This is a genomic window from Nocardioides okcheonensis (genome assembly GCF_020991065.1).
In the GTDB taxonomy this organism is placed as follows: domain Bacteria; phylum Actinomycetota; class Actinomycetes; order Propionibacteriales; family Nocardioidaceae; genus Nocardioides; species Nocardioides okcheonensis.
This window is the reverse complement of the sequence record NZ_CP087710.1, coordinates 1,536,452-1,591,774: the sequence shown is the minus strand read 5'-3', so window position 1 is coordinate 1,591,774 and position 55,323 is coordinate 1,536,452. Positions and strand designations below refer to the sequence as shown.

Genomic DNA, 55,323 nt, shown 5'->3' with positions numbered 1-55,323 from the left:
GTCGCGACGACCGCGGCGACGTGCCCGGCTGGGTGATGGTCACGCTGATGACGGCGATCGTCGTCGCGGCCCTCACGCCCGTCGTCAGGGACCAGCTGCTCGCCCTGCTCGACAACGCCTTCTCGATGGTCCGCGGCTAGGCCGTGTCCCGCTCCGGCGCCGACCGGGAGCGCGGGGCAGCCGTCGTCGACTTCGTCTGGGTCGTGCTGGTCCTGCTGCCGCTGGTGGTCGGCATCCTCCAGCTCGCCCTCGTGCTCCACGTCCGCAACACGCTCGCCGCGGCCGCGGGGGAGGGCGCCCGCCACGCGGCGGTCGCCGGCAGCTCGGCCGACGCCGGGCGCGCGAAGGTCGAGGAGCTCGTCGACGGTGCGCTGTCGGAGAAGTTCGTGCGCGACGTCGTCGTCCGCCCGGCCCGCGTCGGCGGCGCCCCGGGCTACGAGGCGGTCGTCGAGGCCGACGTGACGATCCTCGGGATCGGCGGCGCCAGCGTCCACGTCCGGGTCGCGGGCCACGCCGTCGCCGAGCAGGCGGGACCGTGAGGCGGCCCCGCCGGCGCGACGACCGGGGCTCGGCGCTGGTCGAGCTGACCTGGCTGTCGATCATCCTGCTCGTGCCGCTGATCTGGATCGTGGTGTCGGTCTTCGAGGTGCAGCGCGGCGCCTTCGCGACGAGCGCCGCCGCCCGCGCGGCCGGGCGGGCCTACGCGCTGGCCCCCGACGACGCGACGGGGGAGGCCCGGGCCCGGGCGGCCGTCGCCCAGGTGCTGGCCGACCAGGGGGTCGAGGGCCAGCAGGCGGAGGTCGAGTTCTCCTGCCAGGCGCCGGGGGACAACTGCCACGTCGGCACGGCCGTGATCACCGTGCGCGTTGACTCCGGCGTCGACCTCCCGTTCTCGCCGGAGATCCTCGGCCGCCAGGCCGCGTCCTTCTCGCTCGACGCCAGCCACACGGTGCCGATCGGGCAGTACGTGGAGAGCGCGGACGAGGGCGACGACGACGATGACGGCGAGGAGGGCCGGTGAGGCGTCGCGACGAGGCCGGGCAGGCGACCCTGCTGATCATCGGGTTCGCCAGCATCGTGCTGATGGCGATCGTGGCGGTCATCGACGCCTCCGCCGCGTACCTCCAGCGACAGGGCCTCGACACGCTCGCCGACGGCGCCGCGCTGCAGGGCGCCGACCTCGGGTCGACCGGGATCTACGAGCAGGGCCTCGACGGCGAGCGGCTGCTGCAGCAGGAGGCCGCGGTCGAGGCCGCGGTCCGCGACTACCTCGCCCGCGCCGGCGCCGGCGAGAAGTTCCCCGGCATCGACGTCGCCGTCAGCGTCGACCGCACCTCGCGGTCGGTCACCGTGCGCCTGGTCGCCCCGCTCGACCTGCCGCTCACCATCCCCGGCTCGCCGAGCCGGCCCACGGTCGGGACCAGCAGCACCGCGGCGGTCACCGTCCAGCCCTGAGCGCACCATGCAGGCAGTTCGCGCTCCCGCGCGGCTGGTCCACGCTCAGCCCCCGGCCACGGCGCCCCGAACTGCCTTCATGGTGCGCGGCCGAGCGCTGGTGACGGTCGTCACCGGGCCCCACCCCGGTGGATGGTCGTCCCAGCCGGAGGGCCGGAAATGCCAGTAGCGTCGAGGCCATGACGGAGACCTGGCCGGGTTCGGCCTACCCCCTGGGCGCGACCTACGACGGCAGCGGCACCAACTTCGCCCTCTTCAGCGAGGTCGCCGAGCGCGTCGAGCTGTGCCTGATCGACGAGGGCAAGGACGGCACCCGCACCGAGACCCGCGTCGAGCTCACCGAGGTCGACGCGTTCGTGTGGCACGCCTACCTCCCGGGCGTGCAGCCCGGCCAGCGCTACGGCTTCCGCGTGCACGGCCCGTGGGACCCCGAGAAGGGACTGCGCTGCAACCCCGCCAAGCTGCTGCTCGACCCCTACGCGAAGGCCACGGTCGGCGAGTACGAGTGGGACCGCTCGGTCTTCTCCTACGACTTCGACGACCCCGAGGCCACCAACGACGACGACTCGCTGCCGCACGTGATGCTCGGCGTCGTCATCAACCCGTTCTTCGACTGGGAGGGCGAGAGCCGACCGCGCACGCCCTACCACGAGACCCTCGTCTACGAGGCGCACGTCAAGGGCCTCACCCAGCTCCACCCCGACGTCCCGGAGAACCTGCGCGGCACCTACGCCGGCATCGCCCACCCGGCCGTCGTCGAGCACCTCACCAAGCTCGGGGTGACCGCGATCGAGCTGATGCCGGTCCACCAGTTCGTCCAGGACGACGCGCTGGTGCAGAAGGGCCTGCGCAACTACTGGGGCTACAACACCATCGGCTTCTTCGCCCCGCAGGAGTCCTACGCCGCCACGACCGGCCTGGGCCAGCAGGTCCAGGAGTTCAAGGCGATGGTCAAGGCGCTCCACGCCGCGGGCATCGAGGTCATCCTCGACGTGGTCTACAACCACACCGCCGAGGGCAACCACCTCGGCCCGACGCTGTCGATGAAGGGCATCGACAACGTCGCGTACTACCGCCTCGTCGAGGACGACCTGCAGTACTACATGGACTACACCGGCACCGGGAACTCCCTCAACGTCCGCCACCCGCACTCGCTGCAGCTGATCATGGACTCGCTGCGCTACTGGGTGACGGAGATGCACGTCGACGGCTTCCGCTTCGACCTCGCCTCCACGCTCGCCCGCGAGTTCTACGACGTCGACAAGCTGTCCACCTTCTTCGAGCTCGTCCAGCAGGACCCGGTGGTCAGCCAGGTCAAGCTGATCGCCGAGCCCTGGGACATCGGCCCCGGCGGCTACCAGGTCGGCGGCTTCCCGCCCCAGTGGACGGAGTGGAACGGCGCGTACCGCGACACCGTCCGCGACTTCTGGCGCGGCGAGCCGGCGCTCGGCGAGTTCGCCTCCCGCGTCGCCGGGTCGTCCGACCTCTACGAGAACTCCGGTCGCCGCCCGTTCGCCAGCATCAACTTCGTCACCGCGCACGACGGCTTCACCCTGCGCGACCTCGTGTCCTACAACGAGAAGCACAACGAGGCCAACGGCGAGGACAACAACGACGGCGAGGGCCACAACCGCTCGTGGAACCACGGCGTGGAGGGCCCGACCGACGACGAGCACGTCAACGCGCTGCGCTCGCGCGAGCAGCGCAACTTCATCACCACCCTCCTGCTCAGCCAGGGCGTCCCGATGCTGCTGCACGGCGACGAGCTCGGCCGCACCCAGGACGGCAACAACAACGGCTACGCCCAGGACAACGAGCTGACCTGGGTGCACTGGGACCAGGCCGACCAGGGGCTCATCGAGTTCACCGCAGCCGTGTCCCGGCTGCGCCGCGAGCACCGCACCTTCCGGCGGCGGCAGTTCTTCACCGGCCAGGCCGACGAGAACGGCCTCGACGACATCGTCTGGCTGCACCCCGACGGCCGGCCGATGGAGGAGGGCGACTGGGACAGCGGCCAGAAGTCGCTCGGGATGTACCTCAACGGCGACGCGATCAACACCCGCGACTCCCGCGGCAAGCCGATCACCGACGACCACTTCCTGCTCTTCTTCAACGCCGACGGCGACCGCGAGGTGACCCTCCCGCCGGCCGCGTACGCCGAGGCGTGGGACGTCCTCATCGACACCGGCGGCGTCGCCGACGACCGCGGCACCTGCCCGGCCGGCTCCACGCTGCCGCTGGGCGAGCGGTCCACGCTGGTGCTGCGCGAGCACGTCGAGACCGTCACGGAGGAGACCGACAAGTCGGTGTCCGCATCGTTGAGCTCCCCGACGGGAACCGAGGCGCCGTGACCGCACCCGGACGTCGTACGCCGCACAGCACCTACCGCCTCCAGGTCAGCCCCGACTTCACGCTGCACGACGCCGCGCGGGTCCTGCCCTACCTCCACGACCTCGGCGTCGACTGGGTCTACCTCTCGCCGCTGCTGGCCTCCGAGCCGGGCAGCACCCACGGCTACGACGTCGTCGCCTTCGACCACGTCGACCCCGAGCGCGGGGGAGAGGAGGGCCTCGCGGCGCTCTCCGCCGAGGCGCGGCGCCTGGGGATGGGCGTCCTCGTCGACATCGTCCCCAACCACGTCGGCGTCGCCACCCCGAGCGAGGACCCGTGGTGGTGGGACGTGCTGCGGCTCGGCCGCGCCTCCGAGCACGCCAGCGCGTTCGACGTCGACTGGGCGGCCGGCGACGGCCGGATCCTGATCCCCGTCATCGGCGACGACGACGAGGACGCGATCCGGGTCGTGCGGCCCGGGACCGACAAGGGCGAGGTCCGCTACCACGACCAGCGCTTCCCGCTCGCGCCCGGCACGAGCACCCTCGAGGAGCAGCACTACGAGCTGGTCAGCTGGCGCGCCGCCGACGACGACCTCAACTACCGCCGCTTCTTCGCGGTCAACACCCTCGCCGCGGTGCGGGTCGAGGACCCCGAGGTCTTCGCCCAGACCCACGTCGAGGTGAAGCGCTGGTTCGACGAGGGCCTCGTCGACGGCCTGCGGGTCGACCACCCCGACGGCCTGCGCGACCCGAAGCGCTACCTCGACGACCTCGCCGCGCTCACCGGCGGGGCGTACGTCCTGGTCGAGAAGATCCTCGAGCCCGGCGAGCGCCTGCCGGCCGAGTGGGCGACCGCCGGCACCACCGGCTACGACGCCCTCGCGCTCATCGACCGGGTGCTCACTGACCCGGCCGGGGAGGCGCCGCTGACCGCGCTCGAGGACCGGCTCCGCGGTGCCCCGGTCGACTGGGCGCAGATGGTGCACGACAACAAGCGCGCCGTCGCCGACGGCATCCTGCACTCCGAGGTCCTGCGGATCACCCGCGAGGTCACCACCCACCTCGGCGACGACGCCCCCGACGAGGACGCCGTCGCCGACGCGGTCGCCGAGCTGCTCGCCTGCTTCCCGGTCTACCGCTCCTACCTCCCCGAGGGCCGCGCCCACCTCGAGGAGGCGTTCGCCCTCGCCCGCGAGCAGCGACCCGACCTCTCGGACACCCTCGCCGTGCTCGAGCCGGTGCTGCACGACGAGTGGGGCCAGCCCGCGCGGCGCTTCCAGCAGACCTCCGGCATGGTGATGGCCAAGGGCGTCGAGGACTGCTCCTTCTACCGCTGGTCGCGGCTCACCTCGCTCAACGAGGTCGGCGCCGACCCGTCGGTCTTCGCGGTCGACGTCGACGCCTTCCACGTCGCGATGGCCGACCGCCAGCGCGACTGGCCCGACGCGATGGTCACGCTCTCCACCCACGACACCAAGCGCGGCGAGGACGTCCGCGCCCGGATCACCGTGCTCGCCGAGGAGCCCGGCCACTGGGAGCGGGCGCTCGAGGAGCTGCTGCGGCTCGCGCCGGTCCCCGATCCCGGCTTCGGGTCGCTGCTGTGGCAGGCCGTCCTCGGCGCATGGACCCCCGACCACGCGGACGACCTGCGCGAGCGGCTGCACGGCTACGCCGAGAAGGCGATGCGCGAGGCCGGCGACCGCACCACCTGGACCGAGCCGGACGAGGCGTACGAGTCGGCTGTGCACGCCGCGGTCGACGCCGTCTTCGACTCCGACGAGGTGCGCGCGGTGCTGACCGACCTCGCCGCACGGATCGACGCCCCGGCCCAGGCCAACTCGCTCGCGGCCAAGCTGGTCGCGATCACCATGCCGGGCGTGCCCGACGTCTACCAGGGCAGCGAGCTGTGGGAGACCTCGCTCGTCGACCCCGACAACCGGCGCCCGGTCGACTTCGACCACCGGGCCGCGGTGCTCGCCGGCACGGACGAGGACGACGCGGCCACCAAGCTCCACGTCACCTGCACGGCGCTGACCCTGCGCCGCGAGCGGCCGGAGCTGTTCACCGGCTACGCGCCCGTCGAGGCCACCGGCGACAGGGCCGGGCACGTCGTGGCGTTCGACCGCGGCGGCGCGATCGCCGTCGCGACCCGGCTCCCGGTCGGCCTCGCCGCCGCCGGCGGCTGGGGCGACACCACCCTCGACCTCCCCGAGGGCCGGTGGCACGACCTGCTCACCGGCCTCGACACCGACGGCCGGCTCGCCGACCTGCTCGCCGCCCACCCGGTCGCCCTGCTCGTGAGGAGGGACTCGTGACGCGCGGACCCTTCGACGTCTGGGCGCCGCGCCCGCAGCGGGTGCGGCTGCTCTGCGGCGACAACGCCGGCGGCACGGTCATCGAGATGCAGCGCGGGGACGACGACTGGTGGAGCCCCGCCGAGCCGCTCCCGGCCGCTGCCGATCACGACTACGTCGACTACGGCTACCTCCTCGACGACGACCCGGATCCGCGGCCGGACCCGCGCTCGCGGCGGCAGCCGGGCGGCGTGCACGAGCTGTCGCGGCGGGACCGCACGACGTACGAATGGCAGGACGCCGGGTGGACCGGCCGCCAGCTCGCAGGCTCGGTGGTCTACGAGCTCCACGTCGGGACCTTCACCCCGGGCGGCACCCTCGACCACGCGATCGAGCGGCTCGACCACCTCGTCGACCTCGGCGTCGACCTCGTCGAGGTGATGCCGGTCAACGCGTTCAACGGCACCCACAACTGGGGCTACGACGGCGTGGCGTGGTTCGCCGTCGCCGAGCCCTACGGCGGTCCGGACGCCTACCGGCGCTTCGTCGACGCCTGCCACGCCCGGGGCCTCGGCGTCGTGCAGGACGTCGTGCACAACCACCTCGGCCCGTCGGGCAACTACCTCCCGCTGTTCGGGCCGTACCTCAAGGACGGCCGCAACACCTGGGGCGACCTGGTCAACCTCGACGGCGAGGGGTCGGCGGAGGTGCGCCGCTACGTCCTCGACAACGTGCGGATGTGGTTCGAGGACTACCACGTCGACGCGCTGCGCCTCGACGCCGTGCACGCGCTCAGCGACACCTCCGAGGTCCACCTGCTGGAGGAGATGGCGATCGAGACGGCCGCGCTGTCCGCCCACCTGCGCCGTCCGCTGACCCTGATCGCCGAGTCCGACCTCAACGACGCGCGCATGGTCACGCCCCGCGAGGGCGGGGGTCGCGGCCTCGACGCGCAGTGGAGCGACGACTTCCACCACGCGGTCCACGTCGCGCTCAGCGGGGAGACGACCGGCTACTACGCCGACTTCGAGCCGCTCGAGGCGCTGGCCAAGGTGTGCGAGAAGGGGTTCTTCCACGACGGCACGTTCTCCTCGTTCCGTGGCCGCGACCACGGGCGCCCGGTCGACACCGCCCGGATGCCGACGTGGCGGCTCGTGGTCGCCAACCAGAACCACGACCAGGTCGGCAACCGCGCCCGCGGTGACCGGCTGGCCGAGCACCTCGACGACGACCAGCTCGCCTGCGCGGCGCTGCTCACCCTCGCCGGCCCGTTCACGCCGATGCTGTTCATGGGGGAGGAGTGGGCCGCGTCGACGCCGTTCGCGTTCTTCACCTCCCACCCCGAGCCCGAGCTCGGGAAGGCCACCGCCGAGGGGCGGATCGCGGAGTTCGAGCAGATGGGCTGGGACCCCGACGACGTGCTCGACCCGCAGGACCCCGACACGTTCCACCGCTCGCGGCTCGACTGGGACGAGCGCTCGACGGGCCGGCACGCCGTCGTCCTCGACTGCTACCGCCGGCTCGGCCGGCTGCGGCGCGAGCTGCCGCAGCTCACCGACCCGTCCTTCGACGAGGTCTCCTGCAGCGTCGAGGGCCGGCTGTTCACCATGCGGCGCGGCGACCTGCTCGTCGTCGTCAACGTCGGGGAGACCGAGGTGACGCTCGACGTGGACGCGACGGAGGTGCTGTTCGAGACCCCGTCGGGGGTCGAGCTGGACGGCGGGACCGTGGTCGTGCCGCCGCACGGTGGAGCCCTCCTGCGATAGGTGGGTCGGTCCCGCAACTTTTTACCTTCGCGCATAGTCTCCCTGTCCGTACGGGCCTCGACGAGGCCGACCACACGACGACGGGGACTTCCTCATGAACCGCACGATCACCTGGGCCGCGACCGCGGCCCTCGCCCTCAGCCCCCTCGCCCTCGCGGCGTCCAGCACCGCGGCGCCGAGCGTGCACGCGAAGGCGGCGAAGACGTACTCCGTGACCGCGAAGGTCAACACGGACGTCGCCATCGCCAAGGAGGACACGGTCAAGGTCAAGGGCCGCGTGACGCCGAAGGCCAAGGGCCAGAAGGTCATCCTCCAGCAGCGCGTGGGCAACAAGAAGAAGTGGACCGTCACCGGCTCCGCGAAGATCAAGAAGAACGGCACCTACAAGCTCACCGACAAGCCGACGACCCCCGGCTCGCGCGAGTACCGCGTGCTCAAGCCCGGCTCGAACGGCATCAAGAAGGGCTTCAGCAAGCCGGTCCAGGTCGAGGTCTACCGCTGGGAGAACCTCGCCTACCGCACGGCCGGCCCGAACACGAACATCACCCCCGGTGGCGTGAACATCGGTGCCCAGTTCTACGGCGCCAGCCTCTTCACCTCGACCGCGAACACCGCGTCGACCATCGAGTACACGCTGGGCCGCAAGTGCATCCAGCTGCGCGCGACCTACGCGCTCACCGACGAGTCCGCCACCGGCGCCACCGGTGCGGTCACGGTGAGCGCCGACGGCACCGTCGTCGCCAACAAGGCGCTCGCGGTCGGCACCATCTTCGCCGACGAGACCGTCGACATCACCGACGCGTTCCGCCTGAAGATCGACGCCACGGCCACCGCTCCCGCCACGGCCCCCACGGCCGCCACGGCCGCGGTCGCCACCCCCGAGGTCCTCTGCACCCGCTGACCCTCGGGTCACGGCACGACACACGGTCCGCAACGGCGGGCACCACCGGGAATCACAGGCCCGGGGGTGCCCGCCGTTGCTCGTCCCGGGGCTGGGCGGTCGGGCACCATGAAGGCAGTTCGCGCTCACGTGCCGGGTGTCCACGCTCGGCTGGGCCCCACGCGCGTCGAACTGCCTTCATGATGCGCCGGACGGACCGCGTGCTCGGGACGTCCGGCCGGGCGCCGCGCGGACCGCTGTTCCGCCTTCCGGGTCGACGTGCAGCGGCTCTGCACGCCCTGACCGCCCGCGACCGCCACCCGTGATCAGGCCCCGCCGGGGTGTTGGCCGTAGTGTTGGCTCCTGTGGCAGGCATCGACTTCGACCAAGAGATCAAGCAGCTCCAGGCGACCATGAAGACCATCGGTCAGGTCCTCGACCTGGACAAGATGCGCGGCGAGATCGCCGACCTGGGCGAGCAGGTCGCCGCACCCGACCTCTGGGACGACGTCGAGAGCGCCACCCGGATCACCGGGCGCCTCTCCGCGCTGCAGGGCGAGATGGACCGCTTCACCGGGCTCGAGACCCGCATCGAGGACCTCGGGCTGATGGTCGAGATGGCCCAAGAGGAGGGCGACGCCGACACGCTCGCCGACTCCGAGGCCGAGCTCACCCGGATCAAGAAGTCGGTCGAGTCGCTCGAGATCCGCACCCTGCTGTCGGGGGAGTACGACGAGCGTGAGGCGATCGTGACGATCCGCTCGGGCGCCGGTGGTGTCGACGCCGCCGACTTCGCCGAGATGCTGATGCGGATGTACACGCGCTGGGCCGAGCAGCACAAGTACGGCGTCGAGGTCTACGACGTGTCCTACGCCGAGGAGGCGGGCATCAAGTCCGCCGAGTTCGCGATCCACGCGCCCTACGCCTACGGCACCCTCTCGGTCGAGGCAGGCACCCACCGCCTGGTGCGGATCAGCCCGTTCGACAACCAGGGCCGCCGCCAGACGTCGTTCGCCGCGGTCGAGGTCGTGCCGGTGCTCGAGCAGACCGACGAGATCGAGGTCGACGAGAACGACCTGCGCGTCGACGTCTTCCGCTCCGGCGGTCCCGGCGGCCAGTCGGTCAACACCACCGACTCCGCGGTCCGCCTCACGCACATCCCGACCGGCATCGTCGTGTCCTGCCAGAACGAGAAGTCGCAGCTGCAGAACAAGGCGTCCGCGATGGTGGTCCTCAAGGCCAAGCTGCTCGCGAAGCAGAAGGCCGAGGAGGCGGCGCTCAAGAAGGAGCTCAAGGGCGACGTCGCCGCGAGCTGGGGCGACCAGATGCGCAACTACGTCCTCAACCCGTACCAGATCGTCAAGGACCTGCGCACCGGCTTCGAGTCCGGCAACCCCAGCGCGGTCTTCGACGGCGACCTCGACGACTTCATGGAGGCCGGCATCCGCTGGCGCCGCGGGGCGGAGAAGGTCGAGGCCTGACCCGGGATGTCGGCCTGGGACGCGGTCCGGGACCGGCTCGAGGGTGAGCTCGCCTCGCTCGGCGACGGCGAGTTCGTCGTCGTGACGGAGCCCGAGCCGCCCCGTGCACCCGCCCGCGGGCTGCTGCGTCGTCGTCCGGCGCCCGACCCGGTCCGCTGGGTCCAGGCCCGGCGCGACGGCGACCTGGCCTACGCCGAGTGCGTCGGCGCGACGTCCTTCGGCGGCGACTGGGACGTCGACGCCGCCACCCACCAGCGGCTGCGCGACCTCGGCTGGCTCGCCCCGGGCGACGACGACCCGACCGGCACCCAGCCGTCCTACCCCGCGTACTGGTGCGTCCTGCCGCACGCCGAGGCGGCCCGCGTCGCGGGCCTGGCCCGGGACGCGCTCGCGCTGCTCGGCGCCGACCCGGCGACGCTGGAGTGGCGCCGCGGCGCCTGACTACTCGTCGGGCTCGAGCGCGCCGGGCGGCAGGACGGTGCTGAACACCCGGTAGAGCGTGGTCGCGGTGGTCGGCAGGAGCGCGCCCGACTCGTCGTCCAGGACGTGGGTGCCGTCGGCGCCGTCGACCGCGACGAGGTCGCGCCGCTCGCCGGCCCAGCCGACACGCACCCGCCAGGCGACGGCCGCACCGACCTCGCCGAGCGCCGCCCGGCGGACCTCGTCGTCGTCGGCGAGGAGCCGCGCGGCCAGGTCGTCCGGGGCCGGACGCCGCCCGCCGCCGGTCACGCGGCGAGGCCCGTGCGCGTCATCCGCACGAGGGCCGCGGCGAGGTGCGACGGCGGCAGCACCATCAGCTGGTGGAGGCCGGGCCGGACCGCGAGGACGACCACGGCGCGCTCGGCGTCGACCGCGGCGCGGTGCCGCTGGAGGCCGTCGCCGGCCAGCAGCACCTCGAGGGTGACGAGCGGGTCACGCAGCGTCGCCACGGCCTCGCCGACGCCGGCACCGTCGAGCTCGCGGGCGGTGGCGGGGTCGAGGTCGCCGGCGCCGAGGAGGGCCGTGACACCGGCGTCGTCGAGGCGGACCACGCCGTCCTGCGCGGTGATCATGCGCCGCCCCCGACCGGCACGGGCGCCGGGTCACCGGTCAGCGGACGCCACGCGGCGGCCACCTCGGCGAGCTCGTCGGCCAGCGCGTCGTAGTCCCAGGTCTCGACGGTCGCGGTCAGCGTCCACCCGCGGCCGGCGTCGGCGACGAACCACTGCTCGAGGGTGAGCGCGCGGGCCGAGGCGTCGACGTGGTGGGCCAGCCGGCGACCGCCCGGACGCCCGTCGACCTCGAGCCGCTCGAGGTCGACGACGAGGTAGTCGCGCAGCATCCGCGGCAGCACCTCGTCGGAGGCCACCTGCCAGTCGCGGAAGGTGAGGCCGCCAAGGTCGTCGCAGGTCAGGACGAGGTTGGCTCGGAACCGGTCGGGCCGGTCGAGGTCGAGCGGCTCGACGGCGGTCCAGAGGGTGCCGGGGCCCGGACGGGCCACCTTGTCCCACCCCTGTGGCACCGCCGGCGGCGAGAAGCGGGGGAGGTCAGGCACGGGCCGACCCGACCTGCTCGCGGTACCACCGCGGCTGGACCAGTGACGGGACGGGCAGCGGCAGCGCGGCGTAGGCCAGCCAGGTCAGCAGCCCCGCGACGACCAGCACCACCCCGGGCCACGCGGGTGCGTCGAGCCGCTCGGCCGCGCCCAGCAGGGCGCCCCCGACCAGGGTGACGGCGAGCGCCGGCCAGAGCACGAGGACGTTGCGCTGGGCGAAGTCGCGGTGCGTGCCGCGGGCCCAGCGCCGCGCGGCGGGCGTACGCCCGAGCCGCTGCCAGGTGTTGAACCCGGCGAGCGCGAGGCCGCCGAGCAGCATGAGCAGGTAGATCATCGCCTCAGTCCCAGAACGAGAGCGCGTCACCGACGTCGGACAGGGCGTCCCCGGCGTCGGAGAGCCGGTCACCGGCCCAGTCTGCCGCAGCGTCCGCGGCGTCGCCGACCGGGTCGAGGATCGCCTGGCCGACCTCGGAGCCGACGAAGCCGCCGATCGCACCGCCGACGATGCCGCCGACGACGCCGCCGACGACGGTGCCGACGCCCGGGCAGATGGCGGTGCCGATCGCGCCGCCGGCCCACGCGCCGCCCTGGGCGCCCGCCCAGGCGCCCGCGGCGGTGGTGGCGCCCATGGTGCCGGCCCGGGTGCCGCGCTCGACGTCGCCCATCGACGGGTCGTCGGCGTCGGCCTGCCACTGGTTCCACCCGGCGCTGACGGCCGTGACGACGGTGCCGGCGCGGCCGGCCCACTTGCCGGCGGTCGCCCAGCCGTTGCGGGCCGCGGCGCTGTAGGGCCGGGCGTGGAAGTTGTCGCTGTTGCCGGCCGCCCAGGCGCGCTGCCAGAAGCTCATGCCGCTGGCGCTGGCGAAGCGGCCGTTGATCCGCGGCTGGAAGATGCCGTAGCGGCCGTTGACCATCCAACCCACCCCGGCGCCGAAGCCCAGGCCGCCGAGGCCGAAGAGCCACGAGCCGATGTCGTCGCCGTCGGCGAAGTCGGGGGGCAGGAAGCCGAGGCGCTGGAGCAGGTCGACCACGAAGCCGTCCCCGGTGGACTTCTTGACGCCGTCGCCGAGGCGCTTGTGGGCCTCCTGCTCCTTGGTGCGGGCGGCGTCGGCGACCTCGACCGCCTCGTTCCAGGCCTTCACGACGTCGTTGTGCGCGGTGACCTGCGCGGGCGTCGCGTCCGTCGGCGCCTCGGGCCGGACGAGCGACTCGCCGCTGGTGCGCACGCCGCCGGCGACGCCGACGCTGCGGGCGTGGGCCATGCGCGAGCGGACCACGTCGAGCTCGCCGGCGAAGTCGGTGAGCGCCGAGCCGAGGGACTCCAGGCGCTTGTCGAGCTCGCGCAGGTCCTTGACGGCGGCGTCCACGCGGACCTCGAAGGCGTCACCCGCCTGCCCCTGCCACGTGCCGGCGGTGCGCACCGCCCGGCGTACGTCCTCGACGCCGGTCGTGACGGTCGTCCGGGCGGTGCCGATGTCGGTGGCGGCCGTACGACAGGCCGCGGGGTCGCCGTGGACGACGAGGTCGAGGAGGTCGCTCATCGGGCGAGACCCCCCGCACGCTGCTGGGAGGAGGCCGCGGACGCCTGGTCGGTGGCGCGCACGTCGGCGGCGGTGGTGCGGACCGACTCGGCCATCGAGGCGACCTCCTCGGCGACCGCGGCGACCACCTCGGCCAGCGAGGCGAGGGCGGTGCCGACCTCGTCGGTCGACACGCCCGCGTCGGGCTTGGTGCGCAGCCCGGGCGCCGCGTCGGCGAGGTCGCTCCCGGCCGTCTCGAGGACTCCTGCGGCCGACTCCAGGGCCGCGGGGTCCACCTGCAGCGTGGTGGCGGGTCCTCCGGTGCTGGGCGAGCTCATGGGGTGGATCCTCCCACCGGGGCGTACGTCCGAAACCTCCCGGGCCTCGCGCCGCCACCGCGCCGGCACGCCCCACGCACTCCAGGGGTTGCACCGCGGCCGGGATTCGCGGATCGCGTCCACCCCTGACGTAGCCTCGACGCCGTGATTCGCTTCGAGAAGGTCTCCAAGACCTATCCCGGCCACCCCCACCCGGCGCTCGACAACATCTCCGTCGACGTCGAGAAGGGGGAGTTCGTCTTCCTGGTGGGGTCCTCGGGCTCGGGCAAGTCGACCTTCCTCCGCCTGGTGCTGCGGGAGTACCGCCCGACCGCGGGCCGGGTCTACGTCGCCGGCAAGGAGATCAACCGGCTCGCGAGCTGGAAGGTGCCGCGGCTGCGTCGCGACATCGGCACCGTCTTCCAGGACTTCCGGCTCCTGCCCAACAAGACGGTCAGCGAGAACGTCGCGTTCGCCCTGCAGGTGATCGGCAAGTCGCGCAAGGAGATCAAGGACGTCGTCCCCGAGACCCTGGAGCTGGTCGGCCTCGGCGGCAAGGGCGACCGGATGCCCGACGAGCTCTCCGGCGGCGAGCAGCAGCGCGTCGCGGTGGCCCGCGCGTTCGTCAACCGGCCGATGATCCTCATCGCCGACGAGCCGACCGGAAACCTCGACCCGACCACCTCGGTCGGCATCATGAAGCTGCTCGACCGGATCAACCGCACGGGCACCACGGTCGTGATGGCCACCCACGACTCCTCCATCGTCGACCAGATGCGCAAGCGGGTCATCGAGCTCGAGAACGGCCACGTCGTGCGCGACCAGGCGCAGGGCGTCTACGGCCACCAGAACTGACCTCCCGCCCAGCAGCCACAGCAGCCACAGCAGATCGAGAGCCTTCCCTCCATGCAGCTTCGCTACGTCTACTCCGAGCTCGGCCAGGGCCTGCGCCGCAACCTGTCGATGCACCTGGCCGTGGTGCTCACCCTGTTCGTGTCGCTGACCCTCGTCGGCCTCGGCGTGCTGTTCAACCAGCAGGCCGCCAAGGCCGCCGACCACTGGGGCAACCAGCTCCAGATCACCGTCTACCTCTGCCGCGTCAACGACAGCAGCGCGGTCTGCCCGAACGCGGTCACCGACGCGCAGAAGACCGAGATCGCCGCGGTCGTCGACGACAACCCCGAGGTGGCCGACTACCACTTCGAGTCCAGCGAGCAGGCGCTCGACAAGGCCCGTGAGCTCTACGGCGACGAGCTGTTCTCCGGCGACAACCCCGCGATCACCGCGGAGGACATGCCGCAGACGATCTGGATCACGCTCGACGACCCCGAGCAGTACGAGGGCATCACCAGCGCGGTGCAGGGCCTCGACGGCGTGTCGAAGGTGCGTGACATGCGCGAGCAGGTGGCGCCGATCCTCGACTCGATCAACATGCTGCAGTGGGTCGCGCTCGGCACGGCGGCGTTCCTCGTCTTCGCCGCGCTGCTGCTGGTCGCCAACACCATCCGGCTGGCGGCCTTCGCGCGCCGCAAGGAGATCGGCATCATGCGGCTGGTGGGAGCGTCCACGCTCTACATCGCGCTGCCGTTCCTCCTCGAGGCGCTGGTGACCGCGCTCATCGGCGTGGCGCTCGCGGTCGGGGCGCTGGCGGGCTTCATGTACTTCGGCATCGACGAGCTGTCGCAGAACCGGCTCAAGTTCGTCCCGTGGATCGGGATGCCCGAGTTCTGGCTCTCCGCCGCGTCGGTCGCGATCCTCGGCCCGCTGCTCACGCTGCTGCCGACACTCGTGCTGACGCGCAAATACCTCAAAGTCTGATCGGCGCGGGTTAGCGTCTCCTCGACCTCCCGTCGCCGACGGCGGGGGAGGTCACCCTTCCCCGCTTCCCCAACGCAAAGGCTTCCCCCGGTGCGTCCCCTTCCCCGCTTGACGCTGCCCCGTACCGCCCACCGCCGCCTGGCTACCTCGATGGCCCTCGCGATGGCGCTGGGTGTGTCCTCCTTCGCGGTCGCGCAGGCCGCCGACGACCTCAAGGACAAGCAGAAGCAGGTCGAGCGCGAGGTCAGGGGCGCCCAGCGCGACCTCGACGAGTCGAGCGCCGACCTGCAGGAGGCCACCGCCCGCCTCGACGCGGCCCGGGACCAGCTCGCGACCGCCAAGACCGAGCTCGCCACCGCGCGCGGCAAGGTCGAGGTGGCGCAGGAGCGCGACGCGCAGATGCAGGCCGAGCTCGCCGCCGCCGAGGCCGCGCTCGCGGCCGCCGAGGCGGCCCTGACCCAGGGCCGGGCCGACGCGGAGGCCCAGCGTGAGCAGGTCGCCTCCACGGTCGCCGACATGTACTCCGAGGGCGACCCCGAGCTGATCGCGTTCTCCTCCCTGCTCGACGCGGAGTCGACCGAGGAGCTCACCCGCCGCAACGGCGTGCGCGACGTGATCGTCGGCCAGGAGGCGCGGGCCTACGACGAGCTGAAGGCGGCCGAGGTGCTGCTGCAGGTCCAGGAGCAGCAGGTCTCCGCGGCGCGCGACGACGTCGCCGCGAAGCGCCAGGCGGCCGCCGAGCACCTCAGCCTGATGCAGGCCCTGGAGGCGGAGGAGCAGGCCGCCAAGGACTCGGTCGTCTCCCTCGTCCTCGAGCGTCGCGACGCCCAGGAGGGCGCCCGCAAGGCCCGGGCCCGGGACGCGGCCAAGCTCCGCGAGCACCTCGCCGAGCAGAAGAAGATCGAGGAGATGCTCAAGCGCCGCGCGGCCCGCGCGCTGGCCCGCCAGCGTGCCCAGGCCCGCTCGCAGTCGTCGGGCACCTCGACCGGGCTGCTGCTCAAGCCGGTCGACGGCTACGTCACCTCGCCGTTCGGCTACCGCGAGCACCCGATCTACCACTACTGGGGCCTCCACGACGGCGTCGACTTCGGTGGCGGCTGCGGCACCCCGCTGCGCGCCGCCGCGCCGGGGCGGGTCGTGTCGTCGTACTGGAGCGACGTCTACGGCCACCGGCTGATCATCGACAACGGCGCGATGGCGGGGGTCGGTCTGGCCACCATCTACAACCACGCCAGCAGCTACAACGTGGGAGTCGGCGACCAGGTCCAGGAGGGCCAGGTCATCGGCTACGAGGGCAGCACCGGCTGGTCGACCGGCTGCCACCTGCACTTCACGGTCATGGCCAACGGCAAGGCCGTCGACCCGATGAACTGGTTCTGATCGGCCACGACCGAGCGCAGCGAGGTCGTGACTGGCCGATCAGGTTGAGGAGCGATGCGTCGACCTGAGCGAAGCGAAGGACGACGTGCTCGCGTCACGAAACCTCTCCTCTATCGATTGGACACCTCCTGAGAGAATGGGTCCATGGCGAAGGAGCAGGGCCAGAAGATGGTCGCGCAGAACAAGAAGGCGCGCCACGACTACCACATCGAGGACACCTGGGAGGCCGGGCTCGTCCTGATGGGGACCGAGGTCAAGTCGCTGCGCCAGGGCCGTGCCTCGCTGGTCGACGGGTTCGCCGAGATCGACGGCGGGGAGGCCTGGCTGCTCGGCGTGCACATCCCGGAGTACAGCCAGGGCACGTGGACCAACCACGCCGCGCGCCGCCGCCGCAAGCTGCTGCTCAACCGCTCGGAGATCGACAAGATCGAGCGCAAGATCACCGACAAGGGCTACACGATCGTCCCGCTCTCGCTCTACTTCAAGGACGGGCGCGCCAAGGTCGAGATCGCGCTCGCCAAGGGCAAGAAGGCCTACGACAAGCGGCACACCCTCGCCGAGCGGCAGGCCAACCGCGAGAAGGTCGAGGCGGTCCAGCGCCGGCTCAAGGGGCACCGGGACTGACGGCGTGACCGACCCGCGCGCGTTCGCCGAGGACCTCGGGCTCCCCGGCCTGCAGGACCTGCACACCCACTTCCTGCCGCCGCGGGTGATGGCCAAGGTGCGCGCGCAGTTCGACTCCGCCGGCCCGCTGATCGGGCGGCCCTGGCCGCTGCACTACCGCGACGAGGACGACGCCCTGGTCGAGGTGCTGCGGTCCTTCGGTGTGCGCCGCTTCACCGCGCTGCCCTACGCCCACAAGCCCGACATGGCCGAGTTCCTCAACGACTGGGCCGCCGGCTTCGCCGCCCGGGTGCCCGAGGCCGCGGTCTGCGGCACCTTCTTCCCCGAGCCCGGCGTCGAGGCGTACGTCGCCGCGCGCTCGGATCCCGGCCCGGGCCGCGTCGAGGTCTGGAAGGTGCACGTCCAGGTCGGCGCCTTCACCGTCACCGACCCGCTGCTCGACGAGGCGTGGGGGATCCTCGCCGACACCGGCGCACCCGTCGTGCTCCACGCGGGCAGCGGCCCGGTGCCGACCGAGCACACGGGGCCGGCGCCCGTGGCCGACCTGCTGCGCCGCCACCCCCGGCTGCGGCTGGTCGTCGCCCACGCCGGCGCGCCGGAGTACGCCGAGTTCCTCGCGCTCGCCGAGGACCACGAGCGGGTCGCGCTCGACACCACGATGGCGTTCACGCCGTTCTTCGAGGAGATGGGCGGCGCGTACCCGCCCGACCTGCTGCCGCGGGTGCGCGACCTCGGCCTGGCGGGCAGGGTCCACCTCGGCAGCGACTTCCCGAACATCCCCTACCCCTACGCCGTCCAGCTCGACGCGCTCGCCCGGCTCGACCTGGGGGAGGAGTGGCTGCGCGCGGTGTGCTGGGACAACACCGCCGCGCTGCTCGGCTGACGTACGCCGGGTCCCGCCTGCCCGCCCGAGCGGTGTCCAACCCACACTCTCGGCGCCAGGAATGTGGCTCCGGCACCGCCCAGGGGCGTGGCGTACGGCGCCGCGCCCGGGAGCGGTGTCCCACCCACCCTTTCGGCGCCAGGAACGTGGGTGGGACACCGCTCCAGCCAGTGACCGGGGGTGGTCTGGACCGCTCGCGCCAGTAGCCTGCCAAACCTTGACCGGCATAAGTAAGTGCGCTGAACTAACTAATGTGACCCCGCACACACCGGTCGGCCGCCCGCTCCGGCCCCAGGGCAAGCTCCTGCAGGAGGACGCCCGCCGCCACCACCGCTCGCTGCTGCTCCAGCAGCTGTTCCGGGAGGGGCCGGCCAGCCGCGCCGACCTCGCCCGGGCGAGCGGGCTGACCCGCGTGACGGTCTCGGACCTCGTCGGCGAGATGGTCGCCGACGGGCTGGTCACCGAGCTCGGAGCCCCCGCCGAGAGCCGGGTCGGCAAGCCCCCCACGCTCGTCGGCCTGGCGGCGGACTCCAGCCACGTCATCGCGCTCGACCTCTCCGAGACCGACCGGATGACCGGCGCCGTCGTCAACCTCGCCGGCACCGTGCTCTCGCACCACACCGTCCACGTCGACGGGGCGGTGGGGGAGGAGGCCGTACGCCTCGTGGTCGAGCTGGCCACCGCGCTGCGGGCCATGACCGACCGGCCGGTGCTGGGCATCGGCGTCGGCAGCCCGGGCATCGTCGACAGCGCCGGCACCGTGGTCGACGCGCCCAACCTGGCGTGGACCGACCTGCCGTTGGCGGCGCGCCTCGACGCCGAGCTCGACCTGCCCGTCTACGTCGCCAACGACGCCAACACCGCCGTCCTCGGCGAGCACACGTTCGGCGACTCCGGCGACGGCGGCCTGATGGTCATCCGGGTCGGCACCGGCGTCGGCGCCGGGCTCGTCGTGGGCGGCTCGTTGCTGCACGGCCACCTCGGCGCCGCCGGCGAGATCGGCCACGTCGTGGTCGACCCGTCCGGCGACCCGTGCGCCTGCTCGCGCACCGGCTGCCTGGAGACGGTGCTGTCCGCGCCGCGGCTGCGGCGGCGTACGTCCGCGCCGGGCGTCGACGGTGCCGCCGTGCTGGCCGCGGTCGGCACCCGCCTGGGCGAGGTCCTCGCCCCCATCGTGGCCGTGCTCAACCTCCACGAGGTCGTGCTGTCCGGCCCCACCGAGCTGCTCGACGGACCGCTGCTCGACGCAGCGGACCGGACCATCCGCGAACGGACCATGCCGATCAGCTCGGCCGGCCTGACCGTCCGCACCTCCAAGCTGGGCGAGGACGTCGTCGTCGTCGGTGCGGCGGTCCTGGTCCTGGCCGGCGAGCTGGGCGTCTCGTGAGCGCCCGACCCTCCACCCCACCCACCGAGAGGACACCCGTGGTGCGCATCAAGAAGACGCTGACCGGACTGGCGGTCACCGCGCTCGCCGTCACGTCGCTGGCCGCGTGCGGCAGCGACGACGACCCGTCGGGCGGTGACGGCGGCCCGGAGTCGGCCGACATCCGGGTCTGGCTCAACGGCACGGACACCCCGCAGGAGGCGCGGGACTGGCTGAAGAAGACCTTCGAGGACGACCACCCCGGCTCGACGCTGACCATCGAGCAGCAGGAGTGGGACGGGCTGGTCGAGAAGCTGACCACCTCGCTGTCCAGCGAGTCCGAGACCCCCGACGTCGTCGAGATCGGCAACACGCAGGCGCCGACCTTCACCTCGGCCGGCGCGTTCGCCGACCTCACCGACGACCTCGGCGACCTCGGCGGCGACGACCTGCTGCCCGGCTTCGTGGACGGCGCCACCGTCGACGGCGCGACCTACGCGGTGCCCTACTACGCGGGCTCGAAGTACATCTTCTACCGCAAGGACCTGCTCGAGGAGGCCGGGCTCGAGGTCCCCACGACGCTCGACGAGTTCGTCCAGACGGCCGTCGCGCTCAAGGAGGCCAACCCGAAGCCGGCCAACTTCTCCGGCTTCTGGTTCCCCGGGCAGGACTGGCGCAACGGCGCCGCGTTCGTCTGGGCCGCCGGCGGCGACCTCGCGACCGAGGACGGCGGGGAGTGGACGCCCGCGCTGAGCTCGCCCGAGTCGGTCGCCGGCCTCGAGATGGCCCAGGAGCTCTTCGAGAAGGCCTCCGGCGCGCCCAAGGACGGCAACGAGGCCGACCCGTGGACGCCGTTCTGCGCCGGCGAGGTCGGCATGATGTCGACACCGGGCTGGGTCAAGGGCCTGATCGAGGCGGAGGACACCGGCTGCCCGGACACGTTCGCCAAGCAGATGGGCGTCTTCGCGCTGCCCGGCGCGGACGGCTCCCCGGCGCCGGTGCTGCTCGGCGGCTCCGACATCGCGATCGCCGCGAAGTCGCCCAACCAGGACCTCGCGCAGGACGCCGTCGCGCTGATGCTCAGCGACGACTACCAGACGATCCTGGCCGAGGCCGGCCTCACGCCGGCCAAGGAGTCGCTCGCCTCCCTGCTCGGCGACGACGACTACGCCGCCGCGACGATCGAGGCCGCGTCCAACGCCAAGCTCACGCCGGCCGCGCCCGGCTGGGCCAACGTCGAGGGCTCGCGGGTGCTGGAGGACCTCTTCAGCGCGATCGCCCAGGGCGGCGACGTCACCGACCTGGCGACGAAGGCCGACGAGCAGATGAGCGGCCAGCTGAACGGCTGACCCACCGATCGGCCCCGGCGGGGGCGGCGCGACCGCTGCCCCCGCCGAGGCCTGCCCACGCGATGATGAGGACCGGATGAGCACCGAGACCGAGCACCGACCGGGCGTCCGCCCGGCCCGGCCGCGAGAGGAGGCCACCGTGCGCCCGACCGCACCGCGCCACCGCGACCCGCTGCCGTACGTCCTGCTGGCCCCGGCGGTGCTCGCCCTCGCGCTCGCACTGGGTTACCCGCTGGTGCGCCAGCTGGTGCTGTCGTTCCAGGAGTTCGGGCTGGCCCAGCAGTTCGGCCGGGCCCCGGAGTGGGTCGGGCTGGACAACTACCGCGCCCTGCTCACCGACGCGTACCTGTGGCGCGTCACCGGCCGCACCATCGCGTTCTGCCTGGTCAACGCGACGCTCACGATGCTGCTCGGCGTCGGGCTCGCGCTGGTGATGCGGTCGATGTCGCGCGGTGTGCGGCTGCTCGCCCAGACCGGGCTGCTGCTCGCGTGGGCGATGCCGGTCGTCGCCTCGCTGACCGTGTGGCAGTGGCTCTTCGACACCCAGTACGGCGTCGTCAACTACCTGCTCACCGCGCTGGGCGCCGACTACGAGGGCCACGGCTGGCTGCTGCGACCGCTGTCCTTCTTCTTCGTCGCCACGGTCGTGGTGGTCTGGATGAGCGTGCCGTTCGTGGCGTTCACCGTCTACGCCGCGCTCACCCAGCTGCCGGAGGAGCTCGAGGAGGCCGCCGAGATCGACGGGGCGACCGCGTGGCAGCGGCTGACCTCGATCATCCTGCCGACGGTCCGCCCGGTCCTGCTGGTCGTCGCGCTGCTCCAGGTCATCTGGGACCTGCGCGTCTTCACCCAGGTCTACATCCTCCAGGAGGCCGGCGGGTCGGCCCGCGGCACCAACCTCCTCGGCACCTACATCTACCGGCTCGGCATCGGCGGCGGTGACTTCGGCACCTCGGCGGCCGTCGCGGTCTTCATGCTCGCGCTGACGGTGGTGCTCACCGCGCCCTACGTCCGCGCGATGCTGCGCCAGGAGAGGCAGGCCTGAGATGTCCAGCACCCCGTCGCGCCCGGTCCGCTGGGCGGCCAACACCGTCGGCGTCGTGGCCTTCGTGCTCGCTGCCTTCCCGGTCTACTGGATGGTCAACAGCTCGTTCCTCGACCGCAACCAGATCCGCAACCCGGTGCCGACGTGGGTGCCGTTCGGCGGTGACCTCGACAACTTCCGCACCGTCTTCGAGACCGACCAGTTCGTCAGCGCGATGCGAACCAGCCTGATGGTCACCGGGCTGACCCTCGTCGTGGCCCTCACCTTCGCGTTCGTCGCGGCGGTCGCGGTCTCGCGCTTCCGCTTCCGCGGCAGGATCTCCTTCGTGGTGACCCTGCTGGTCATCCAGATGATCCCGGCGGAGGGGCTGTTCATCTCCCAGTACAAGATGCTGGAGGCGACGGACCTGCTCAACACCGTCGTCGGGCTCACCGTCGTCTACGTCGCCGGGGTGCTGCCCTTCACGATCTGGACCCTGCGCGGCTTCGTCGAGGGGGTCCCCTACGAGCTGGAGGAGGCCGCGATGATGGACGGCTGCACCCGCACCCAGGCGTTCTTCCGGATCACCTTCCCGCTGCTCGCGCCGGGCCTGGTCGCCACCGGCGTCTTCGGCTTCATCCAGGCGTGGAACGAGTTCACCCTCGCGCTGGTCGTGATGACCCGCGAGGACCACCGCACGCTGCCGCTGTGGCTCTCGACCTTCACCGACGTCAACCGCGGCACCGACTGGGGCGGCATCATGGCCGGCTCGACGCTCATCGCGGTGCCGGTGATCGTGTTCTTCCTCGTCGTCCAGGGCCGGATGGCCAGCGGCCTCACCGCCGGCGCGGTCAAGGGATGAGCCCGGTGGACGTACGCGGCCTCGCGCTGCAGGTGCTGCTCCCCGGCTTCGAGGGGACCACGCTGCCCGACGACCACCGCGCGCTGCTCGAGCAGGGGCTCGGCGGCGTGTGCCTCTTCGGCAGCAACACCGCCGCCGGCCACGCCACGACCGCCGCCCTGGTCGCCGCCGTACGCGCCGCCAACCCGCTGGCCGTGGTCGCGGTCGACGAGGAGGGCGGCGACGTCAGCCGGCTGCACACCCGCGAGCCGAGCCCGGTGCTCGGCGCCGCCGCGCTCGGCGGGGTCGGCGACCCCGACCTGACCGAGGCGGTCGGCCGGTGGGTCGGCCACGAGCTCGCCGCGCTCGGGATCACCCTCGACCTCGCGCCCGACGCGGACGTCAACAGCGACCCGCTCAACCCGGTCATCGGCACCCGCAGCTTCGGCACCGAGCCGCACCGGGTGGCCGAGCACGTCGCCGCCTGGACCCGCGGCGTCCAGTCGGCCGGCGTCGCCGCCTGCGCCAAGCACTTCCCGGGGCACGGCGACACCGCGGTCGACAGCCACCTCGACCTGCCCCGGGTCGACGTCGACGCCGACACCCTCGCCGCGCGCGAGCTGGTGCCGTTCGACGCGGCCGTCGAGGCCGGCACCGCCGCGGTGATGACGTCCCACATCGTGGTGCCCGCGCTCGACCCGCACCGGCCGGCCACGCTGAGCCCGGTCGTGCTCGGGATGCTGCGCGACGTGCTGGAGTTCGACGGCGTCATCGTCAGCGACGCGCTCGACATGGCCGGCGCCTCCGCCGGTCGCGGCATCCCCGAGGCGGCGGTGCTGGCCCTGGCCGCCGGATGCGACCTGCTCTGCCTCGGCCCCGACAAGCCCGCCGCGCTGGTGCTCGAGGTGCGCGACGCCGTGGTCCGCGCCGTCGAGGACGGGCGCCTCCCGGCCGCCCGGCTCGCCGACGCGGCGGCCCGGGTGCGCGCGATGCGGGTGGACGCCACCTCGCAGCCGGCGCTGCCCGACCACGAGCGGCAGGTCGCCGCGGTCGCGGGGGCGCTGGTGCGCGAGGGGGCGCTGCCCGACCTGGACGGCGCCGTGGTGGTGTCGGTCGAGACGAGCGCCAACATCGCGGTCGGCGACGTCGCGTGGGGGATCCGGCCCGACGTCCGCGTCGACGCGTCCGGCGCCGGCCTGCCGTCCGACGGCGCCGCGCTGGTCGTGCAGGTGCGCGACGCCGCCCGCCGCCCCGAGGTGCTCGACCTGCTGCGGTCCCTGGCCCGCGACGGCCGCGCCGCGGTGGTCGTCGAGTGGGGCTGGCCCGGGGCGTACGACGTCGGCCTCCCGCGGATCTGCACGCGCGGGTCGTCCGGGCCCGCGGTCGCGGCGGTGGAGGCCGTCCTGCGCGACGCCGGGTGGGCGCGGTGAGCCCGCCGCTCGCCGGCGCCCGCACGGTCGGGCTCGACATCGGCGGCACCAAGACCCACGGCGTCGTCCTCGAGCCCGACGGGACGGTCCTCGCGCAGGTGCGCCGGGAGACCGTGCCGGGTGCCGAGGGGCTGCTGGCCACCGCCCACGCGGTGTTCGAGGCGCTGCGCGCGGAGACCGGGCTGCCGCTCACCGACCGGCTGGGCGTGGGCGTGCCGGGACTGGTCGACGTCGGCCGCGGGGTGCTGCGCCACGCCGTCAACCTCGGCGTCGACGGTGACGACCTGCCGCTGCGGCGGCTGCTGTCCGAGCGGCTCTGCGTGCCGGTGGTGGTGGAGAACGACGTCAACGCCGCCGCCCTCGCCGCGCAGGCGCTCACCGGCGTCGACGACGTGGTCTACCTCAGCCTCGGCACCGGCCTCGCCGCAGGCGTGGTCGTCGACGGCCGGCTGCGTCGCGGTGCGCACGGGGCCGCCGGCGAGATCGGGCACGTGCCGGTCGATCCCGCCGGGGAGGTCTGCGGGTGCGGTCAGCGCGGCTGCCTCGAGACCGTCGCCTCCGGACGCGCCGTGGCGCGCGCCTGGCCGACCGTGCGCGGCCACTCCGCGGCGGCGCTGTTCGCGGCGGCCGCGTCGGGCGACGCCAAGGCGGTCGCGGTCCGCGACCGGTTCTGCTGGGGCGTCGCGAGCGCGGTCCGGGTGGTCGGCCTGACGATCGACCCCGAGCGGATCGTGGTCGGCGGCGGCGTCGCCGAGGTCGGCGAGCCGCTGCGCGAGGGTGTGGTTCGCCAGCTCGCGCTGCTGGGTCGGGGATCGCCGTTCCTCGCGTCCCTCGAGCTGGGCGACCGGCTGGTGATGGTGCCCCCGGGGCTCCCCGTCGCGGCGGTGGGCGCCGCGATCCGCGGCCGCTGACCTCACCGGCGTTGGGCGCGGCTCGGTAGGTTGTGCGCGTGGAAGCCGGCACCTGGATCGACGTCCTGCTCGTCCTCGCGTTCATCCTCGTGGGTGGTGTCTTCGCCGCGACCGAGATCGCGCTGGTCTCGCTGCGCGCCGGCCAGGTGGACCGCCTCGACACCGAGGGCGGCCGCGGCCACGCCGTCGCGTCGCTCGCCCGCGACCCCAACCGGTTCCTGTCCGCGGTCCAGATCGGCGTCACCGTCGCCGGGTTCTTCTCCGCCGCGTTCGGCGCCTCGACCCTGGCGCCGGCGTTCGTGGGGATCTGGGAGGGCCTCGGCGTCCCGGCGCCCGACACCGTCTCGCTCGTCGTGACCACCCTCGTCGTGTCCTACCTCTCGCTGGTCCTCGGCGAGCTGGTGCCCAAGCGCCTCGCGCTCCAGCGCTCGGTCGGCGTGTCCAAGCTCTTCGCCCCTCCGCTCGGCGTCTTTGCCCGGGTGATGACGCCGGTGATCTGGCTGCTCTCCCTGTCGACCAACGCGCTCGTCCGGCTCCTCGGCGGCAACCCCGACGCCGCGGGCGACGAGGTCGACGAGGAGGAGCTGCGGATGATGATCTCGGGCCACGAGGACATCCCGGAGGACGAGCGCAAGCTGGTCGACGACGTGTTCGACGCCGGCGACCGCTCGCTCAGCGAGGTGATGAAGCCGCGTGGCGACGTCGTCTTCCTGCGCGGCGACCTGACCCTGGCCGACGCGGTCGCGGTGATCGCGTCGGAGCCCTACACGCGCTACCCGGTCACCGGCAGCAACTTCGACGAGGTGCTCGGCTACCTCCACCTGCGCGACGTCCTCCTCCACGCCAACGACCGCGAGCGCACCGTCGCCGACCTGGTCCGCGAGCTGCCGGTGCTGCCGCGCACCAACCGGGTGCTGCCCTCGATGGACCAGCTGCGGCGCCTCGGCGCCCACATCGCCCTCGTCGTCGACGAGTACGGCGGCACCGACGGCATCGTCACCCTCGAGGACCTGGTGGAGGAGCTGGTCGGCGAGATCCAGGACGAGTACGACCGCGACGCCGAGCGGGAGGCGGCCGCCGACCCCGAGACCTACGACGCCGGCCTGTCCATCGAGGACTTCGCCGACCGCACCGGCCTCGCTCTCGAGGACGGCCCCTACGAGACGGTCGCGGGCTACGTCCTGCACGGACTGGCCCGGATGGGCGGCGTCGGCGACCGGGTCGCCGCGGGCGACCACGTGCTCGAGGTGGCCGAGGTCGACGGGCACCGGATCACCCGGGTGCGGCTGCACCAGCCGCCCGAGCCCGTGCCGGACGGGGGAGCCGAGGCCGGGTCCCCCGACGAGGCCTGACGTGCGGCGGCTCGGGCCGCTCGCGGGGGCGATCGTCCTGCTCGCCCTGTCCGGGTGCGGGTCGGACGACGCCGCGACGACGCCCGCGGGGAAGCCGCCGTCGCTCGAGGCGTACGCCGAGGTCGTCGCCGACCACCTCGGCCGCGAGCCGCGGATCGCGGAGCCGTGGGACGTGATGACCCGCGAGCTCGAGGTCGACGCCGACGGCGCCACCCTCGTGGTGGGACGCCGCGACTCGCTGGACGTCGCCGTCGCGCCCACGACCGACAACCCGCTCGTGTGCGCCGACGAGTCCTTCTTCGACGCCTGCGTCGAGCTCGGCGACGACCCCTCCGGTGGGCGGCTGCTGCTCGGCTGGCAGGAGGAGGAGCCCGAGGAGGACCCGGGGGTCGTCTACGTCATCGACCGCCGCGACGGCGAGGACGTCGTGGCGCGCTACACGGGCGCCGTCGTCACCGGCGACCCGCGCGAGCTCGACCTCGGCATCAGCCTGGAGGAGATGGTCGCCGTGGTCAGCGACGCACGGCTGACCCTCGGGTGACCTGACACGGCCCGGCTCGCGTCCCACCGCGAGGTGTGCCTCGATGCGACACGGGGTGCACCACGACCGAGGCCCCGGCACGCCGGTTTCCGGCACACCCCGTGTCGCCTCGGCGCACGCTTTGCCGCGGGTCGCGGCGCAGGGTGTGTCACGTCCCACCGGGAATGCGGGCGACGGCGTGCGGCGTTGACCCGTATGATCGAGTCACAACTCAAGAGGGGCTGATCGGTTTCGACTTGGGACGTTAGTCCCAGGAGAAGCGGGTCGAGAAGCCAGCGTCAACTCGTAAATGTCCGCTGGAAATCCATAGTTGCCAACACCAATCGCAACGACTTCGCTCTCGCTGCCTGAGCAGTGATCGAAGGGTCTGACCGGGCACCCGTCTCCGTCCCGGATCCAGGCCTCATCTAGGAGACTTGCTGGTCGCTCTCTGTCAGGAGGGGCGGCCGGGACTCAATCCTGACTGAGCCTGTCGGTGACCTGTCCGTGGGAGCACCGAGGCCGAGAAAAGCGATCGCACGGACTGCACCCGGAGAAGACCTGGGTCGGCGCTCGAGGACCGGGGTTCGATTCCCCGCAGCTCCACCGGCACCATCACCAGCAGCCCTCATGAGACACCACACCAACGCCCCGGCGGGCCTCCCGCCGGGGCGATCGTGCGTCCCCGCACCCCCTCGACGCCACGGGCCGCGCATGGCACGGCTGGCTAGCGTCGTCACGACGGCGCCTCCCGACGCCGCACCCCCACCCCCGAGGAGTACCGCCATGCCCAGGATCCTGACCGTCCTGACCGGAGCCGACCACTGGACGCTCAACGACGGCACCACGCACCCCACCGGCTTCTGGGCCGAGGAGCTGCTCGCCCCGCTCGAGGTCTTCGCCGACGCGGGGATCGACGTCGACCTCGCCAGCCCGGGAGGCCGCACGCCCGTCGTCGACGAGGGCAGCCTCGACCCCGGCACCATCGGCGAGGAGGAGTCGGCGAAGCAGCGCAAGGCCCTCGACGCGCTGCAGGAGCGGCTGGCCTCCACCCTGGTGCTTGCCGACGTCGACCTCGACGCCTACGACGCCGTCTTCGTGCCCGGCGGGCACGGCCCGATGGAGGACCTCGCCGTCGACCCCGACCTCGGTCGCGTGCTGGTGACGATGCTCGACGGCGGCAAGGTCGTCTCCTCGGTCTGCCACGGCCCCGCAGGCCTGCTGCCGGCGAAGCGCGAGGACGGCTCGTGGCTGTTCGAGGGGCGCAGGCTGACGGCCTTCACCGACGCCGAGGAGGAGCAGGCCGGCCTCGCCGACAAGGCACCGTGGCTGCTGGAGTCCCGCCTGCGCGAGTCGGGCGCGAGCTTCTCGTCGGGCGAGCCGTGGGCGCCGTTCGTCGTCGTCGACGGCAACCTCGTCACCGGCCAGAACCCGGCGTCCAGCAAGGAGGCCGCGCAGGAGGTCGTCACGCTGCTGAAGGGCTGACAGGGGCGCTGCCCTCGCTGGTCGAGGAGGTCGCGCGGGCCCTCGCTGGTCGAGGAGGTCGCAAAGCGACCGTCACGAGACCGCAGAGCTCAGCTGGGGAACCAGGTGCAGGCGAAAAGGCCGCTCCGGGCTGCAGTTGGTTCCCCAGGCAGCGCTCGCAAGTGGTCCAGGGGTCTCGTGACACGACTTCGTCGTTCCTCGACCAACGGGGTGCGGCGGGACTCCGTCCCTCCTCGACCAACGGGGAACGCTTCAGGCCGGCGGGGCGACCGAGGCGTCCGTACGCCCCGAGCGGGCGAGCGACTCCGCGACGAACCCGCTGGCCTTGACGTCCTCGACGAACGCGCGCAGCGCGTCGACGGCGGCGCCGCTGCGCGAGCGGGGGACACCGACGGCCTGCTGGATCTCCATGAAGCGCGGCTCGAGGACCCGCGTGCCCGGGTGCGCGGCGGCGAAGTCCGTCACCGGCTGGCGGATGCCCGCGCCGGCCTCGAGGCCCTCGTCGAGGAAGACGGTGGTGCCCTCGGCGCCGCGCACCAGCTCCGCGTGGGCCAGCGTGCGGGTGAGGAACAGGTCGTAGGCCGAGCCGTTCTTCACGCCGACCCGCACGCCCGGCCGGTCGACGTCGTCGGAGGTGGTCAGCGGCGAGTCGCCGGGGACCACGAAGACGCCCTCGATGACGGCGTACGGCGCCGAGAAGGCGACCGCCTCGGCACGGGCCGGGTCGACGGCGAGGAAGCAGACGTCGGCGCGGCCGTCCTCGATCGCGGCGAAGGAGTCACGGGCCGCGTCGAAGCACAGCAGGTCGACCGGGACGCCGATCCGCGACGCGAGCTCGCGGGCGAGGTCGACCGTCACGCCCGTCGGAGCGTCCGGCGTGCCCTGGGCGAGCACCGGGTTGCCGAGGTTGATCGAGGCGCGGAGGGTGCCGGTGGGGGCGAGGTCGTCGGCGAGGGCGTGGGTGGTCATGCCGTCATCGTGACAGGGCTCTCGTGACACGACTTCGTCGTTCCTCGACCAGCGGGAGCGGGGTCTCGTGACACGACTTCGTCGTTCCTCGACCAGCGGGGGTGCTCAGCGGGGACCGGTGGCCGTCCACGGCGTCGTGCGGACCATGTCGAGCGCACGCTGGGCGACGAACGGGTCGGCCTGGTTGAACAGCCAGGGTCGGCCGAACCACACGAAGCCGTCGACGTACGTCGCCGCGATCCGGCGCTGCTTCGCCGGCAGCCCCCACTGCGGGTCGGCGGGGCGCGGGGTCGGCGGGATGCCGAGGGTGACGCAGCGCTTCATCTTCCGCGTCGAGCAGGTGCGGGCGTTGTTCTTGAGGTCCTTCTTCGTGGCCGGGACGATGTCGGGCCACATGGTGGGTCGCCCGGACTTCGCGGTGTCGACGATGAAGTGCTTGTCGCCGTAGCCGTCGGCGCGCAGGATCTCGAGGATCTCGGCACCGCGGTCGATGTTCTCGACCGGCCCGGTGTAGTGGGTGGAGTCGAGCGCGAAGCCGCGGGCGTACTGGATCCCCGACAGCTCAAGGATCTTCGCGCAGCTCGACGACTCCTGCCGGGTGCCGTTCTCGCACCAGTCGGCGGCGCCGGCGTCGATGTAGACGCTGGTGTTCGGCAGCGCGCTGAGGGTCTGGGTGGCCCAGGTGAGCAGCTCGGACTTCGCAGCGCGGTCGGGCGCGCAGAGCAGGAAGGGCCCGTCGGGCTGCATCACGACGAGCGTGTGGGCGGCCCCGATGCCGGCCGCGAGCTCGGTGACCCAGGTGCGATAGCTCGCGGCCTCGGCCGGGGTGGTGGGGCGGGTGCAGGCCTCGCCCTCCCACGGCACCATCCGGAAGACCGCCATCTGCGCGAGCGTCTCGGGGTTGCCGTCCTGCGACGACGCGACGTAGTCGGTGACCGTCTGGCGGATCGACGTGTCGGGCACGAACGCGCCGTACCACTTGGTGCGGGGCCGCTCGGCGATCGTGGCCAGCGCCTCGCGGACCTTGCCGGTGGCCTCGGTGAAGGGTCGCCACACCTGGTCCTGCGGGCCCTCGTAGACGCCCCACAACCGGCCCGCGAGCGGGTTGGTCGGGTTCTGCCGGTGGGCGCGCGCCGGGGCCAGCCAGACCGGCTGGGCGGCACGGGCGCGGACCTGCACGTGCGGTGCGGGCTCGCGGTCGGGAGCGACGGCCGTGGCAGGGGAGACGGCCGTCGCCGCGACCGCGGCCGGGGTCGCCAGCAGCGCGACGGAGGCCAGGACACGGACGAGCGACGAGAGGTGCATGGTCCGTCCATCGTCGGCGAGCCGGTGCGACGACGGGGCGTTTTGCCGATTTCCGCCGGACGGCAGGATGGGCCCCGTGACCACCGAGTCCTACGAGACGCTCGCCCGCCTGCTGGCCGAGCGCCACACCTGCCGCCAGTTCCGCCCCGACCCGGTCCCGGAGGACGTGGTCGAGCGACTGCTGGAGACCGCGCAGCGCACCCCGTCGTGGTGCAACACCCAGCCGTGGCGGGTCGAGGTCGTCACCGGCGCCGCCACGGACCGGTTCCGCGCCGCGCTGGCCGCGCACGTGATGTCCCAGCCGCAGGGGCCCGACTTCCCGTTCCCGCCGAGCTATGCCGGGGTCTACCGCGACCGGCGCCGCGAGTGCGGCCACCAGCTCCACGCCAGCGTTGGGATCGAGCGGGACGACGCCACGCGCCGCCTCGAGCAGACCCTGCGCAACTTCGACCTCTTCGACGCTCCGCACGTCGCGATCGTCACGACCGAGGCCGACCTCGGCGTCTACGGCGCGATCGACTGCGGGCTGTGGCTCCAGACGTTCCTGCTCGGCGCGCAGGCGCTCGGCCTCGCCGCCGCGCCGCAGGCCGCGCTCGCGGCGTACCCCTCGCTGGTCCGCGAGCACCTCGGCCTCCCCGAGCACCGGCTCGTCGTGTTCGGGGTGTCGTTCGGCTACGCCGACCCCGACCACCCGGTCAACGGGTTCCGCACGTCGCGCGCGGGGCTCGACGCCGCGGTGACCTGGCACCGCGACTGACGGGCGTCAGACCTCGCGGGCCGCGCCCGGCGTGAGCCCCGCGTCGGGGTGCAGCACCGCTGCGAGCGCCTCGACGCCGTCGACCAGCCGCGGCCCGGGCCGGGCGAACTGCCCGTCGGCGTCGACCGCCCAGACGGGGACGTCGGGGAAGTGGTGGCGTACGCCCGCCGCCAGGTCGGCGCTGGCGTCGAGGCCGAAGCCGCAGGGTGCGACCACGACGACGTCCGGCGCGGAGGCGCGCGCCTCCTCCCAGGTGGTGCGCCCCGACCGGGCACCGGCGGTGCCGAGGGTCGGCTCTCCACCGGCGCGGACGACCATCTCCGGGATCCAGTGGCCGGGCGTGAACGGCGGGTCGGTCCACTCCAGCACCAGCACCCGCGGACGCTCGCGTCCGGCGACGCGCGCCTCGACCGCGGCGAGCCGGGCCTCCAGCGACGCGACCAGGTCGGCGGCCTGCCGCTCACGACCGGTGAGGCGGCCGATCTCGGTGACCGAGGCGAGCACGTCGGCCAGCGTGTGGGGGTCGAGGGTCGCGACGTCGGCCCGGCAGCCGAGGTGCTCGAGCGCGCCGTCGACGGTGTCCACGTCGACCGCGCAGACCGCGCACAGGTCCTGGGTGACGACGAGGTCGGCGTCGAGGTCGGCGAGCGCGCCGGCGTCGAGGCGGTAGAGGTCCTCACCGGCGCTCATCGCGGCTGCGACGAAGGCGTCGATCTCGCCGGGCGTCAGGCCCTCGGGCATCGCCGAGGTCGACACCACCCGCCGTTCCCTCGCGACGGGCGGGTGGTCGCACTCGAAGGTGACGCCCACGACCTCGTCGCCCGCGCCGACGGCGAACAGGATCTCGGTGGCCGACGGGATCAGGGAGACGATGCGCACCCGCCGAGCCTAGACGGGGCGGTCCGCGACGAACCGGACACGGATGTCGGTGCGGCATGTCAGGGTGCGGCCATGGAAACTGCTGCCATCACGTCCTGGACCCTGGTCCAGGAGATCCCGATCCCTGCCGACGTCCACGACCTCCTCGTGGAGGGGGAGCAGGCCGTCGCCGCCTACAAGACCTTCCGTGACTCGGCGATCTTCACGACCAAGCGCCTCATCGTCCGCGACGCCCAGGGGATCACCGGCAAGAAGGTCGAGGTGTACTCGCTGCCCTACAGCCGCATCGACATGTGGTCCTCCGAGAACGCCGGCAAGCTGCTCGACTTCAACGCCGAGCTCGAGATGTGGACCCGCGCCGGTCACATCAAGATCAAGCTCGACAAGAAGGTCGACATCCGCAGGCTCGACAAGCTCATCGCCTGGGCCGTGCTCGGCGCCTGATCGGCACACTGGCGCCATGGCCGACTGCGTCTTCTGCCGGATCGTCTCCGGCGACCTGCCCGGGCACGTCGTGCTCGAGACCGACGACCTCGTGGCGTTCCTCGACACCCGCCCGGTGTTCAAGGGCCACGTGCTGCTGGTGCCGCGCGAGCACGTCGAGACGTTGCCAGACCTCCCGGCGGCGCTGCGCGACGGATTCCTCGACGCTGCGCAACGGCTGGCGGTCGCGGTCAAGGACGGCCTCGGCGCGCAGGGCTCGTTCGTGGCCATCAACAACACCGTCAGCCAGTCGGTGCCGCACCTGCACCTGCACGTCGTGCCCCGCACGAAGGGCGACGGCCTGCGCGGCTTCTTCTGGCCCCGCACGAAGTACGCCGACGGCGAGCCCGAGGCGTACGCCGAGCGCCTGCGCGCCGCACTGGCCTGACGCCGCAGGCAACCAGGACGCCCCGGCGCGCGTCTCCCTGTCAGACAGGGGGACACCATGACCACACGACGCACCGTCCGCTCGGGCCTTGCCGCGGCGCTCCTCGCCGCCCTGACCGCCACCACCGCGCCAGCCGCCACCGCGCCCGTCGGTGCCACCGACGTCCCCGGCGCCGACCGGCAGCCGACGCTGCCCGTGCCGGTCACCGCGACGGTGACCGCCGACCAGCTCGGCGCCGAGTCCGTGCTCGCGGTCGTCTCGCACGGCCGCTTCGAGAAGGTCGGCGCGACGGGGCTGCGCCGATCGCTGGAGGTGATCACGCCCGACGGGGCGCGGCACCCCGTCTACGAGGTCGGCGTGGCCGAGGACCGCGACGGCTTCTTCCCCGGCGACTTCTCCCTCGCCGACTGGCGCCCGGAGCTGCACACGGCCCTGCTGCGGGTCTCGCAGGGGCGGTCCGGCGACCAGCTGGTGTCCTACGACGTCACCACCGGCGCGACGCGGTCGGTCGCAGCGCCGCGGCGCTCCAGCACCGTCGCGCTCGACCCGGACGGCAGCGGCGTGCTGCTGACGACGTACCCGACCGGGCGACGCGCCGGCCGGGTGGGGACCCTCGGCTGGGACGGGTCGCGGACGTGGTTCCGCGCGATGAACGACGGGTCGCCGATCACGTCGGTCGACGGCCGCACGATCGTCACGCCGCAGGGCCGCCGGTGGTGGGTCACCGACCTGGCGACGGCGACGAGCCGGTCGTTCCGGGCGCCGGCCTTCTGCGCTCCGCTGCGCTGGGCCGACGCCGACTCCGTGGTCGCGGCGTGCAACGACCGCAAGGGCTCGCAGCTGCGGATCGTCGACCTCGACGGCACCTCGTCGGCGCTCGGCGTGAGGCACACCAACCGCACCCGGCGCGACGGGCCGCAGGTCTTCAACGACGGCGAGGTCGCCACCGTGCCGGGCGGGTCGTTCTACGAGTCCTACGGCGGCTGCGGGGGAGCGTTCCTCACCCGGCAGTACGCCTCGGGCACGGTCCGCGTCGTGCGGGTGCCGGGATGGGGGGACGACACCCTCCGGCTGGTCGGGACGCGCGGCGACGACCTGCTGCTGGCCCGTACCCGCGACGACTGCGACGCGACCCACCCGCGGGGCTCGCTCAGCCTCTACGACCCGGTGACCCGCGAGGTCACCGACCTCACCGTGCTGGGGCGCAAGGACGCGTGGCGCGAGGTCGTCGACGCTGCTGAGGTCCGGGCCTGGATCTGGTGACGCTCAGCCCCGGGAGCCCACCGAGTCGGGGTCGTCGCGGGATCCCGCGGCCGCCGTGGTCGCGACCGGGGTGAGGTCGAGGGCGCCGCGGAACGACCACGGTCGCTCACGCCGCTGCAGGGGGTTGCCGGTCGCGACGGCGGCGATCACGAAGGCGGCGGCGCCGACCACGAGGCCCGCGAGCACGTCGGCGACGTAGTGCCACCCGAGATAGACCGTGGCGAGGACGGTGAGCGCGAGGAACGCCCACGCGGCCACCCGGACGGCGCGGGGCAGGCGCATCACCTCGGTCATCAGGCAGATCGTCAGCATGACCGCGACGTGCAGCGAGGCGAAGGCCGCGATGGTCTGCACGGCATGGGTGTCCCAAGGGCCGGAGAGCACCTGCACCCGGTCGGCGAGGAGCGCGTCGCGCACCGACGTGTTCGGGGTGTGCGGGAGCGCCGCGAACCACTCGGGCCGGGCGTAGGTCGGGCCCAGCGAGGGGACCGCGTAGTAGAGCGCGGCGCCCAGCATCCAGTCGACCGAGATCGCCGTGACGTACCACGCGCCGGCGGTCGAGCGGCGGGTCCAGACGAGGGCGATCGCCAGGCTGGCCGGCACCAGCCCGATCCAGATCAGGTAGACGGCGGCGCAGACCCAGTTGGTCACGCCCGTGCCGAGGACGTGGTGCAGGACGACCGCGGGGTCGTGGCCGAGCCAGAGCACGCGGTCGATCCGGGCGAGGGCGGGGTCGGCGAGCCGGTCGGTCACGAACGGGACATAGCTCTTGAGGTTGCGGAAGGCGACGTAGGCGACGTACCAGGTGAGCAGCCCGCTCGCCGTGAACGCGAGCTGGTCGCGGTCCCACCGCTGCCGCGCCACCGCCAGCAGCGTCGGCGGGCCGCCGGGTCCCCGCCGACGGCGCAGCAGCGCCCACCGCGCCACGACGTCGAGCAGGATCGCCGAGCCCACGATCGTCGGCAGGCGGAACCAGGTGGGGAGCGAGGCCCCGTCCGGGTCGCGCACCGGGAGGTGATGGGTCCACGCCACGAGCAGCGCGGCGGCGGCCATCACGGCGGCGACCACCGCCGCCGCCCGGAACTCTCGCCTCATCCCGGCACCGTACCGACACGACCGGGTCGGTAGCCTCGGCCACGTCCTCAACACCCCCAGAACTCAGGAGTCCAGATGGGTCGTTTCGACGGGCGCGTCGCCGTCATCACCGGAGCAGCGCGGGGCATCGGCTTCGGCATCGCGCAGCGGTTCGCCAGCGAGGGCGCCTCGATCGCGGTCCTCGACCTCGACGAGGCAGCAGCCAGCGAGGCCGCGGGCCGGCTCGAGCTCACCGACGGCGCGAAGGCCGTCGGGATCGCCTGCGACGTCGTGGACGCGGCCGCCGCGGAGGCCGCCGTGCAGCGCGTCGTCGACGAGCTGGGCGGGATCCACGTGCTGGTCAACAACGCCGGCATCACCCGCGACAACCTGCTGTTCAAGATGACCGAGGACGACTGGGACCTGGTCATGAACGTCCACCTCAAGGGCGTCTTCAACATGACCAAGGCCGCGCAGTCGCGGATGGTGGAGCAGAAGTACGGCAAGATCCTCAACCTCTCCAGCGTCTCCGCGCTGGGCAACCGGGGCCAGGCCAACTACTCCGCCGCCAAGATGGGCATCCAGGGCCTGACCCGCACCCTCGGCATCGAGCTCGGCCCGTTCGGCATCACCGCCAACGCGATCGCCCCCGGGTTCATTGCGACCGAGATGACCGACGCGACCGCGCGCCGGCTCAAGATGGAGCCCGAGGAGCTGCAGCGGCTCAACGCCGAGGCCACCCCCGTGCGCCGCGTCGGACAGCCCGAGGACATCGCCGCCGCGGCCGCGTTCCTCTGCAGCGACGAGGCGTCCTTCGTGACCGGCCAGACGCTCTACGTCGACGGCGGACGCAAGCTCGGCTGAGACGAACCTCACGGCCCCGGACCCGCGACGACGCGGGTCCGGGGCCGTCGTCGTCGCGGACCCGGTTTGCGGCGCCCGCGCCGGTCTGCCACCGTAATGGGCCGTCGAGTACCCCCAGGCCGGCTCGGGCCCGCCTGAAGCGTCGACCGAACGACAACTGAACCGTCCCGGACTACGCCGAGTCCTGCCCGGCCGGGACGCACCCCCGAGATCACCGAGGGCAGGAGTGGGGGACCCACAGGTTCCACCGCCGACGCGCGCGCACCCGCGCACGCCGTCGGCTCGGGGCGAAGCCACCGCGGTGGCGGAGCACCTTCCAGCTCCAGCCCGACAGCTCACCTCACAGGCGTGGGAAAGGACACCTCCATGCCTGCGACTCATCGCACGGCGCGAGCCTGCGCGCTCGCCCTCGCCGGCGCCGGCCTCGGCGCCTCGGTGCTCGCCGCCCCGGCGGCCACCGCTGCCGACGGCAGCACCACCGGCAGCAGCACGACCAGCACGGTCGCCACGACCTCCGCCACGCCGACCGCGAAGCAGTCGGCCAAGGAGCGCCAGCGCAAGCAGGCCCGCCGTGCCGCGCGCCGGGTCGACGACCGGGTGCTCGGCGCCCGCGACACCGCGATGCGCCAGCGTGGCGACTGGTACGCCTACGGCGCCAGCGGGCCGGGCTCGTTCGACTGCTCCGGACTCATCTACTTCAGCTACCGCCAGGCCGGGTTCCCGGTCCCGCGGACGTCGGCCGCGCAGGCCGGGTTCACCCGCCGGATCGCCAAGCAGGACATGCGCGCGGGCGACCTGATGTTCTTCCACGGCAGCGGCGGGGTCTACCACGCCGCGATCTTCCTGCGCTGGCAGGACGGCCACGCGGTGATGCTGCACTCGCCCGGCTCCGGCCAGCGCGTCCAGGTGGCGGTGCCGTGGACCTCCCAGTGGTTCGGCGGCACGCTGCGCCGACGCTGAGAGGCTCGTCGCACTGATCTACTGTGTGGCGCGCCTTCCCCCACGGGGGAGGGCGCGCCCGCACACTTCTTGCACCACCCCCGTCCGATCGGAGTCCCCCCGTGCGTCACCGCCTCACCGTGTCCGTCGCCGCGCTCGCCGCGGCCTCGCTGCTGCTCGCCGGGTGCGGCGGGGGCGACGAGGAGACCCCGGGTGACCCGGCGGCCTCGTCGGAGCCGACCACGTCGGACGCCTCGGCGCCGCCCGAGCCGGTCTACTGGCCGCTGACGGGCCTGGAGCGCAAGGGCAACGCGCCGAAGCACCCGGTGATCGTGACGAAGGTCGACAACACGTCCTCGAGCGCCCCGCAGGTGGGCCTCGGGTCGGCCGACCTGGTGGTCGAGGAGCTGGTCGAGGGCGGCTACACGCGCCTCGCGGCCTTCTACTACTCGAAGGTCCCCGCCGACATCGGTCCGGTCCGCTCGATGCGCGCCAGCGACATCGGCATCGTGCCGGAGGGCGCCACCGTCGTGACCAGCGGCGCGGCGCAGGTGACGATCAACCGGATCAACGGCGCGGGCATCCCGTGGATCACAGAGGGTGCGGCCGGCGTCTACCGCGACAACACCCGCTCGGCGCCCTACAACCTCTTCGCACACCTCGCCGACATCTCGAAGCGGCTCAAGGCCGAGGAGGAGCCGCCCGCCTACCTGCCGTGGGGCACGGAGGCCGACCTGCCCAAGGGCGACAAGGCCAGCACCCTCACCGCCGACTTCGGGGCGCACACCACGTCGTGGCAGTTCCAGGGCGGGCGCTACGTCAACACCGACTCCTACGCCGCCGAGGGCGACGAGTTCCCGGCCGACTCGGTGCTCGTGCTGCGGGTCAAGGTCGGCGACGCCGGCTACACCGACCCCGCGGGCTACCCCGTGCCGGAGACGAAGTTCGAGGGCACCGGCGCGGCGCTGCTGTTCCACGGCGGTCGCGTGGTCCGGGGCACCTGGTCCAAGGACGGCCTGACCGGCCGGATCGAGCTCAGCACGAAGAACGGCGAGCTCACCGTCCCGGCCGGCCACACGTGGGTCGAGCTGGTCCCGGCCGTCAACGGCGACGTCACGTTCGCGAAGTAGCGACAGACGCAGCACCGGGCTCCTGGGGGCCGCGACCGGCCTCCAGGAGCTCGCGCAACCCGGTCAGCACCGCACCGATCGCCCGCTCCGCGCGGTCGGCCCCCGCCGCCGCGTCGTCGTCGGAGGCGGCCGCGGCGCCGGCCGCCGACAGGGCGCCGAAGAAGATCCGGGCGAAGGTGTCGAGCATCGCCTCGTCGAGGTGCCAGTCGTCGGAGGCGAGCACCGACCGGACGATCTCGTCGACGACGGCGTAGGTCGAGGCCTCCTCGCGCTCGCGGAACCGTTCGCGGCCGAGCACCGAGGGGCCGTCGGCGACGACGAGCTGGCGGTAGCCCGGCTCCCGCACCACGTCGAGGAAGGCGCGCAGGCCCGCCCTGGCGCCCAGCCACGGGTCGGTCGGTCCCTCAGCCGCCCGCTGGACGGTGTGCGTCGCCCGCTGCTCGACCCGCTCGAGGGCGGCCTCGAAGATCGCCTGCTTGCCGCTGAAGTGGTGGTAGAGCGCCCCCTTGGTGACGTCGGCCCCCGCGACGATCGCGTCGAGCGACGTCGCGGCGTAGCCGTGCCGCACGAACAGCTCCTCGGCCGCGTCGACGAGCGAGGTCCTCGTCGACGCCGACCACCTCCGCGGCCGCGCCGCCGCCGGTTCCTGCCCCCGTCCGTCCATCGGTCCACCCTAGGTGACCTGCGTCACCCCGGGCCCGGGGTCGAGGGCAGGACCCGCGTCAGCGGCGCAGCTCGCAGCCCTTCAGCCGCTCGCCGCGCAGGCACCGGTCCCGACCGCGCTTGCCGTCGAGCTGGTCCTTGCCGGGGCCGCCGTCGAGCACGTCGGCGCCGCCGTCGCTGCCGATGAGCACGTCCGCGCCCCGGCCGCCGCTCGCCCGCACGGACGGCTTCTGGAGCCACTTCACCCGGAACCGTTCCGGCTGCTTGCCGCCGGTGAACCGGATCGTCCCGCGTCCGTCGTTGCCCTCGACGAGGAACTCCTCGGTGCCGGTGAGCGTCGCGAACCGCTTGCCCCCGACGTCCACGCGGCGCTTCGGCACCGAGACGGCGACGTCGTAGGTGATCTTCCCGGAGACGAAGGCATCGAGGGTCAGGCGGTCGCGACCACCGCCACCGGCGAGCGTCATCGCGGTGCGGGCCGGCGTCCCCCGCCCGAGGGAGGTCCGCAGGGTGTCGTCGCCCGCGCCACCGCGCGCCGACACGCCGCCGCCCGAGCTGAGGAAGTCGTCGCCGGCGCCGCCGTCGAGGCTGGTCCCGGCCGCGCCCTGCGAGGACGCGAGGTAGTCGTCCCCGTCGTCCCCGACCAGGACGTCCGCGCCGAGGCCGCCGTCGATCGAGTCGTCCCCGGTCCCGCCCGAGACGCGGTCGTCACCCGCCACGCGTCGGGGGTTCGTGCGGTTGAGCCAGGTCGGCGACGCGTCACCGTCGAGCAGGTCGTCGCCCTCGCCGCCGGCGAGGACGTCGTCGCCACCCCCGCCGAGCAGCTGGTCGTCGGCGGGTCCGCCGGTGAGCACGTCGTCGAAGGGGCTGCCGGTCACGCCGGTGTACTTCCCGGCCGGCGTGGGCGCGAAGGTGTCGGTGCCCTCGCCGGTCGCGGTGAGCGCGCCGAGGTCGACCGTGACCGGGCCGGTGGCGTTCGCGTACGACACCGTGTCGGTGTTGACGACGTCGCCGAACCAGATGTCCTCGGGCCCGAGGTCGAAGCCGAGGTCGACGTAGTCGTCGCCCGGGCCGGGCTCCACCAGGTCACCGGCGTAGTCGTCGTCGGCCTCGTAGTCGGTGAGGCCCCCGAACAGCCGGTCGTTGCCCGCACCACCCAGCAGGTGGTCGCTGCCGTCGAGGCCGCAGATGACGTCGTTGCCGCCGAGGCCGTCGATGCGGTCCCACCCGTCGGTGCCGACGATGACGTCGTCGCCCTCGGTCCCGAGCGTCCACGGGGCGGGGTAGCCGCTCGGTGGCGCGGCGACGACGGTGGCGGCGCGGCCGTCGCAGGTCGGCGCCGCGGCCGAGGCAGTGGTGGTGGGGGCGACGGTGAGCGCCCAGGCCGTGGCCAGCGCGAGCGCGGCGGCCCTGGTGGTCGTACGCATGGTGTTCTCCTCCGAGACGGTGTCGGGGAGGGGACGTCCCCGGCACCGGGAAAGTTGCCTCGCGTCCCCCTCATCGGGGTGCGACGCGGGGTGTGTGGCCGCGGACGACGTGCCATGGTGGACGGCATGCAGCCAGCCGCCGGACTCCTGCTCCTGGCGGCGCCTGCGCTCCAGGACCCCAACTTCGCGGACACCGTCGTGCTGCTCCTCGACGTCACCGACGAGGGCGCGCTGGGCGTGGTGCTGAACCGGCCGTCGCAGGTGCTGGTGGCCGACGTGCTCGCGCCGTGGCGCGACGTCGTGGCCGAGCCGGAGGTGCTGTTCCGGGGCGGTCCGGTCGGGCTCGACGGCGCGCTCGCCGTCGCCCTGCTGCGCGACCTCGGTGACACCCCGGTGGGCTGGCGCCCGGTGCGCGGGCCGCTCGGCATGGTCGACCTGGACACCCCGACCGAGCTCGTCGACGGGTCGCTGTCGGCGATGCGGGTGTTCGCGGGCTACGCCGGATGGGGCGCCCACCAGCTCGAGGGCGAGGTGGAGCGCGGCGACTGGTACGTCGTCGACGGGCACCTCGACGACCCGTTCCTCCTCGACCCCACCGACCTGTGGCGCTCGGTGATGCGGCGCCAGCCCGGCAGCCTCGCGTGGCACCTCAACCGCCCGGTCGATCCCGACCTCAACTGACGGGGCAGGATCTCCCTGACAACTTTTCGCCGGCTGCGTGCGTCTGCCCCTGCGCGGGGGCGAGCGCTCCCGCCGGACGACGGACGGGGGACCAGGTGGGACGACGAGGACGGCGGGGGCCGGCAGCGCTGCTGGCCGGGGTGACGGTGGCGGCGGGGATGGCCGTCACGACCGCGGCGCCCGCGGGCGCCGCGACGGACGCGAAGCCGCAGCGGTGCGCGGAGGTCGTGCAGGTGTGGGCCGGCGGCGGACCCTCGTTCGCCCTGCACGACGCGGCCTCGCTGCTGCCCGGGTCGCCCACGGTGCGGACCGTCGAGGTCGGAGGGGGGACGAAGGCCCTGACGGCCGCCCGGTTCCGACAGCTCGAACGCCGCGGGCTGGAGGCGCCGTACCTCGCCGGCTACCAGCAGCGCGCCCGGACGATGGCGACCCGGCTGCGGACGCTCTCGCGCACCTGCCCCGACGCCCTGCTGGTCGTCGGGGGCTACTCCGACGGGGCGGTCGCGGCCCGACAGGCCCTGCGGTCGCTCGCGGTGAAGGGCGACGCCCGCACCGTGAGGAGGGTGGGCGCCGTCCTGCTGTTCGGTGACCCCCTGAGCCGCGAGAAGGAGGGGGAGCAGGTCGACCTCGGCGGTGTCCGCGGAGTCCTGGTCGGCGACGGTCCCCAGCTGCGGCTACCACGCTGGTCGACCCGCGCGGGACTGGCGCTGTCCTGGTGCGCGAGCACCGACCCGGTGTGCCGCCCGTCACTGGGCGCCGCCGACGTCGCGGGTCATCGCGCGTACGACCAGGACGACCTCGACTACTTCCTCGACCAGGACCCGGGCACCACCTTGTCGCGGGCGCTCGACCACCTCCCGACCGCGCGGACGGTGAGCGCCCCGTACGCGGTCGCGTCGGGCAGCACGCGCACCCGGATCCGTGCCTCCGACCTGTTCGGGGCGTGGTCCGCGCCGCGGATCACCTCCGCCGACCGGCTCCCCGAGGGCTTGCGCGTGCGGAAGGGCCGGCTGACCGGCACCCTTCCCGAAGGCCGCCACGTCGCGGTGCTCCGCGTGCGGTCGACCCGCGTCGCCCCGGCGCTCAGCCGTCGGGTGAAGGTGCGGATCGACGTGCGCGAGCAGGCGGCACCGGCCGGCACGACCCTGGTCACCGCCGGCCCCGACGGACGCCCGGCCGACGGACCGTCCAGCGACGTGCACGTCGCCGCCGACGGGCGCACCGTCGTCTTCGCGTCGCGCGCGACCAACCTCGTCGACACCGACGTCTCGAGCGCGCTGCGCGAGGCCTCCTCGACGGTGGCCTACGCGTGGGACGCCGCGACCGGTCGCGCCGAGGTCGTCGGCGTCGGACCCGGTGGCGACGTCCTGGGTGACGCGGTGCCGCTGGACGTGTCCGCCGACGGTCGCGTGGTGCTCCTGCGCGCGGGCGGCGCTCTCTACGTGCGCGACCGGCAGGCCGCCACCACGACGCTCGTCCCGGTCCCGGGGTCCTCGCCGAGCAGCGGCGTCCGGCTCCGGGCCTCGCTCGCCGGCGACGGCTCCTTCGTCGACGTGGGGATCCGCACCCCGGCCGTGTGGCGCTGGAACCGGCTGGACGGCACGACGCAGACCTTCCCGGTCGACACCGACTTCACGGCGTCGTCGCCCGACGGCTCGGTCGCGGCGCTCGGTGGGGGCTTCGGCCGCGAGGTCTACCTGCGCGACCTGGCGAGCGGTGTGTCCGGCCCGGTGGTCCCGCAGTCGGCCAACGCGGGCATCTTCTGGGCCGAGCTCAGCGCCGGCGGCCGCACCCTGGCGGCGTCCGTCGATGTCATCGACCTGACCCGTGGGTCGATGGTCGTCGACATCGCCCGCTCGACCGTCCTCGACCGGGGCATGCAGTTCGTCCCGGGCGTGAGCGCCGACGGTGCGTGGTACACCGGCGACAGCCGGAGGTGGCAGCTGCAGGTGACGCGGACCGACGGCACGGCGAGCCTCGACGCGTTCGTCCGTGCCCCGCGCGGCGGCGACGGTCGCCGCTCCGTGCCGGGCGCCGCCGCGCTGAGCGGTGACGGCGCAGTGCTGGCCTACACCTCGGCCGCGGTCGACCTGCTGCCGGGCGTGCGGCCGGAGGGCAGCCAGGTCTACCTGTGGCAGGTCCCACGCTGACGGCACCGCGATGACGTGTCCGATGGGCTCATGGCGGACCGGCCGGTTAGGCTTGTCCATCATGAGCACCATCGGATTCTCCCCGGGCAGCCAGACGGTCGAAGAGCGTCAGACGGTCCCGACCGATGAGGGCGACCACGAGCGGTTCTCCCACTACGTCCCCAAGGACAAGCTCACCGAGGCGATGGTCATGGGCACCCCCGTGATCGCCCTGTGCGGCAAGGTGTGGGTGCCGTCGCGCGCGCCGGAGAAGTTCCCGGTGTGCCCGGACTGCAAGGAGATCTGGGAGTCGATGAAGCCGGGCGGCGACGGCAACGACGGCTCGGGTCCCGAGGCGTGACGGGGCGCCCCGAGGCGCCGCTGCCCCCCGCGTGGCCCGACCGGGCCGCCTGGGGCACCGCGCCCTCCCTCCGCGCCTGGCAGCAGGCCGCGATGGACCTCTACCAGTCGCGCCAGCCGCAGGACTTCCTCGCCGTGGCGACGCCCGGCGCCGGCAAGACGACGTTCGCGCTGACCGTCGCCGCCGACCTGCTCAGCCGCCGCGTGGTCGACCGGATCACCGTCGTCGCGCCGACCGAGCACCTCAAGACCCAGTGGGCCGAGGCCGCGGCGCGCGCCGGCATCCCGATCGACCCGGCGTACTCCGCGGGCAAGGGCAAGACCTCCGACGACTACGTCGGCATCGCGGTGACCTACGCCGGCGTCGCGGTCAACCCGCTCGCCATGCGGATCCGCACCGAGCGGTTCAAGACCCTCGTCATCCTCGACGAGATCCACCACGCCGGTGACGCCCTGTCCTGGGGCGAGGGCGTGCGTGAGTCGTTCGACCCCGCCACCCGCCGCCTGGCGCTGACCGGCACGCCGTTCCGCTCCGACATCAACCCGATCCCGTTCGTGAGCTACGCCCCCGGCGACGACGGCGTCCCGGTGTCGTCCGCCGACTTCACCTACGGCTACGCCCACGCGCTGTCCGACCACGTCGTGCGCCCCGTGCTGTTCATGGCGTACTCCGGGGAGATGCAGTGGCGCACCCGCGCCGGCGACGAGGTCGTCGCCCGCCTCGGCGAGCCGCTGACGAAGGACATGCACGCCCAGGCGCTGCGCACGGCCCTCGACCCCCGGGGGTCGTGGATCCCCGCCGTGCTCGAGGCCGCCGACCGCCGGCTGTCCGAGGTGCGCCGCCACGTCCCCGACGCCGGCGGGCTGGTGATCGCCGGCGACCAGGAGACCGCCCGCGCCTATGCCGCGATCCTGAAGAAGGTCTCGGGGGAGTCCCCGACGGTCGTGCTGTCGGACGAGAAGGGCTCGTCGAAGAAGATCGAGAAGTTCACCCACTCCGAGGACCGCTGGATGGTCGCGGTCCGGATGGTGTCCGAGGGCGTCGACGTGCCGCGGCTCGCCGTCGGCGTGTGGGCCACCACCGTCTCCACGCCGCTGTTCTTCGCCCAGGCCGTCGGCCGCTTCGTGCGCGCCCGGTCGCGCGGCGAGACCGCGACGGTCTTCCTCCCGTCGGCGCCGCACCTGCTCGAGTTCGCCTCCGACATGGAGGCCCAGCGCGACCACGTGCTCGGCCGCAAGGTCACCGACGACGACGACATCTTCGCCGCCGAGGAGGACCTGCTCGCCGCGGCCAACGCCGAGGAGGGTGCGTCCGGCGAGCTCGAGATGTCGTGGGAGGCGCTCGGCTCGACCGCGTCGTTCGACCACGTCCTCTACGACGGCGCCCAGTTCGGCCACTCCGGCGAGGTGCACGTCGGCTCGGAGGAGGAGATGGACTTCCTCGGCATCCCGGGCCTGCTCGAGCCCGACCAGGTGCGCGAGCTGCTCCACTCGCGCCAGAGCGAGCGCGCGCGCAAGCAGAAGGCCAGCGGCGTGGAGGACCGGGTGGTCGACTCCGTCGAGCAGCTCAGCACCCACCAGCAGCTCGGCGTGCTGCGCCGCGAGCTCAACGGCCTCGTCGCCGCATGGCACCACCGCACCGGCCAGGCCCACGGCATCACCCACAACGCGCTGCGCAAGGAGTGCGGTGGGCCGCCGGCGGCGGTCGCCAACGCCGACCAGCTCCACGAGCGGATCAACCGGATCCGCGAGTGGGCGGTGAAGCAGACCTCCTGATCGGGCGCCCGCACCACTAGGGTCGTGACATGCCCTCGGAGACCTCGCAGACCCTCGACCGCGGACTGCGGGCGCTGAAGGTGCTCGCGGACACGCCGGAGGGCCTGACCATCACCGAGCTGTCGCACCGGCTCGAGGTCAACCGGACGGTCGTCTACCGGCTGATCAGCACCCTCGAGCAGCACGGGCTCGTACGCCGTGACGCCCGCTCGCGGCTGTTCGTGGGCCTCGGGGTGCTCCAGCTCGCCAGCGCCGTCCAGCCGCTGCTGCGCGACCTCGCGATGCCGGTGCTGCGCTCGCTGGCCGAGGCGCTCGGCTCGACCGCCCACCTCACGGTCGCCGACGGCGACGAGGCGCTCGCGCTCGCCGTGGTCGAGCCGACCTGGACCGACTTCCACGTCGCCTACCGCGTCGGTGCCCGCCACCCGCTGTCGCAGGGCGCGGCCGGCAAGGCGATCGCCCTGCTCGAGGGCAGCGACGCGGCCTACGCCGTCACCAGCGGCGAGCTGCAGAGCGGCGCGCGCGGGCTCGCGGCGCCGGTGCGCGGCGTCGACGGGCTGCGGGCCAGCGTCGGCGTGGTGACGCTCGCCGAGGCGATCGACGAGGACGTCGTGGCGCCGCAGGTGATCGAGGCCGCGCGCCTCGTGGCCGAGCGGCTGCGCTGAGCCGGCCTCAGGCTGTCCGGACCGGGTGCACGCCGGGCCCGGGGCGGGTGGCGACGTCGCGCCGGCCGGTGACCTCGTGGCCGTCGCGGCAGCGCAGCACCGCCTCGACCTCGGCGCCGCAGCCGACGTGCGCGAACTCGACGGGGGAGCCCTCGGGGTCGGCGAGGTAGCGGTCGCCCCACGCGCGGACGGCGACCAGGACGGGGTAGAGGTCGAAGCCCTTGTCGGTCGGTCGGTACTCGTGGCGCTCGCGCTGCCCCGGCTCGCGGTAGGGCTCGCGTCGCAGGATGCCGGCGTCGACGAGCAGGGCCAGGCGGTTGGTCAGCACCTGGCGGGGGATGCCGGCGTGGCGGCGCATGTCGTCGAAGCGGCGCACCCCGTTGAACACCTCGCGCAGCACCACGAACGTCCACCGCTCGCCGAGCACCTCCATCGCGCGCCCGACCGTGCAGTTGTCGGTCGACCACGCGAGCGCAGCAGGGGAGTCCGTCATGGCGCCCACCCTAGGTCTCGTTGACAGACCCAGCAAGGGGGTGATGTGCTGGGTCCATGACGCAGACCCAGCCGTTCGAGACCGACAGCCGCACCGTCACCTGGGCCACGCCCGGACAGGGCGACCTCACCCGGCTGCTCGAGCTCGACGGCCTCGGCCAGCTCGAGGCGATGCGCGCCGGCGAGCTGCCGCCCCCGCCGATCATGGACACCCTCGGGATGACCGACATGCGCGTCGAGCGGGGGAGGGTCGTGGTCGAGATGCCGGCCGCGGAGTTCCACTACAACCCGCTCGGCAGCGTGCACGGCGGGGTGATCTCCACGCTGCTCGACACGGCGGCTGCCTGCTCGGTGCACACCACCCTCGCGGTCGGCGAGCTCTACACCTCGGTCGACCTGACGGTGAAGTTCCTGCGGCCCGTCACCGTGGGCTCGGGGCTGCTGACCTGCGAGGGCACCGTCATCAGCCGCGGACGTCGTACGGCCCTCGCGCAGGCGCAGCTCACCGACGAGGCCGGACGGCTGGTCGCGCACGCGACGTCGACCTGCCTGATCATGCGGGCGGGCGACTGACCGCCTCTCCCGCGAGCGGGACCACGCGGTAGGGGATCTGGGTCGCGAGCGCGATCACCGTCGTCGAGCGGTCGATGCCGGGCTCGGTGAGGACCAGGTCGATCACCCGCTGGAGGTCGGCGTTGGAGCGCGCGACGACCCGCGCCCACATGTCGCCGGCCCCGGTGATGGTGACCGCCTCGAGCACCTCGGGGATCGCCGACAGGTGGGCGGCGACCACGTCGTGGCCGGCGCCCTGCGTGATCTCCAGGGTGAGGAACGCCGTCACCGGGTAGCCGAGCGCCTCCGGCGACAGCTCGGGTCCCCAGCCGGTGATCACCCCGGCGGCGGCCAGCTTGTCGAGTCGCGCCTGGACGGTGCCGCGCGCGATGCCGAGGCGCCGGCTGGCCTCCAGCACCCCCAGTCGCGGCTCGCCGGAGAACAGCTCGATCACCTTGCCGTCGATCTCGTCCACCTGGCCTCCTCGGCCTATACAGATTGCCCAGCGTTTCGTCGTACTGTTGCACACCTTGCCGGAAGTGGGCAGGGTTCGGTGCATGACGACTGACATCGCCTCGACCGGTGGCGCCCTGACCGTGGACGAGATGAAGGCCGACCTCTCCCTCGAGCAGCTCCAGCAGCTGGTCGGCCTCGTGGAGTACGACGCCGAGTCCGACCCCTTCCCGGTGACCGGCTGGGACGCGATCTGCTTCGTGGTCGGCAACGCCACCCAGGCCGCCCACTACTACGCCTCGGCCTGGGGCATGGAGCTCGTCGCCTACTCCGGCCCGGAGAACGGCAACCGCGACCACAAGTCGTTCGTGCTCAAGTCGGGCTCGATCAGGTTCGTGCTCAGCGGCGCCGTCTCGCCCGACAGCGACCTGGTCGCCCACCACGCCCGGCACGGCGACGGCGTGGTCGACATCGCGCTCGAGGTGCCCGACGTCGACCAGTGCATCGCGCAGGCGGTCAAGGCCGGCGCCACGGTGCTCCGCCAGCCCGAGAACGTCTCCGACGAGCACGGCACGGTCCGCGTCGCCGCGATCGCCACCTATGGCGAGACGCGCCACACGCTCGTGCAGCGCACGGTCGACGGCGTCACCTACGCCGGCCCGTACCTCCCCGGCTACGTCGCGGTCGAGCCGCGCTGGGAGAAGAAGGCCGACCAGCCCAAGCGCCTCTTCCAGGCCCTCGACCACATCGTCGGCAACGTCGAGCTCGGCGAGATGGACACCTGGGTCGACTTCTACAACCGCGTCATGGGCTTCGTGAACATGGCCGAGTTCATCGGCGACGACATCGCCACCGACTACTCCGCGCTCATGTCGAAGGTCGTCGCCAACGGCAACCACCGCGTGAAGTTCCCGCTCAACGAGCCGGCCGTGGCGAAGAAGAAGTCGCAGATCGACGAGTACCTCGAGTTCTACCGCGGCCCCGGCGCCCAGCACCTCGCGCTCGCGACCGGCGACATCATCGCCACCGTCGACGCGCTGCGCGCCAACGGCGTGGAGTTCCTCAACACCCCCGACTCCTACTACGAGGACGAGGAGCTGCGCGCGCGCATCGGCGAGGTGCGCGTGCCGATCGAGGAGCTGCAGGAGCGCGGCATCCTCGTCGACCGCGACGAGGACGGCTACCTCCTGCAGATCTTCACCAAGCCGCTCGGCGACCGCCCGACCGTGTTCTTCGAGCTGATCGAGCGCCACGGCTCGCTGGGCTTCGGCAAGGGCAACTTCAAGGCGCTCTTCGAGGCGATCGAGCGCGAGCAGGACAAGCGCGGCAACCTCTGACGCCCGCCTGACCCACCTCGTGCCACCCGAGCGGTGGCCCACCCACCTTTCCCGCGCGGAAAGTGTGGGTGGGTCACCGCTCGTCGCGTACGGCGGGATGCTGGACATATCGAAAAGCAATGCCTTATCGTTTGTCGACATCATCGACCTTCGATATGCAGGAGCGCCTCATGAACACGCACCCGTCGCGCCACGACGACCCGCTGCGGATCCTGGAGGTGCTGGTGGGCGTGGTCGTCACCGTCATGGCCGTGCTGGCGCTGGCGACGGTGGCCGGGACGGTCCTCGGCAGCGGGTCCGTGCCGGGGCTGGACGCCGAGGTGTGCGCGACCGCGTCCGGTGACCAGCTCGGCTTCCGCCAGGGGGAGGACGGGCGGACGGGGCCGGCCCACCTCGACGAGGGCATCACCTGGCGGGCGGACGAGGTCCAGGTCTGTGATCCCGACCCCGACGTCGCCACCCGCGCCCTCGGAGGTGCCGGCCTGCTGGTCTGGGTCGGCGGTCCCGCAGTCTTCTTCGCGCTGCTCTGGCGCTTCCTGCGTCGCGCCCGCCGCGAGGGCGTCTTCGCCGACCGCGTCCCCGGCCAGCTGCGGACCCTCGGACGGGTGCTGCTGATGTGGGCCGCCCTCGACCTGGTGCTCTCGGGATGGGTCGAGGCCGCGCTGGTCCAGCGGATGACGGACAGCCCGTTCGCGGTGAGCGCGACCGTGCCGTGGGTGCCGCTGCTGCTGGGCGTCGCGCTGCTCGCGCTCGCGAAGGTGATGGAGCAGGCCGTCGAGATGCGCCACGACGTCGAGGCCACGATCTGATGGCCCGACGGACCGCCGAGGACGCCGAGGAGCAGCACGGCGTCACCGTCCACCTCGACGAGGTGCTCGCCGCCCGCGGCATGACCCTGACCGAGCTCGCGGAGCGCGTCGGGGTGACGGTGGTCAACCTCAGCGTGCTGAAGAACGGGCGCGCCAAGGCGGTGCGGTTCTCGACCCTGACGCGCGTCTGCCGCGTCCTGGACTGCCAGCCCGGCGACATCCTGCGCGTCGAGCCGGGCGGGGACTGAGAGGCTGGCCCCATGATGATCCGCGCCGCCGAGCTCGCCGCCATCAAGGCCGGCACGATCGACCTCGCCTTCCGCCGGTGGGCCCGACCCCGCGTCGTGGTCGGCACCCGGCTGCGGACCGCGGTCGGGCTGGTCGAGGTGACCTCGGTCGAGGAGGTCGACGCCGCGACGCTGACCGAGGACGACGCCCGCCGGGCGGGGGCGGCCTCGCTCGCCGCCCTCCGCGAGGGTCTCGCCGCCCGCCCGGACGACCCGGCGTGGCGGATCGGGGTGGCGTACGCCGGTCCCGACCCGCGCGAGCTGCTGCGCGCCGCGGTGCCGGACGCCGAGGAGGTCGCCGCGATCAACGCGCGCCTCGACCGGCTCGACGCCGCGTCCCCGATCGGGCCGTGGACGCGGGCGACGCTCGACCTGATCGACCTCAACCCTGGCGTGCGCGCGCCCGAGCTGGCCGCGCAGGTCGGGCGGGAGACCCAGGACTTCAAGAAGGACGTGCGCAAGCTCAAGGAGCTCGGCCTCACCGAGTCGCTGGCCATCGGCTACCTGCTCTCCCCGCGCGGTGAGGCCGTGGTCGACGCGGGCCTGCCCGAGCCGCGGCAGCGCGCACCCCGCGAGCAGGGCACCCCGCTCCCGCGCACCATCGGCGCCCCCGCGACGCGTGCGTTGCGCGCGGTCGGCGCGACCACGCTGGAGCAGGTGGCGACGTACTCCGCCGACCAGCTCGCCGCGATGCACGGCGTCGGGCCGATCGCGATCACCCGGCTGCGCGAGGCGATGGCCGAGCAGGGCCTGCGCTACGCCGGCGAGTGAGCGCTCAGAGCGGCGCCCCGTCGCAGCAGTTGGCCTTCATGTGGCAGTGGGGGCACAGCCACCGGGTCGAGATGGGGTCGAACTCTTCCCCGCAGTAGTCGCACGGCACGGCACCGACGCTAGTACGCCGGTGCCGTGCCGTGGAGCGCGACCCGCGGGGGTCAGGCCAGGTCGCCGACGAGCTCGCTCTCGGCCTCGGTGACCCCGTGCGGCTCGGGCGCCGCGGAGAGCGCCGCGGCGATCGTGCGCGACCCGGCGGCCACGACGACCACGCCGACCGCGACCGCGGCCGCGCCGAACCAGAACGGCGCGTGCAGGTCGACGTTCTCGGCCAGCTTGAGCGCGACGTACGGGCCGACCGCGCCGCCGGTGAAGCGGACGAACGAGTACGCCGCCGACGCGATCGGGCGCTCGACGGGGGCCGCGCCCATCACGGCCTCGGTGACCAGGGTGTTCGTGACGCCGAGGAAGGCGCCCGCCACGACGATGCCGACGGTGACGACGACCTCGGACGAGGCGCCGAGCGCCATCACCGCGAGGTCGAGGGAGAACAGCGCGAGGACCGCGGTGAGGGTCGGCAGGGTGCCGAAGCGGCGCTGCAGGAGCGGCGCGAGCCAGACGGAGGTGAGGGCGAGCAGCAGGCCCCAGCCGAAGAACGTCCAGCCGATGCCCATGATCGAGTACGTCGGCAGCGCGAACGGGCCGGCGGCCATCAGCGTGAAGAAGCCGAGGTTGTAGAAGATCGCGACCAGGGCGAGCAGCAGCAGCGCGCGGTGGCGCAGGGCGCGGAACGGGTCGAGGATCGACGTCTTGTGCCCGGTCGGGGGAGTGGACGGCAGGAAGAACGCGGTCGCGACGAGGGCGATCGTCATCAGCACCGAGACGCCGAAGAACGGGCCGCGCCACGAGACCTGGCCGAGCAGGCCGCCGATGAGCGGGCCGGAGGCGATGCCCAGGCCGAGCGCTGCCTCGAACAGGATGATCGCCTGCCCGACCGAGCCGGCCGACGCGCTCACGATGGTGGCGAGCGCGGTGGCGACGAAGAGCGCGTTGCCCAGGCCCCACCCGGCGCGGAAGCCGATCACGGCGCCGACGCTGTCGGAGAAGCCGGCGAGCGCGGCCGAGACGATGATGAGGGCGAGACCGGCGAGCAGGGTGCGCTTCGGGCCGATCCGGCTCGAGACCACGCCGGTGATGAGCATCGAGACGCCCATGACGGCCATGTAGCTGGTGAAGAGCAGGGAGACCTGGCTGGGCGTGGCCTCGAGCTGGGCGGCGATCTCCTTGAGGATCGGGTCGACCAGGCCGATGCCCATGAAGGCGATGACGCACGCGAAGGCCACGGCCCACACGGCGCGGGGCTGGCGAAGGATCGAGGGACTGCTCGGACTGCTGGTGCTCACAGGGTGTCCTCCTGAGGGGTCGGGCGGAGGACGTCGCGCAGCACCGCGACGGCGGTGGCGACCTCCTCGGCGGTGTGGTGGGTGTCGGCCAGCCGCGCGGTCACCAGGTCCGCGTTCGCGCGACGGATGCGGGCCAGGTCGGCCCGTCCGGCGTCGGAGAGGGCGACCACGTGGGCCCGCCCGTCGGTGGGGTGCGGCCGTCGCTCCACGAGCCCCTGCTCGCGCAGCGCCTTGACGGTGGCCGTCATGGTCGGCTGGCTGCACCGGTCGGCCGCCGCGAGGGCGGTCACGCCGGAGGGGCCCATCTCGTCGAGCAGCGACAGGGTGCGTACGCCCGCCGGGTGCTCGATCTCGCGTCGCACCGCGCGGGTGAGCCGGGCGGCGAGCACGACGAGGTCGCTGGAGAGGGTGGAGAGGTCGTCGGTCACCCCTCCACTATTACATAGGAGTCCTATGTAGATCGACCCCGCAACGACGCGACCCCGCTCACGTCCGCCGGCGGGCGGAGGTGAGCGGGGTCCGGAGCGGAGCGGCGGGCGGGCTCAGTGGGCGAGCAGCCCGACGCCGAGGACGCCCATGAGGACAGCGATGCCCGAGTCGAGCACGCGCCAGGCCGACGGCCGGGCGAAGAGGCCACGCAGCATCCGGGCGCCGTAGCCGAGCCCGAAGAACCACAGCAGGCTGGCGACCAGCGTGCCGGACAGGAACCACCAGCGGTCGGTGCCGAAGCTGTTGGCCACCGTGCCGAGCATGAGGACGGCGTCGAGGTAGAAGTGCGGGTTGAGCCAGGTCAGCGCCAGGGTCAGCATGATCGCCTTGCCCGTGGTCAGCGCGGCGCCGCCCTCGGTGGTGAGGGCGGTGGGCTTCCAGGCGCGCATGGCGGCGTGGATGCCGAAGGCGATCAGGTAGAGCCCGCCGAGGACCTGCGCGACCGGCAGGACCGAGGGCCAGCGCTCGAGGACGACGCCGAGCCCGGCGACGCCCGCGGTGATCGCGACGATGTCGGAGAGCAGGCAGGTCAGCACGATCGGCAGGACCTGTTCACCGCGGATGCCCTGACGCAGGAGGAAGGCGTTCTGGGCGCCGACGGCGACGATGAGGGCGAGTCCGGTGAGGAGACCGGTGAGTGCAACCTGGAACATGCTGACAACGGTAGGTCCCGTAACGTCTTCAATCCAGCGAACGATTCTGAGCAATCATTAGGATCTCTAAGTATGAAAGACATCACCCAGCTGGACCCTGTGGCCCTGCGCACACTCGCCGTCGCCGTGCGCCTCGGCACCTTCGAGGCGGCCGCCCGCGACCTGCACGTGACGCCGTCGGCGGTGAGCCAGCGGATCAAGGCGCTCGAGACCCGGATCGGCCGGGTCCTGCTCCACCGGGTCAAGCCGCTGGAGCCCACGGAGGCGGGCCTCGTGCTGGTCCGGCTGGCCACGCAGACCGAGATCCTCGAGCGCGAGGCGGTCGCCGAGCTAGTCGAGGAGGACGACGCCGGAGGCACGGCGTACACCTCGCTTCCGATCGCGGTCAACGCGGACGCGCTCTACAGCTGGTTCGTCGACGCGCTCGCCGACGTGCAGTCGCGGCACCGCGTGGTGTTCGAGGTGGTGCGTGAGGACCACACCCGCACCGCCGAGCGGCTGCGGCGCGGTGAGGTGGTGGCCGCGATCACCGCGGAGCCCAAGCCGGTGCCCGGCTGCCGGGTGGTGCGGCTCGGCCGGCTGCGCTACGCCGCGGTCGCGACCGCGGACTTCCACGCGGCCCACTTCGCCGACGGCGTCGGCTCGGTGTCGCTCGCCGAGACGCCGCTGGTCGCCTTCGACCGCAACGACTCCCTCCAGCACGACTTCGTGCGCCGGGTGACCCGCCGCCACCTCGCGCCGCCGGTGACGTACGTGCCGTCGGTGCGCGAGTTCGACCGCGCCATCCGGGTCGGGATGGGGTGGGGGCTGCTGCCCGAGGCCGCGGTCGCCGACGAGCTGCGACGGGGCAGCCTCGTCGAGCTGGTCCCGGGGCGGCGGCCCGAGGTCCCGCTGTTCTGGCAGCACTGGCGCCTCGGGTCGGCGCTCGTCGGCGAGCTGACCGACGCGGTCGTCGACGCCGCCCGACGCTGGATGGCGACGACGTAAAGGATCTGCGCGTTTCCCAGACAGGGTCCGGAGCCGTCCCTAGGCTGCCGGGCGAGACCGAGCACCGTGCTCGTCCCGCACTCGAACGGGGAACCTCCTGTGACACGTCGTACCGCCGCAGGCGCTTCCGCCCTTGCCGCCACGCTGGTCGTCGCGCTCTCCGGGTGCGGTGGCACCGACCCGGCCGCCGCCAGCAAGACCACCGGCGCCGTCGTCATGGAGGGCGAGCAGCTCGACGCGCTCACCGCCCAGGTCGACACGATGGGGATCGTGGAGTGGCACGGCCAGCTGCTCACCAAGAACCCCGACAACGGCGGCAAGCGGATCTTCGACCTCGACGGCCGCTACAGCCCCGCGACGGGCTACAGCCAGCTCTCGATGGACTCGGTCATCGACGGCAAGGCCGAGCAGGTCGACTACCTCGTCGTCAACGGTCGCACCTACTTCAACAGCGACGCCTGGGGCCCCAACGCCGCCACCTGCTGGGCCGACGTCACCGACCAGCCCGCCTACAGCTGGGCGCTGCCGACCGACCTCGACCCGACCTGGCCGGTCACGGACGCCCGCGCGATCCGGCTCGCCGGGGACGGGGTCGCCGTCGGCATCCCGGCCGAGGACGTCATCACCGGCATGCCGCGCGGGCTGTTCCCCGCCGTTCCGCCCGGGCTCGCCGAGATCGAGGCGGGCGCGGTGATCACCCCGCACGGGCACCTCGTCGAGGTGGCCGTCGACGTGCTGAACATGTGGAACGACGTGCCCGAGGAGGACCTCGCGG

60 protein-coding genes and 1 other RNA gene (2 of these 61 only partly in view) are annotated in these 55,323 nt (G+C 73.2%); 44 read left to right on the top strand and 17 right to left on the bottom strand.

Features of this window, described 5'->3' with window-relative positions; translation table 11 throughout:
* The 10 genes from LN652_RS07655 to LN652_RS07610 all read left to right on the top strand — a co-directional run.
* Positions 1 to 140: the 3' portion of a hypothetical protein gene (locus tag LN652_RS07655; RefSeq protein ID WP_230444074.1), read on the top strand. 31 nt of this gene lie to the left of the window's left edge; the window shows 140 of its 171 coding nt (coding positions 32–171); its start codon lies beyond the left edge, outside the window; the stop codon is at positions 138 to 140.
* 3 nt (positions 141 to 143) lie between these two features.
* Entirely contained in the window at positions 144 to 539 is a 396-nt protein-coding gene (locus LN652_RS07650; RefSeq protein WP_230444073.1) for a TadE/TadG family type IV pilus assembly protein, read from the top strand.
* Complete coding sequence (locus tag LN652_RS07645; protein ID WP_230444072.1) at positions 536 to 1,021, top strand: hypothetical protein; 486 nt, start codon at positions 536 to 538, stop codon at positions 1,019 to 1,021. The genes LN652_RS07650 and LN652_RS07645 overlap by 4 nt, the downstream gene beginning before the upstream one ends.
* Complete coding sequence (locus LN652_RS07640; protein WP_230444071.1) at positions 1,018 to 1,455, top strand: pilus assembly protein TadG-related protein; 438 nt, start codon at positions 1,018 to 1,020, stop codon at positions 1,453 to 1,455. The genes LN652_RS07645 and LN652_RS07640 overlap by 4 nt, the downstream gene beginning before the upstream one ends.
* Positions 1,456 to 1,634: 179 nt before the next feature.
* Positions 1,635 to 3,806 (top strand): glycogen debranching protein GlgX, encoded by a 2,172-nt coding sequence (gene glgX / locus LN652_RS07635; protein WP_230444070.1) that lies wholly within the window; start codon positions 1,635 to 1,637, stop codon positions 3,804 to 3,806.
* Positions 3,803 to 6,103 (top strand): malto-oligosyltrehalose synthase, encoded by a 2,301-nt coding sequence (treY, locus tag LN652_RS07630; protein ID WP_230444069.1) that lies wholly within the window; start codon positions 3,803 to 3,805, stop codon positions 6,101 to 6,103. The genes glgX and treY overlap by 4 nt, the downstream gene beginning before the upstream one ends.
* A complete protein-coding gene (gene treZ, locus LN652_RS07625) occupies positions 6,100 to 7,848 on the top strand; it encodes a malto-oligosyltrehalose trehalohydrolase (RefSeq protein ID WP_230444068.1) in 1,749 nt (582 codons plus the stop codon). Before treY ends, treZ begins: the two co-directional genes overlap by 4 nt.
* A 94-nt stretch (positions 7,849 to 7,942) precedes the next feature.
* Positions 7,943 to 8,749, top strand: a complete 807-nt coding sequence (locus tag LN652_RS07620) for an NPCBM/NEW2 domain-containing protein (RefSeq protein ID WP_230444067.1) — start codon at positions 7,943 to 7,945, stop codon at positions 8,747 to 8,749.
* A 344-nt stretch (positions 8,750 to 9,093) separates the two neighbouring features.
* The gene (gene prfB / locus LN652_RS07615; RefSeq protein ID WP_230444066.1) at positions 9,094 to 10,209 is read left to right on the top strand and encodes a peptide chain release factor 2; all 1,116 of its coding nucleotides are present in this window, start codon (positions 9,094 to 9,096) and stop codon (positions 10,207 to 10,209) included.
* Positions 10,210 to 10,215: 6 nt separating this feature from the next.
* Complete coding sequence (locus LN652_RS07610) at positions 10,216 to 10,650, top strand: TY-Chap domain-containing protein (RefSeq protein ID WP_230444065.1); 435 nt, start codon at positions 10,216 to 10,218, stop codon at positions 10,648 to 10,650.
* Here the strand turns inward: LN652_RS07610 and LN652_RS07605 are convergent, their stop codons facing one another.
* Genes LN652_RS07605 through LN652_RS07580 form a run of 6 tightly spaced genes read right to left on the bottom strand, consistent with a single transcriptional unit; the run spans position 10,651 to position 13,601 of the window.
* Positions 10,651 to 10,938: a hypothetical protein gene (locus LN652_RS07605; protein ID WP_230444064.1), complete on the bottom strand. Its 288-nt coding sequence runs from the start codon at positions 10,936 to 10,938 to the stop codon at positions 10,651 to 10,653. It abuts the gene before it with no gap.
* Complete coding sequence (locus LN652_RS07600) at positions 10,935 to 11,261, bottom strand: hypothetical protein (protein WP_230444063.1); 327 nt, start codon at positions 11,259 to 11,261, stop codon at positions 10,935 to 10,937. The genes LN652_RS07605 and LN652_RS07600 overlap by 4 nt, the downstream gene beginning before the upstream one ends.
* The gene (locus LN652_RS07595; RefSeq protein WP_230444062.1) at positions 11,258 to 11,743 is read right to left on the bottom strand and encodes a hypothetical protein; all 486 of its coding nucleotides are present in this window, start codon (positions 11,741 to 11,743) and stop codon (positions 11,258 to 11,260) included. Before LN652_RS07595 ends, LN652_RS07600 begins: the two co-directional genes overlap by 4 nt.
* Entirely contained in the window at positions 11,736 to 12,077 is a 342-nt protein-coding gene (locus LN652_RS07590; RefSeq protein ID WP_230444061.1) for a hypothetical protein, read from the bottom strand. The genes LN652_RS07595 and LN652_RS07590 overlap by 8 nt, the downstream gene beginning before the upstream one ends.
* A 4-nt stretch (positions 12,078 to 12,081) precedes the next feature.
* The gene (locus LN652_RS07585) at positions 12,082 to 13,284 is read right to left on the bottom strand and encodes a WXG100 family type VII secretion target (RefSeq protein ID WP_230444060.1); all 1,203 of its coding nucleotides are present in this window, start codon (positions 13,282 to 13,284) and stop codon (positions 12,082 to 12,084) included.
* A complete protein-coding gene (locus LN652_RS07580) occupies positions 13,281 to 13,601 on the bottom strand; it encodes a hypothetical protein (protein ID WP_230444059.1) in 321 nt (106 codons plus the stop codon). Before LN652_RS07580 ends, LN652_RS07585 begins: the two co-directional genes overlap by 4 nt.
* Before the next feature lie 144 nt (positions 13,602 to 13,745).
* Between LN652_RS07580 and ftsE the strand changes: the two genes are divergently transcribed.
* The 15 genes from ftsE (at position 13,746) to LN652_RS07505 (ending at position 28,563) form a co-directional block, all read left to right on the top strand.
* Positions 13,746 to 14,435 (top strand): cell division ATP-binding protein FtsE, encoded by a 690-nt coding sequence (gene ftsE, locus LN652_RS07575; RefSeq protein WP_230444058.1) that lies wholly within the window; start codon positions 13,746 to 13,748, stop codon positions 14,433 to 14,435.
* A 51-nt stretch (positions 14,436 to 14,486) separates the two neighbouring features.
* Positions 14,487 to 15,398: a permease-like cell division protein FtsX gene (gene ftsX, locus LN652_RS07570; RefSeq protein ID WP_230444057.1), complete on the top strand. Its 912-nt coding sequence runs from the start codon at positions 14,487 to 14,489 to the stop codon at positions 15,396 to 15,398.
* Between the two features lie 108 nt (positions 15,399 to 15,506).
* Entirely contained in the window at positions 15,507 to 16,778 is a 1,272-nt protein-coding gene (locus LN652_RS07565) for a M23 family metallopeptidase (protein WP_230444056.1), read from the top strand.
* A 144-nt stretch (positions 16,779 to 16,922) separates the two neighbouring features.
* Positions 16,923 to 17,402: an SsrA-binding protein SmpB gene (gene smpB / locus LN652_RS07560; protein ID WP_230444055.1), complete on the top strand. Its 480-nt coding sequence runs from the start codon at positions 16,923 to 16,925 to the stop codon at positions 17,400 to 17,402.
* 4 nt (positions 17,403 to 17,406) lie between these two features.
* Positions 17,407 to 18,285, top strand: coding sequence for an amidohydrolase family protein (locus LN652_RS07555; RefSeq protein ID WP_230444054.1), 879 nt, complete (start codon positions 17,407 to 17,409; stop codon positions 18,283 to 18,285).
* A 253-nt stretch (positions 18,286 to 18,538) separates the two neighbouring features.
* Positions 18,539 to 19,672 carry an ROK family transcriptional regulator gene (locus LN652_RS07550; protein ID WP_230444053.1) on the top strand — a complete coding sequence of 378 codons (1,134 nt, stop codon included), beginning with the start codon at positions 18,539 to 18,541 and terminating at the stop codon, positions 19,670 to 19,672.
* Between the two features lie 38 nt (positions 19,673 to 19,710).
* Positions 19,711 to 21,000 carry an extracellular solute-binding protein gene (locus LN652_RS07545; protein ID WP_230444052.1) on the top strand — a complete coding sequence of 430 codons (1,290 nt, stop codon included), beginning with the start codon at positions 19,711 to 19,713 and terminating at the stop codon, positions 20,998 to 21,000.
* A 76-nt stretch (positions 21,001 to 21,076) separates the two neighbouring features.
* Positions 21,077 to 22,045, top strand: coding sequence for a carbohydrate ABC transporter permease (locus LN652_RS07540; RefSeq protein WP_230444051.1), 969 nt, complete (start codon positions 21,077 to 21,079; stop codon positions 22,043 to 22,045).
* 1 nt (position 22,046) lies between these two features.
* Complete coding sequence (locus tag LN652_RS07535; RefSeq protein WP_230444050.1) at positions 22,047 to 22,886, top strand: carbohydrate ABC transporter permease; 840 nt, start codon at positions 22,047 to 22,049, stop codon at positions 22,884 to 22,886.
* Positions 22,883 to 24,295: a glycoside hydrolase family 3 protein gene (locus tag LN652_RS07530; protein WP_407941532.1), complete on the top strand. Its 1,413-nt coding sequence runs from the start codon at positions 22,883 to 22,885 to the stop codon at positions 24,293 to 24,295. Before LN652_RS07535 ends, LN652_RS07530 begins: the two co-directional genes overlap by 4 nt.
* A complete protein-coding gene (locus LN652_RS07525) occupies positions 24,292 to 25,206 on the top strand; it encodes an ROK family protein (protein ID WP_230444048.1) in 915 nt (304 codons plus the stop codon). Before LN652_RS07530 ends, LN652_RS07525 begins: the two co-directional genes overlap by 4 nt.
* Positions 25,207 to 25,244: 38 nt before the next feature.
* The gene (locus LN652_RS07520) at positions 25,245 to 26,558 is read left to right on the top strand and encodes a hemolysin family protein (protein WP_230444047.1); all 1,314 of its coding nucleotides are present in this window, start codon (positions 25,245 to 25,247) and stop codon (positions 26,556 to 26,558) included.
* Between the two features lies 1 nt (position 26,559).
* Positions 26,560 to 27,099 (top strand): hypothetical protein, encoded by a 540-nt coding sequence (locus LN652_RS07515; RefSeq protein WP_230444046.1) that lies wholly within the window; start codon positions 26,560 to 26,562, stop codon positions 27,097 to 27,099.
* A gap of 217 nt (positions 27,100 to 27,316) precedes the next feature.
* Positions 27,317 to 27,687: a transfer-messenger RNA gene (gene ssrA / locus LN652_RS07510) on the top strand.
* Positions 27,688 to 27,864: 177 nt separating this feature from the next.
* A complete protein-coding gene (locus tag LN652_RS07505; RefSeq protein ID WP_230444045.1) occupies positions 27,865 to 28,563 on the top strand; it encodes a type 1 glutamine amidotransferase domain-containing protein in 699 nt (232 codons plus the stop codon).
* Between the two features lie 252 nt (positions 28,564 to 28,815).
* Here the strand turns inward: LN652_RS07505 and LN652_RS07500 are convergent, their stop codons facing one another.
* Both LN652_RS07500 and LN652_RS07495 read right to left on the bottom strand, forming a co-directional pair.
* A complete protein-coding gene (locus tag LN652_RS07500; RefSeq protein ID WP_230444044.1) occupies positions 28,816 to 29,532 on the bottom strand; it encodes a transporter substrate-binding domain-containing protein in 717 nt (238 codons plus the stop codon).
* Between the two features lie 105 nt (positions 29,533 to 29,637).
* Complete coding sequence (locus LN652_RS07495) at positions 29,638 to 30,837, bottom strand: glycoside hydrolase family 6 protein (RefSeq protein ID WP_230444043.1); 1,200 nt, start codon at positions 30,835 to 30,837, stop codon at positions 29,638 to 29,640.
* Positions 30,838 to 30,913: 76 nt separating this feature from the next.
* Between LN652_RS07495 and LN652_RS07490 the strand changes: the two genes are divergently transcribed.
* Positions 30,914 to 31,594, top strand: coding sequence for a nitroreductase (locus LN652_RS07490; RefSeq protein WP_230444042.1), 681 nt, complete (start codon positions 30,914 to 30,916; stop codon positions 31,592 to 31,594).
* 6 nt (positions 31,595 to 31,600) lie between these two features.
* Here the strand turns inward: LN652_RS07490 and LN652_RS07485 are convergent, their stop codons facing one another.
* Positions 31,601 to 32,473, bottom strand: a complete 873-nt coding sequence (locus LN652_RS07485; RefSeq protein WP_230444041.1) for a cobalamin-binding protein — start codon at positions 32,471 to 32,473, stop codon at positions 31,601 to 31,603.
* 72 nt (positions 32,474 to 32,545) lie between these two features.
* Between LN652_RS07485 and LN652_RS07480 the strand changes: the two genes are divergently transcribed.
* Genes LN652_RS07480 through LN652_RS07470 form a run of 3 tightly spaced genes read left to right on the top strand, consistent with a single transcriptional unit; the run spans position 32,546 to position 34,607 of the window.
* Positions 32,546 to 32,917: a PH domain-containing protein gene (locus LN652_RS07480; RefSeq protein ID WP_230444040.1), complete on the top strand. Its 372-nt coding sequence runs from the start codon at positions 32,546 to 32,548 to the stop codon at positions 32,915 to 32,917.
* Positions 32,918 to 32,933: 16 nt separating this feature from the next.
* Positions 32,934 to 33,344 carry an HIT family protein gene (locus LN652_RS07475; protein ID WP_230444039.1) on the top strand — a complete coding sequence of 137 codons (411 nt, stop codon included), beginning with the start codon at positions 32,934 to 32,936 and terminating at the stop codon, positions 33,342 to 33,344.
* 57 nt (positions 33,345 to 33,401) lie between these two features.
* Entirely contained in the window at positions 33,402 to 34,607 is a 1,206-nt protein-coding gene (locus tag LN652_RS07470; RefSeq protein WP_230444038.1) for a hypothetical protein, read from the top strand.
* Between the two features lie 3 nt (positions 34,608 to 34,610).
* On the opposite strand, the gene LN652_RS07465 is transcribed toward LN652_RS07470, so the two are convergent.
* Positions 34,611 to 35,702, bottom strand: a complete 1,092-nt coding sequence (locus tag LN652_RS07465) for a phosphatase PAP2 family protein (RefSeq protein ID WP_230444037.1) — start codon at positions 35,700 to 35,702, stop codon at positions 34,611 to 34,613.
* A 75-nt stretch (positions 35,703 to 35,777) separates the two neighbouring features.
* On the opposite strand from LN652_RS07465, the gene LN652_RS07460 reads away from it, so the two are divergent.
* The 3 genes from LN652_RS07460 (at position 35,778) to LN652_RS07450 (ending at position 38,614) form a co-directional block, all read left to right on the top strand.
* Positions 35,778 to 36,545: an SDR family NAD(P)-dependent oxidoreductase gene (locus LN652_RS07460; protein ID WP_230444036.1), complete on the top strand. Its 768-nt coding sequence runs from the start codon at positions 35,778 to 35,780 to the stop codon at positions 36,543 to 36,545.
* Between the two features lie 366 nt (positions 36,546 to 36,911).
* Entirely contained in the window at positions 36,912 to 37,505 is a 594-nt protein-coding gene (locus LN652_RS07455; protein WP_230444035.1) for a C40 family peptidase, read from the top strand.
* A 101-nt stretch (positions 37,506 to 37,606) separates the two neighbouring features.
* Positions 37,607 to 38,614: a DUF3048 domain-containing protein gene (locus LN652_RS07450; protein ID WP_230444034.1), complete on the top strand. Its 1,008-nt coding sequence runs from the start codon at positions 37,607 to 37,609 to the stop codon at positions 38,612 to 38,614.
* Here LN652_RS07450 and LN652_RS07445 read toward each other — a convergent pair.
* Positions 38,598 to 39,278 (bottom strand): TetR/AcrR family transcriptional regulator, encoded by a 681-nt coding sequence (locus LN652_RS07445; protein WP_230444033.1) that lies wholly within the window; start codon positions 39,276 to 39,278, stop codon positions 38,598 to 38,600. The genes LN652_RS07450 and LN652_RS07445 overlap by 17 nt on opposite strands.
* 58 nt (positions 39,279 to 39,336) lie before the next feature.
* A complete protein-coding gene (locus LN652_RS22025; RefSeq protein WP_329958470.1) occupies positions 39,337 to 40,704 on the bottom strand; it encodes a calcium-binding protein in 1,368 nt (455 codons plus the stop codon).
* A 126-nt stretch (positions 40,705 to 40,830) separates the two neighbouring features.
* Here LN652_RS22025 and LN652_RS07430 point away from each other — a divergent pair, with 126 nt between their 5' ends.
* From LN652_RS07430 to LN652_RS07410, 5 genes are all read left to right on the top strand, one after another.
* The gene (locus LN652_RS07430; protein ID WP_230444032.1) at positions 40,831 to 41,385 is read left to right on the top strand and encodes a YqgE/AlgH family protein; all 555 of its coding nucleotides are present in this window, start codon (positions 40,831 to 40,833) and stop codon (positions 41,383 to 41,385) included.
* Positions 41,386 to 41,480: 95 nt separating this feature from the next.
* Positions 41,481 to 43,535, top strand: a complete 2,055-nt coding sequence (locus tag LN652_RS07425; protein ID WP_230444031.1) for a cutinase family protein — start codon at positions 41,481 to 41,483, stop codon at positions 43,533 to 43,535.
* Positions 43,536 to 43,596: 61 nt separating this feature from the next.
* A complete protein-coding gene (locus tag LN652_RS07420) occupies positions 43,597 to 43,875 on the top strand; it encodes a DUF3039 domain-containing protein (RefSeq protein ID WP_230444030.1) in 279 nt (92 codons plus the stop codon).
* Positions 43,872 to 45,650: a DEAD/DEAH box helicase gene (locus LN652_RS07415; RefSeq protein WP_268932239.1), complete on the top strand. Its 1,779-nt coding sequence runs from the start codon at positions 43,872 to 43,874 to the stop codon at positions 45,648 to 45,650. The genes LN652_RS07420 and LN652_RS07415 overlap by 4 nt, the downstream gene beginning before the upstream one ends.
* A gap of 29 nt (positions 45,651 to 45,679) precedes the next feature.
* Positions 45,680 to 46,315 carry an IclR family transcriptional regulator gene (locus tag LN652_RS07410; RefSeq protein ID WP_230444029.1) on the top strand — a complete coding sequence of 212 codons (636 nt, stop codon included), beginning with the start codon at positions 45,680 to 45,682 and terminating at the stop codon, positions 46,313 to 46,315.
* Positions 46,316 to 46,322: 7 nt separating this feature from the next.
* Here LN652_RS07410 and LN652_RS07405 read toward each other — a convergent pair whose 3' ends face one another.
* Positions 46,323 to 46,808, bottom strand: a complete 486-nt coding sequence (locus LN652_RS07405; protein ID WP_230444028.1) for a winged helix-turn-helix transcriptional regulator — start codon at positions 46,806 to 46,808, stop codon at positions 46,323 to 46,325.
* A 56-nt stretch (positions 46,809 to 46,864) separates the two neighbouring features.
* On the opposite strand from LN652_RS07405, the gene LN652_RS07400 reads away from it, so the two are divergent.
* A complete protein-coding gene (locus tag LN652_RS07400; RefSeq protein ID WP_230444027.1) occupies positions 46,865 to 47,380 on the top strand; it encodes a PaaI family thioesterase in 516 nt (171 codons plus the stop codon).
* Here LN652_RS07400 and LN652_RS07395 read toward each other — a convergent pair.
* A complete protein-coding gene (locus LN652_RS07395; protein ID WP_230444026.1) occupies positions 47,361 to 47,834 on the bottom strand; it encodes an Lrp/AsnC family transcriptional regulator in 474 nt (157 codons plus the stop codon). The genes LN652_RS07400 and LN652_RS07395 overlap by 20 nt on opposite strands.
* Before the next feature lie 82 nt (positions 47,835 to 47,916).
* Here LN652_RS07395 and hppD point away from each other — a divergent pair, with 82 nt between their 5' ends.
* From hppD to LN652_RS07375, 4 genes are all read left to right on the top strand, one after another.
* On the top strand, positions 47,917 to 49,149 hold the full coding sequence (gene hppD, locus LN652_RS07390) for a 4-hydroxyphenylpyruvate dioxygenase (protein WP_230444025.1): 1,233 nt from the start codon (positions 47,917 to 47,919) through the stop codon (positions 49,147 to 49,149).
* Positions 49,150 to 49,319: 170 nt separating this feature from the next.
* Positions 49,320 to 49,958, top strand: a complete 639-nt coding sequence (locus LN652_RS07385) for a DUF2975 domain-containing protein (protein ID WP_230444024.1) — start codon at positions 49,320 to 49,322, stop codon at positions 49,956 to 49,958.
* Positions 49,958 to 50,206, top strand: coding sequence for a helix-turn-helix domain-containing protein (locus LN652_RS07380; protein WP_230444023.1), 249 nt, complete (start codon positions 49,958 to 49,960; stop codon positions 50,204 to 50,206). Before LN652_RS07385 ends, LN652_RS07380 begins: the two co-directional genes overlap by 1 nt.
* A 12-nt stretch (positions 50,207 to 50,218) precedes the next feature.
* Positions 50,219 to 51,016, top strand: a complete 798-nt coding sequence (locus LN652_RS07375; protein WP_230444022.1) for a hypothetical protein — start codon at positions 50,219 to 50,221, stop codon at positions 51,014 to 51,016.
* Between the two features lie 161 nt (positions 51,017 to 51,177).
* On the opposite strand, the gene LN652_RS07370 is transcribed toward LN652_RS07375, so the two are convergent.
* The 3 genes from LN652_RS07370 to LN652_RS07360 form a co-directional block, all read right to left on the bottom strand.
* Positions 51,178 to 52,419: an MFS transporter gene (locus LN652_RS07370; protein ID WP_230444021.1), complete on the bottom strand. Its 1,242-nt coding sequence runs from the start codon at positions 52,417 to 52,419 to the stop codon at positions 51,178 to 51,180.
* A complete protein-coding gene (locus LN652_RS07365; RefSeq protein ID WP_230444020.1) occupies positions 52,416 to 52,847 on the bottom strand; it encodes a MarR family winged helix-turn-helix transcriptional regulator in 432 nt (143 codons plus the stop codon). Before LN652_RS07365 ends, LN652_RS07370 begins: the two co-directional genes overlap by 4 nt.
* Positions 52,848 to 52,961: 114 nt before the next feature.
* Positions 52,962 to 53,561, bottom strand: coding sequence for a LysE/ArgO family amino acid transporter (locus LN652_RS07360; protein ID WP_230444019.1), 600 nt, complete (start codon positions 53,559 to 53,561; stop codon positions 52,962 to 52,964).
* Positions 53,562 to 53,633: 72 nt separating this feature from the next.
* On the opposite strand from LN652_RS07360, the gene LN652_RS07355 reads away from it, so the two are divergent.
* Entirely contained in the window at positions 53,634 to 54,548 is a 915-nt protein-coding gene (locus LN652_RS07355) for a LysR family transcriptional regulator ArgP (RefSeq protein ID WP_230444018.1), read from the top strand.
* A 99-nt stretch (positions 54,549 to 54,647) separates the two neighbouring features.
* A protein-coding gene (locus LN652_RS07350; RefSeq protein WP_230444017.1) for a hypothetical protein crosses the window boundary here: on the top strand, positions 54,648 to 55,323 show its 5' portion. 131 nt of this gene lie beyond the right edge of the window; the window shows 676 of its 807 coding nt (coding positions 1–676); the start codon lies at positions 54,648 to 54,650; its stop codon lies off the right edge, out of view.

Excerpts from the sequence above, each read along its gene's own strand:
- glgX (WP_230444070.1), top strand. The coding sequence starts at position 1,635 with ATGACGGAGACCTGGCCGGGTTCGGCCTACCCCCTGGGCGCGACCTAC.
- LN652_RS07620 (WP_230444067.1), top strand. The coding sequence starts at position 7,943 with ATGAACCGCACGATCACCTGGGCCGCGACCGCGGCCCTCGCCCTCAGC.
- LN652_RS07610 (WP_230444065.1), top strand. The coding sequence starts at position 10,216 with ATGTCGGCCTGGGACGCGGTCCGGGACCGGCTCGAGGGTGAGCTCGCC.
- LN652_RS07600 (WP_230444063.1), bottom strand. The coding sequence starts at position 11,261 with ATGATCACCGCGCAGGACGGCGTGGTCCGCCTCGACGACGCCGGTGTC.
- LN652_RS07590 (WP_230444061.1), bottom strand. The coding sequence starts at position 12,077 with ATGATCTACCTGCTCATGCTGCTCGGCGGCCTCGCGCTCGCCGGGTTC.
- LN652_RS07585 (WP_230444060.1), bottom strand. The coding sequence starts at position 13,284 with ATGAGCGACCTCCTCGACCTCGTCGTCCACGGCGACCCCGCGGCCTGT.
- LN652_RS07580 (WP_230444059.1), bottom strand. The coding sequence starts at position 13,601 with ATGAGCTCGCCCAGCACCGGAGGACCCGCCACCACGCTGCAGGTGGAC.
- ftsX (WP_230444057.1), top strand. The coding sequence starts at position 14,487 with ATGCAGCTTCGCTACGTCTACTCCGAGCTCGGCCAGGGCCTGCGCCGC.
- smpB (WP_230444055.1), top strand. The coding sequence starts at position 16,923 with ATGGCGAAGGAGCAGGGCCAGAAGATGGTCGCGCAGAACAAGAAGGCG.
- LN652_RS07540 (WP_230444051.1), top strand. The coding sequence starts at position 21,077 with ATGAGCACCGAGACCGAGCACCGACCGGGCGTCCGCCCGGCCCGGCCG.
- LN652_RS07535 (WP_230444050.1), top strand. The coding sequence starts at position 22,047 with ATGTCCAGCACCCCGTCGCGCCCGGTCCGCTGGGCGGCCAACACCGTC.
- LN652_RS07530 (WP_407941532.1), top strand. The coding sequence starts at position 22,883 with ATGAGCCCGGTGGACGTACGCGGCCTCGCGCTGCAGGTGCTGCTCCCC.
- LN652_RS07505 (WP_230444045.1), top strand. The coding sequence starts at position 27,865 with ATGCCCAGGATCCTGACCGTCCTGACCGGAGCCGACCACTGGACGCTC.
- LN652_RS07500 (WP_230444044.1), bottom strand. The coding sequence starts at position 29,532 with ATGACCACCCACGCCCTCGCCGACGACCTCGCCCCCACCGGCACCCTC.
- LN652_RS07495 (WP_230444043.1), bottom strand. The coding sequence starts at position 30,837 with ATGCACCTCTCGTCGCTCGTCCGTGTCCTGGCCTCCGTCGCGCTGCTG.
- LN652_RS07480 (WP_230444040.1), top strand. The coding sequence starts at position 32,546 with ATGGAAACTGCTGCCATCACGTCCTGGACCCTGGTCCAGGAGATCCCG.
- LN652_RS07475 (WP_230444039.1), top strand. The coding sequence starts at position 32,934 with ATGGCCGACTGCGTCTTCTGCCGGATCGTCTCCGGCGACCTGCCCGGG.
- LN652_RS07470 (WP_230444038.1), top strand. The coding sequence starts at position 33,402 with ATGACCACACGACGCACCGTCCGCTCGGGCCTTGCCGCGGCGCTCCTC.
- LN652_RS07465 (WP_230444037.1), bottom strand. The coding sequence starts at position 35,702 with ATGAGGCGAGAGTTCCGGGCGGCGGCGGTGGTCGCCGCCGTGATGGCC.
- LN652_RS07460 (WP_230444036.1), top strand. The coding sequence starts at position 35,778 with ATGGGTCGTTTCGACGGGCGCGTCGCCGTCATCACCGGAGCAGCGCGG.
- LN652_RS07455 (WP_230444035.1), top strand. The coding sequence starts at position 36,912 with ATGCCTGCGACTCATCGCACGGCGCGAGCCTGCGCGCTCGCCCTCGCC.
- LN652_RS07445 (WP_230444033.1), bottom strand. The coding sequence starts at position 39,278 with ATGGACGGACGGGGGCAGGAACCGGCGGCGGCGCGGCCGCGGAGGTGG.
- LN652_RS22025 (WP_329958470.1), bottom strand. The coding sequence starts at position 40,704 with ATGCGTACGACCACCAGGGCCGCCGCGCTCGCGCTGGCCACGGCCTGG.
- LN652_RS07430 (WP_230444032.1), top strand. The coding sequence starts at position 40,831 with ATGCAGCCAGCCGCCGGACTCCTGCTCCTGGCGGCGCCTGCGCTCCAG.
- LN652_RS07420 (WP_230444030.1), top strand. The coding sequence starts at position 43,597 with ATGAGCACCATCGGATTCTCCCCGGGCAGCCAGACGGTCGAAGAGCGT.
- LN652_RS07410 (WP_230444029.1), top strand. The coding sequence starts at position 45,680 with ATGCCCTCGGAGACCTCGCAGACCCTCGACCGCGGACTGCGGGCGCTG.
- LN652_RS07405 (WP_230444028.1), bottom strand. The coding sequence starts at position 46,808 with ATGACGGACTCCCCTGCTGCGCTCGCGTGGTCGACCGACAACTGCACG.
- LN652_RS07400 (WP_230444027.1), top strand. The coding sequence starts at position 46,865 with ATGACGCAGACCCAGCCGTTCGAGACCGACAGCCGCACCGTCACCTGG.
- hppD (WP_230444025.1), top strand. The coding sequence starts at position 47,917 with ATGACGACTGACATCGCCTCGACCGGTGGCGCCCTGACCGTGGACGAG.
- LN652_RS07385 (WP_230444024.1), top strand. The coding sequence starts at position 49,320 with ATGAACACGCACCCGTCGCGCCACGACGACCCGCTGCGGATCCTGGAG.
- LN652_RS07380 (WP_230444023.1), top strand. The coding sequence starts at position 49,958 with ATGGCCCGACGGACCGCCGAGGACGCCGAGGAGCAGCACGGCGTCACC.
- LN652_RS07375 (WP_230444022.1), top strand. The coding sequence starts at position 50,219 with ATGATGATCCGCGCCGCCGAGCTCGCCGCCATCAAGGCCGGCACGATC.
- LN652_RS07360 (WP_230444019.1), bottom strand. The coding sequence starts at position 53,561 with ATGTTCCAGGTTGCACTCACCGGTCTCCTCACCGGACTCGCCCTCATC.
- LN652_RS07355 (WP_230444018.1), top strand. The coding sequence starts at position 53,634 with ATGAAAGACATCACCCAGCTGGACCCTGTGGCCCTGCGCACACTCGCC.